The 57141-nt window shown below is 59.8% G+C and carries 57 protein-coding genes (1 of these 57 only partly in view); 24 read left to right on the top strand and 33 right to left on the bottom strand.

Annotated elements, in window-relative coordinates:
* Nucleotides 1–43: the 3' end of an amidohydrolase gene (locus ATY79_RS26540; protein ID WP_088692179.1), read on the top strand. It extends 794 nt beyond the left edge of the window; the window shows 43 of its 837 coding nt (coding positions 795–837); its start codon lies off the left edge, out of view; its stop codon occupies nt 41–43.
* A gap of 56 nt (nt 44–99) precedes the next feature.
* On the opposite strand, the gene tal is transcribed toward ATY79_RS26540, so the two are convergent.
* Nucleotides 100–1065, bottom strand: coding sequence for a transaldolase (gene tal / locus ATY79_RS26535; protein WP_088692180.1), 966 nt, complete (start codon nt 1063–1065; stop codon nt 100–102).
* A 408-nt stretch (nt 1066–1473) separates the two neighbouring features.
* Between tal and ATY79_RS26530 the strand changes: the two genes are divergently transcribed.
* Nucleotides 1474–2457, top strand: coding sequence for a sugar-binding transcriptional regulator (locus ATY79_RS26530; protein ID WP_088692181.1), 984 nt, complete (start codon nt 1474–1476; stop codon nt 2455–2457).
* Nucleotides 2458–2474: 17 nt separating this feature from the next.
* Here the strand turns inward: ATY79_RS26530 and ATY79_RS26525 are convergent, their stop codons facing one another.
* The 3 genes from ATY79_RS26525 to ATY79_RS26515 all read right to left on the bottom strand — a co-directional run bounded on the left by ATY79_RS26525 (nt 2475) and on the right by ATY79_RS26515 (nt 4507).
* Entirely contained in the window at nt 2475–2954 is a 480-nt protein-coding gene (locus ATY79_RS26525; RefSeq protein WP_088692182.1) for a hypothetical protein, read from the bottom strand.
* A 113-nt stretch (nt 2955–3067) separates the two neighbouring features.
* On the bottom strand, nt 3068–3940 hold the full coding sequence (locus ATY79_RS26520; RefSeq protein WP_088692183.1) for a bifunctional helix-turn-helix domain-containing protein/methylated-DNA--[protein]-cysteine S-methyltransferase: 873 nt from the start codon (nt 3938–3940) through the stop codon (nt 3068–3070).
* A gap of 69 nt (nt 3941–4009) precedes the next feature.
* Entirely contained in the window at nt 4010–4507 is a 498-nt protein-coding gene (locus ATY79_RS26515; protein ID WP_088692230.1) for a DUF2244 domain-containing protein, read from the bottom strand.
* Nucleotides 4508–4529: 22 nt separating this feature from the next.
* Here ATY79_RS26515 and nth point away from each other — a divergent pair, with 22 nt between their 5' ends.
* Nucleotides 4530–5312: an endonuclease III gene (gene nth, locus ATY79_RS26510; protein ID WP_088692184.1), complete on the top strand. Its 783-nt coding sequence runs from the start codon at nt 4530–4532 to the stop codon at nt 5310–5312.
* A gap of 35 nt (nt 5313–5347) precedes the next feature.
* On the opposite strand, the gene ATY79_RS26505 is transcribed toward nth, so the two are convergent.
* A complete protein-coding gene (locus tag ATY79_RS26505; RefSeq protein ID WP_088705433.1) occupies nt 5348–6061 on the bottom strand; it encodes a sulfate transporter family protein in 714 nt (237 codons plus the stop codon).
* A 227-nt stretch (nt 6062–6288) separates the two neighbouring features.
* On the opposite strand from ATY79_RS26505, the gene ATY79_RS26500 reads away from it, so the two are divergent.
* Entirely contained in the window at nt 6289–7143 is an 855-nt protein-coding gene (locus tag ATY79_RS26500) for a MurR/RpiR family transcriptional regulator (protein ID WP_088692186.1), read from the top strand.
* Nucleotides 7144–7146: 3 nt separating this feature from the next.
* On the opposite strand, the gene ATY79_RS26495 is transcribed toward ATY79_RS26500, so the two are convergent.
* From ATY79_RS26495 to ATY79_RS26460, 8 genes are all read right to left on the bottom strand, one after another.
* On the bottom strand, nt 7147–8730 hold the full coding sequence (locus tag ATY79_RS26495; RefSeq protein ID WP_088705432.1) for an FGGY-family carbohydrate kinase: 1584 nt from the start codon (nt 8728–8730) through the stop codon (nt 7147–7149).
* Nucleotides 8730–9419 carry an HAD family hydrolase gene (locus ATY79_RS26490; RefSeq protein WP_088692188.1) on the bottom strand — a complete coding sequence of 230 codons (690 nt, stop codon included), beginning with the start codon at nt 9417–9419 and terminating at the stop codon, nt 8730–8732. Before ATY79_RS26490 ends, ATY79_RS26495 begins: the two co-directional genes overlap by 1 nt.
* 82 nt (nt 9420–9501) lie before the next feature.
* The gene (locus ATY79_RS26485; RefSeq protein ID WP_088692189.1) at nt 9502–10983 is read right to left on the bottom strand and encodes a mannitol dehydrogenase family protein; all 1482 of its coding nucleotides are present in this window, start codon (nt 10981–10983) and stop codon (nt 9502–9504) included.
* 105 nt (nt 10984–11088) lie between these two features.
* Nucleotides 11089–12087 (bottom strand): ABC transporter ATP-binding protein, encoded by a 999-nt coding sequence (locus ATY79_RS26480; RefSeq protein WP_088692190.1) that lies wholly within the window; start codon nt 12085–12087, stop codon nt 11089–11091.
* Between the two features lie 18 nt (nt 12088–12105).
* Entirely contained in the window at nt 12106–12936 is an 831-nt protein-coding gene (locus ATY79_RS26475) for a carbohydrate ABC transporter permease (protein WP_088692191.1), read from the bottom strand.
* A gap of 1 nt (nt 12937) precedes the next feature.
* The gene (locus tag ATY79_RS26470) at nt 12938–13810 is read right to left on the bottom strand and encodes a sugar ABC transporter permease (RefSeq protein WP_088692192.1); all 873 of its coding nucleotides are present in this window, start codon (nt 13808–13810) and stop codon (nt 12938–12940) included.
* 135 nt (nt 13811–13945) lie between these two features.
* The gene (locus ATY79_RS26465) at nt 13946–15256 is read right to left on the bottom strand and encodes a sugar ABC transporter substrate-binding protein (protein ID WP_088692231.1); all 1311 of its coding nucleotides are present in this window, start codon (nt 15254–15256) and stop codon (nt 13946–13948) included.
* A gap of 145 nt (nt 15257–15401) precedes the next feature.
* On the bottom strand, nt 15402–16355 hold the full coding sequence (locus ATY79_RS26460; protein ID WP_088692193.1) for a sugar-binding transcriptional regulator: 954 nt from the start codon (nt 16353–16355) through the stop codon (nt 15402–15404).
* 50 nt (nt 16356–16405) lie between these two features.
* Here ATY79_RS26460 and ATY79_RS31060 point away from each other — a divergent pair, with 50 nt between their 5' ends.
* The 4 genes from ATY79_RS31060 to ATY79_RS26440 all read left to right on the top strand — a co-directional run bounded on the left by ATY79_RS31060 (nt 16406) and on the right by ATY79_RS26440 (nt 19559).
* Nucleotides 16406–16597 (top strand): hypothetical protein, encoded by a 192-nt coding sequence (locus ATY79_RS31060; RefSeq protein WP_189638082.1) that lies wholly within the window; start codon nt 16406–16408, stop codon nt 16595–16597.
* Nucleotides 16578–17231: a response regulator gene (locus tag ATY79_RS26450; protein ID WP_088692195.1), complete on the top strand. Its 654-nt coding sequence runs from the start codon at nt 16578–16580 to the stop codon at nt 17229–17231. The genes ATY79_RS31060 and ATY79_RS26450 overlap by 20 nt, the downstream gene beginning before the upstream one ends.
* Nucleotides 17232–17233: 2 nt before the next feature.
* Complete coding sequence (locus ATY79_RS26445; protein ID WP_088692232.1) at nt 17234–18568, top strand: ATP-binding protein; 1335 nt, start codon at nt 17234–17236, stop codon at nt 18566–18568.
* 73 nt (nt 18569–18641) lie between these two features.
* On the top strand, nt 18642–19559 hold the full coding sequence (locus ATY79_RS26440; RefSeq protein ID WP_088692196.1) for an ROK family protein: 918 nt from the start codon (nt 18642–18644) through the stop codon (nt 19557–19559).
* Between the two features lie 47 nt (nt 19560–19606).
* On the opposite strand, the gene ATY79_RS26435 is transcribed toward ATY79_RS26440, so the two are convergent.
* The 6 genes from ATY79_RS26435 to ATY79_RS26410 form a co-directional block, all read right to left on the bottom strand.
* A complete protein-coding gene (locus ATY79_RS26435) occupies nt 19607–22753 on the bottom strand; it encodes an efflux RND transporter permease subunit (RefSeq protein ID WP_088692197.1) in 3147 nt (1048 codons plus the stop codon).
* Between the two features lie 24 nt (nt 22754–22777).
* The gene (locus ATY79_RS26430) at nt 22778–23914 is read right to left on the bottom strand and encodes an efflux RND transporter periplasmic adaptor subunit (protein WP_088692198.1); all 1137 of its coding nucleotides are present in this window, start codon (nt 23912–23914) and stop codon (nt 22778–22780) included.
* A 52-nt stretch (nt 23915–23966) separates the two neighbouring features.
* The gene (locus ATY79_RS26425; RefSeq protein WP_088692233.1) at nt 23967–24575 is read right to left on the bottom strand and encodes a TetR family transcriptional regulator; all 609 of its coding nucleotides are present in this window, start codon (nt 24573–24575) and stop codon (nt 23967–23969) included.
* A gap of 291 nt (nt 24576–24866) precedes the next feature.
* Nucleotides 24867–25298: an OsmC family protein gene (locus ATY79_RS26420; RefSeq protein ID WP_088692199.1), complete on the bottom strand. Its 432-nt coding sequence runs from the start codon at nt 25296–25298 to the stop codon at nt 24867–24869.
* 125 nt (nt 25299–25423) lie between these two features.
* On the bottom strand, nt 25424–26641 hold the full coding sequence (locus ATY79_RS26415) for an adenylate/guanylate cyclase domain-containing protein (RefSeq protein ID WP_088692234.1): 1218 nt from the start codon (nt 26639–26641) through the stop codon (nt 25424–25426).
* 62 nt (nt 26642–26703) lie between these two features.
* The gene (locus ATY79_RS26410) at nt 26704–27726 is read right to left on the bottom strand and encodes a LacI family DNA-binding transcriptional regulator (protein WP_088692200.1); all 1023 of its coding nucleotides are present in this window, start codon (nt 27724–27726) and stop codon (nt 26704–26706) included.
* Between the two features lie 94 nt (nt 27727–27820).
* On the opposite strand from ATY79_RS26410, the gene ATY79_RS26405 reads away from it, so the two are divergent.
* From ATY79_RS26405 to ATY79_RS26390, 4 genes are all read left to right on the top strand, one after another.
* Nucleotides 27821–29008, top strand: a complete 1188-nt coding sequence (locus ATY79_RS26405) for a phytanoyl-CoA dioxygenase family protein (protein WP_088692201.1) — start codon at nt 27821–27823, stop codon at nt 29006–29008.
* An 86-nt stretch (nt 29009–29094) separates the two neighbouring features.
* Nucleotides 29095–29916: an SDR family oxidoreductase gene (locus ATY79_RS26400; protein WP_088692202.1), complete on the top strand. Its 822-nt coding sequence runs from the start codon at nt 29095–29097 to the stop codon at nt 29914–29916.
* 100 nt (nt 29917–30016) lie between these two features.
* On the top strand, nt 30017–30928 hold the full coding sequence (locus ATY79_RS26395) for an SMP-30/gluconolactonase/LRE family protein (RefSeq protein ID WP_088692203.1): 912 nt from the start codon (nt 30017–30019) through the stop codon (nt 30926–30928).
* Between the two features lie 148 nt (nt 30929–31076).
* Nucleotides 31077–33320: a glycoside hydrolase family 2 TIM barrel-domain containing protein gene (locus ATY79_RS26390; protein WP_088692204.1), complete on the top strand. Its 2244-nt coding sequence runs from the start codon at nt 31077–31079 to the stop codon at nt 33318–33320.
* Between the two features lie 33 nt (nt 33321–33353).
* Here ATY79_RS26390 and ATY79_RS26385 read toward each other — a convergent pair whose 3' ends face one another.
* The 5 genes from ATY79_RS26385 to ATY79_RS26365 form a co-directional block, all read right to left on the bottom strand.
* Nucleotides 33354–33689 carry a hypothetical protein gene (locus ATY79_RS26385; RefSeq protein WP_245306785.1) on the bottom strand — a complete coding sequence of 112 codons (336 nt, stop codon included), beginning with the start codon at nt 33687–33689 and terminating at the stop codon, nt 33354–33356.
* A gap of 57 nt (nt 33690–33746) precedes the next feature.
* A complete protein-coding gene (locus ATY79_RS26380) occupies nt 33747–34442 on the bottom strand; it encodes a L,D-transpeptidase (RefSeq protein WP_088692205.1) in 696 nt (231 codons plus the stop codon).
* Complete coding sequence (locus tag ATY79_RS26375; RefSeq protein ID WP_088692206.1) at nt 34439–35401, bottom strand: glycine betaine ABC transporter substrate-binding protein; 963 nt, start codon at nt 35399–35401, stop codon at nt 34439–34441. The genes ATY79_RS26380 and ATY79_RS26375 overlap by 4 nt, the downstream gene beginning before the upstream one ends.
* A 113-nt stretch (nt 35402–35514) precedes the next feature.
* Nucleotides 35515–36159 (bottom strand): alpha/beta family hydrolase, encoded by a 645-nt coding sequence (locus ATY79_RS26370; protein ID WP_088692236.1) that lies wholly within the window; start codon nt 36157–36159, stop codon nt 35515–35517.
* A 61-nt stretch (nt 36160–36220) separates the two neighbouring features.
* Complete coding sequence (locus ATY79_RS26365) at nt 36221–36418, bottom strand: hypothetical protein (protein ID WP_088692207.1); 198 nt, start codon at nt 36416–36418, stop codon at nt 36221–36223.
* Between the two features lie 415 nt (nt 36419–36833).
* On the opposite strand from ATY79_RS26365, the gene ATY79_RS26360 reads away from it, so the two are divergent.
* Both ATY79_RS26360 and ATY79_RS26355 read left to right on the top strand, forming a co-directional pair.
* The gene (locus ATY79_RS26360; RefSeq protein ID WP_088692208.1) at nt 36834–38642 is read left to right on the top strand and encodes a hypothetical protein; all 1809 of its coding nucleotides are present in this window, start codon (nt 36834–36836) and stop codon (nt 38640–38642) included.
* A gap of 102 nt (nt 38643–38744) precedes the next feature.
* Nucleotides 38745–39206: a hypothetical protein gene (locus ATY79_RS26355; RefSeq protein WP_189637117.1), complete on the top strand. Its 462-nt coding sequence runs from the start codon at nt 38745–38747 to the stop codon at nt 39204–39206.
* Nucleotides 39207–39360: 154 nt separating this feature from the next.
* On the opposite strand, the gene ATY79_RS26350 is transcribed toward ATY79_RS26355, so the two are convergent.
* Genes ATY79_RS26350 through ATY79_RS26340 form a run of 3 tightly spaced genes read right to left on the bottom strand, consistent with a single transcriptional unit; the run spans nt 39361 to nt 42141 of the window.
* Nucleotides 39361–40296 carry a DUF2950 domain-containing protein gene (locus tag ATY79_RS26350; protein WP_088692210.1) on the bottom strand — a complete coding sequence of 312 codons (936 nt, stop codon included), beginning with the start codon at nt 40294–40296 and terminating at the stop codon, nt 39361–39363.
* Between the two features lie 34 nt (nt 40297–40330).
* Nucleotides 40331–41785, bottom strand: coding sequence for a DUF3300 domain-containing protein (locus tag ATY79_RS26345; protein ID WP_088692237.1), 1455 nt, complete (start codon nt 41783–41785; stop codon nt 40331–40333).
* Nucleotides 41786–41826: 41 nt separating this feature from the next.
* Nucleotides 41827–42141, bottom strand: a complete 315-nt coding sequence (locus ATY79_RS26340) for a hypothetical protein (protein WP_088692238.1) — start codon at nt 42139–42141, stop codon at nt 41827–41829.
* 437 nt (nt 42142–42578) lie between these two features.
* On the opposite strand from ATY79_RS26340, the gene ATY79_RS26335 reads away from it, so the two are divergent.
* The 9 genes from ATY79_RS26335 to ATY79_RS31760 all read left to right on the top strand — a co-directional run bounded on the left by ATY79_RS26335 (nt 42579) and on the right by ATY79_RS31760 (nt 52550).
* Nucleotides 42579–42920, top strand: a complete 342-nt coding sequence (locus tag ATY79_RS26335; RefSeq protein ID WP_088692239.1) for a DUF3302 domain-containing protein — start codon at nt 42579–42581, stop codon at nt 42918–42920.
* The gene (locus tag ATY79_RS26330; RefSeq protein ID WP_088705431.1) at nt 42920–44077 is read left to right on the top strand and encodes an HlyD family secretion protein; all 1158 of its coding nucleotides are present in this window, start codon (nt 42920–42922) and stop codon (nt 44075–44077) included. The genes ATY79_RS26335 and ATY79_RS26330 overlap by 1 nt, the downstream gene beginning before the upstream one ends.
* Before the next feature lie 88 nt (nt 44078–44165).
* Entirely contained in the window at nt 44166–45854 is a 1689-nt protein-coding gene (locus ATY79_RS26325) for a SulP family inorganic anion transporter (protein WP_088705430.1), read from the top strand.
* A 34-nt stretch (nt 45855–45888) separates the two neighbouring features.
* Complete coding sequence (gene ppk2 / locus ATY79_RS26320) at nt 45889–46725, top strand: polyphosphate kinase 2 (RefSeq protein WP_088705429.1); 837 nt, start codon at nt 45889–45891, stop codon at nt 46723–46725.
* 54 nt (nt 46726–46779) lie between these two features.
* Nucleotides 46780–47937, top strand: a complete 1158-nt coding sequence (locus tag ATY79_RS26315) for an AI-2E family transporter (RefSeq protein ID WP_088692214.1) — start codon at nt 46780–46782, stop codon at nt 47935–47937.
* A gap of 391 nt (nt 47938–48328) precedes the next feature.
* Nucleotides 48329–49000 (top strand): VIT1/CCC1 transporter family protein, encoded by a 672-nt coding sequence (locus ATY79_RS26310; protein WP_088692215.1) that lies wholly within the window; start codon nt 48329–48331, stop codon nt 48998–49000.
* 2 nt (nt 49001–49002) lie between these two features.
* A complete protein-coding gene (locus tag ATY79_RS26305) occupies nt 49003–50952 on the top strand; it encodes an adenylate/guanylate cyclase domain-containing protein (RefSeq protein WP_088705428.1) in 1950 nt (649 codons plus the stop codon).
* Nucleotides 50953–51170: 218 nt separating this feature from the next.
* On the top strand, nt 51171–51650 hold the full coding sequence (locus tag ATY79_RS26300) for a hypothetical protein (RefSeq protein ID WP_088692620.1): 480 nt from the start codon (nt 51171–51173) through the stop codon (nt 51648–51650).
* A gap of 441 nt (nt 51651–52091) precedes the next feature.
* Nucleotides 52092–52550: a hypothetical protein gene (locus tag ATY79_RS31760; RefSeq protein ID WP_245306822.1), complete on the top strand. Its 459-nt coding sequence runs from the start codon at nt 52092–52094 to the stop codon at nt 52548–52550.
* Nucleotides 52551–52622: 72 nt separating this feature from the next.
* Here ATY79_RS31760 and ATY79_RS26290 read toward each other — a convergent pair whose 3' ends face one another.
* From ATY79_RS26290 to ATY79_RS31755, 6 genes are all read right to left on the bottom strand, one after another.
* Entirely contained in the window at nt 52623–52805 is a 183-nt protein-coding gene (locus ATY79_RS26290) for a hypothetical protein (protein WP_245312460.1), read from the bottom strand.
* Between the two features lie 413 nt (nt 52806–53218).
* On the bottom strand, nt 53219–53401 hold the full coding sequence (locus tag ATY79_RS31055) for a hypothetical protein (RefSeq protein ID WP_189637134.1): 183 nt from the start codon (nt 53399–53401) through the stop codon (nt 53219–53221).
* A gap of 65 nt (nt 53402–53466) precedes the next feature.
* Nucleotides 53467–53619 (bottom strand): hypothetical protein, encoded by a 153-nt coding sequence (locus tag ATY79_RS31050; protein WP_189637135.1) that lies wholly within the window; start codon nt 53617–53619, stop codon nt 53467–53469.
* Nucleotides 53616–53936 (bottom strand): type II toxin-antitoxin system RelE/ParE family toxin, encoded by a 321-nt coding sequence (locus ATY79_RS26280; RefSeq protein WP_088692622.1) that lies wholly within the window; start codon nt 53934–53936, stop codon nt 53616–53618. Before ATY79_RS26280 ends, ATY79_RS31050 begins: the two co-directional genes overlap by 4 nt.
* Before the next feature lie 3 nt (nt 53937–53939).
* The gene (locus ATY79_RS26275) at nt 53940–54206 is read right to left on the bottom strand and encodes a type II toxin-antitoxin system ParD family antitoxin (RefSeq protein ID WP_088692623.1); all 267 of its coding nucleotides are present in this window, start codon (nt 54204–54206) and stop codon (nt 53940–53942) included.
* A 364-nt stretch (nt 54207–54570) separates the two neighbouring features.
* A complete protein-coding gene (locus tag ATY79_RS31755; RefSeq protein WP_245312459.1) occupies nt 54571–55488 on the bottom strand; it encodes a hypothetical protein in 918 nt (305 codons plus the stop codon).
* A gap of 414 nt (nt 55489–55902) precedes the next feature.
* Here ATY79_RS31755 and istA point away from each other — a divergent pair, with 414 nt between their 5' ends.
* Complete coding sequence (istA, locus tag ATY79_RS26265; RefSeq protein WP_245312458.1) at nt 55903–57054, top strand: IS21 family transposase; 1152 nt, start codon at nt 55903–55905, stop codon at nt 57052–57054.
* Nucleotides 57055–57141: the final 87 nt, after the last annotated feature.

Genomic DNA, 57141 nt, shown 5'->3' with positions numbered 1-57141 from the left:
CAAGCTCTATCACGCCAATGCCATGCGCATCTGGTCGATATGACACGAAAAAGGGCGGCGCCGATGGCACCGCCCTTTGTGTTGGAGCGCTCGTAGTCCTTAAGCAGCTGCGAGCTGCAGTTCTTTCTGAACGTTGCTGCGCAGCGTGCCGAGGTCCTTGGCGAAGGCGCGGATGCCCTCTGCGAGCTTTTCGGTCGCCATCGCGTCTTCGTTCATCATCCAGCGGAAGGTCTTTTCGTCGACCGTGATCTTCGGGGCGGGCTTCGTCACGTCAGGCGACAGCTTGCGCTCGAGCTTGCCCTGGTCGTTGGAAAGTTCGTCGAGCAGGTTAGGCGCGATCGTCAGCCGATCGCAACCGGCCAGCGCCTCGATTTCACCAGCGCTGCGGAACGAGGCACCCATGACGATCGTCTTGATGTCGTTGGCCTTGTAGTAGTTGTAAATGTCGCGGACGGAGATAACGCCCGGATCTTCCTCGGGCGTGAATTCCTTGCCCGTCGACTTCTTGTACCAGTCAAGGATACGGCCGACGAACGGCGAGATCAGGAATACCTTGGCGTCAGCGCAGGCAACGGCCTGGGCCTTCGAGAACAGAAGCGTCAGGTTGCAGTCGATGCCTTCCTTCTGCAGGATTTCGGCAGCTCGAATGCCTTCCCAGGTCGATGCCAGCTTGATGAGGATGCGGTCGCGCTCGATGCCGCGTTCCGTATAGGCAGCGATGATCGAACGTGCCTTGGCAAGCGATGCCTCCGTATCGAAGGAAAGGTCCGCATCGACTTCAGTCGACACACGACCCGGAACGAGTTTGACGAGCGCGGCGCCAACGGAGATCGCCAGACGATCGGCAACGGCGGCGGAAACGGCCTCCGGATTGCCGCCCTGCTTCTTGCCCCAGGCAACGGCTTCCTTGACCGTGTCTGCGAACATCGGTGTGCCGAGTGCCTTGAGCACGATGCTCGGATTCGTGGTGCAATCGACCGGCTTCAGACGGGCAACAGCCTCGATGTCACCGGTATCGGCAACGACGGTGGTCATTTCGCGGAGTTGGTCAAGCTTGGATGTCATGGTTACTGGTCCTTTTGACTTGAGCTGCGCGCCGGCGCGATTTTCGACCGGCAAATCTGTCTACGAACAAGCGGTATCGCTGATCGGATCGCGTCCGCCGTTTCCGAACGGGCGCTGATGTAAGGGACGGTCGTATCGCCGCGGCGGAAAGACGTCATGCTTCGGCTGCGCGGCACGTCAGGCCGCAGCGCAAATGCTGATGGTGACTTCCCACTTGCCCGCACATTGCCTCCTCCGACGCACAAGGGCGACTTCTTCGCGGCGACTATCGCTATTCCAACCTAGATATGTCAAGGACATTTGTGCATTTCAATTGACATAAGTGTCACACCCGTCATTATCGGGCGGATTAACGAACCTGCCCTGGCTTGATGGTAGATCTAGGGCGCAATTCACTCCGGAGGAGATGTGGTCAAGCTCAAACGCGGCACGCATACGGCTTATTCTGAAGCATCGTCTCTGAGGTTGCGCGCGGCCTGGCTCTACTACAATCAGGGGCTGACGCAGAAGGACGTCGCCGAACAGCTCGGTATCAGCCGCACGACGGTGATCCGTCTGCTCGATGAGGCGATGAAACGCAGCGAAGTGCAGATCTGGATCAACGATTCCATCGGCGATTGCGTTGAACTGTCGGTGAAGCTCGAGCGCGCCTATGGCCTCGACGAAGCGATCGTCGTGCCGGCGCCGCCGCAACCCGACGCCAACTCTCTGGCGAAGAGTGTTGGTCTTGCCTTGGGACAGTTTCTCTCGGAGGCCATTCCCGATGATTACACGATCGGCGTCGGCTGGGGCCGCACCATGACGGCCTCTCTCTCCAGCTTCCGGCCGCCCCGCCGCGACAATTGCAAGGTCGTCTCCCTGCTCGGCGGCGTCGTTGCCGTTCATCAGACGAACCCGATCGACTACACTTGGCGGCTCGCCAGCCAGCTCGGCGCGGAGTGCTACATGTTCCTCGCTCCGCTGCTGGTGGATTCGACCGAGACGAAGCGGAACCTCATCGAGAAATGCGGCCTGGACACGATCTATCGCCTGGCCGAAACGCTGGATCTCGCGATCGTCAGCTGCGGCGATATCGGCCCGCATTCGACCTCTCTGTCGGAGGGGTGGATCTCAAAAGCCGAACTGCAGCAACTGATCGACGCCGGCTGCGTCTGTGACACGATGTTCAACTTCCTCGACAAGGACGGCAACACGGTCGATCACTCGATCAACAGCCGCGTCATGTCGGTGGATCTCGATACACTGAAAAAGGCCAAGCATATCGTGTTGTCATCGGGCGGCGCGCATCGGGCGGTCGCAATCCGGGCCACCATCAAGCGGATCGGCTGCAATACGCTGATTACCGACGAGAGCGCCGCCAAGGCGCTGTTGGGCCTGGCAGAAGCGGTTTAACGGCGCCCGCCTCGGCGTTACCGCAGCTGGCACAGGCGCTGCAATTGCGATTGCGCCCAGTTCCGTCCAACATCCTGGGTATCCGGCAATTCCGATAAAAGGCTTCCGATCTCGCCATCAATTTCGATGTGAGTGTCGGTGATCTTGCAGGCTCCCACATCGAGTGAGACGGTTGCGACCACCTTGCCCTCTACGGGAGCCATCTGAAAGAGCGCGTTGTCGCCCGTCTCGCAGGTCAAAAGTGCCGTCGCCTTGATGGATGCGAGACTATCTCCCGTCAAACAGACATCTGCAGAAATAACCTTGAAACGGCTGGTTCGATTTGGGCCTACGGGAAGCTGTTCGCACAATTGCGCGGTCGATATCGCTCGCTCTACAGCCGGCCATTCCGGACTACTCATCGCCGATTTGCAGCCCGCCCAGGCCGGAACCAGTGACATCGCGAGCAAGCCAACGGCAATGCCTGCAACCCTGCATGGCTTTTCTCCAGAGTTCATTTCCGCCTCCTCGAGTCCTACCATGGAATCAAACCGGTGATTCCTGAGTTTTTGATGGCAGGACTCTCAAAGGAAGAAGCGTATCCACAGGTTGGATAGTTGCCCCGCCGCGATCACGCGTGCGCCGCTTCCCAGCCCAGGATCGCACGCTTGCGGGTAAGGCCCCAGTGATAGCCGGTCAGGGCCCCACCCTTGCCGACCGCCCGATGACAGGGAACAACGAATGAAATCGGGTTCGCACCAACCGCAGCTCCGACCGCGCGCATCGCTTTCGGCCGCCCAATGTCATTGGCGATATCGCTATAGGTGACGGCCTTGCCAAAGGGTATCTTCAGCAGGCTTTCCCATACCTCCACCTGGAAGTCGGTGCCGATCAGAACGACCCGCAACGGCTGGTCTGACGTCCAGCGTCCGGGCTGAAATATACGCTCGGCATAGGGCGCCGTCGCCTCGGCGTCCTGGACATATGTCGCATTCGGCCAGCGGCATGTCATGTCGTCAAGACAGGCCGCCTCGTCCCCAAGATCGCTGAATGCAAGTCCGGCGAGTCCACGGTCGGTGGCCATCACAAGCGCGACGCCGAACGGCGAAGGATGGAAGCCGTAGCGGATCGTCAGTCCTCCGCCCTTGGCTTTCCATTCGCCCGGCGACATGGCCTCGTGCGTCACGAAGAGATCGTGCAAGCGGCTGGGGCCAGAAAGCCCAACCTCGATCGATGTCTCCAGCAGAGGCATCGCTTCCTCACGGAGAAGCCGCTTTGCGTGATCGAGCGTGACGGCCTGCAGAAATGCCTTCGGAGACAGGCCCGCCCATCGCGTGAATGTCTTCTGCAACTGCGTCGGCGATTGCTTGAGCCGCGCTGCGATCATTTCAAGAGACGGCTGATCGCGATAGTCCTCGGTGATGAGTTCGATCACCTGGCGCACGGTTTCGTAATCAGAGCCGTCGGGCGTGATGTCGTTGTTCAGCTTGGCTACCATATTCATGATCTTTCTCCTTGTACCAAGGAGATAGTCAAGTGAACCCTCGCAAACCACCCGATTCTTGCGTGCCGATCAAATCCGCTGCTTGACGGTGGCAAGCGCGCCTTTGAAGGCCTTGGCGAAGCTCTCGCGGTCATCAGGGTTGAGGAAGGAGCCTATGTCCGTGCCTCTTCCCTCGCCGGAAATATACATGGAAAGGATGCCGATTTCCTGATGCCGGCGAACGAAAAAACGCGTCCAGAACGGATTGAAGTGGTGCTCGATCATCCGACCGGAAGGCGCGAATTTGCGGACGGAAATATCGGTACGCGACACCGTCACTTCCTCCCGCACTCGACCGGAACGGTAGTTCAGCCAGAAAGCGCCGTAGAGCAGCAAAAAATCCAACCCGAAAAAGAAACCGATCGGCCAGGCGCCGGTGGCCACGAAGAACATGCCATACATGCAGCAGACCACGCCGGTCAGCAGCAGCAACACCTTGAAGCCTTTGCGGCCAAGCGACCGGTACGGAAAAAGCTCCGCGGCAAAAACAGGTTGTTCGTCGGCCCTATCGCCGTTGCTTTCCATCATGGCTGCCAAGTATAGATTTTCCATGCCAACTCCGAAACTCAAATCCACCGCCACATCGTCGCTGAACTCGAAAGTGATCGTTCGCAGCAAGAAACCAGCAGCAGTCCGCTCGGCCTATTCCGAAGCCGAGCGTGAGGAGATATTCCGCCGCTTTTGCGTGCAGCGCCCCGAGCCGAGGGGCGAACTGGAACACACCAACCCCTTCACGCTCGTCGTCGCCGTCGCGCTCTCCGCCCAGGCGACGGACGCAGGCGTCAACAAGGCGACGCGGGCACTCTTCAAGATCGCCGACACGCCCGAAAAGATGCTGGCGCTCGGCGAAGAGCGGGTACGCGATTACATCAAGACGATCGGCCTCTATCGAAACAAGGCCAAGAACGTCATCGCTCTCTCGCAGATGCTGGTCGACAAGTTCGATGGCGCCGTGCCGCGGACACGCGACGAATTGGTGACGCTGCCCGGTGTTGGCCGCAAGACCGCCAATGTCGTACTCTCCATGGCCTTCGGCCAGGCAACGATGGCAGTGGATACCCACATCTTCCGGATCGCCAACCGCATCAAGCTGGCGCCGGGCAAGACGCCCGATGAGGTCGAGGTACGCCTGATGAAGGTGGTGCCAAAACACTACCTCTACCATGCCCACCACTGGCTAATCCTGCATGGCCGCTACACCTGCAAGGCGCGCAAGCCGGAATGCGAACGCTGCGTTATCGCCGATATCTGCAAGTCACCCGAAAAGACCTGCGACGTTCCAGCGCCGCTGGTCGAGCTACCACCGCAAGTTATCGGCGAGGCCGTCGAGTAAGACCGGTGCATGCTTCAGCATGCTCGACATGACATCTAACCGCGAGCGCCTGCGTCCTGGCAGGAAATCAGCTTGTGCAGATGCACCATCAATCCTGCGGCGAAGAGCGGCGTCAGCAAGTTGACGATAGGAACGGCGAGGAAGGCGGCGATGACAAGCCCCGCGAGGAAGACTGTCGCCGCATGTTTGGCGCGGAACGCCCTTGCCTCCTGCGGCGACCGGAACCGCATCGCGGCAAACTCGAAGAACTCGCGGCCGAGCAGATAGCCATTGACCAGAAAAAAGGCAATGAGGTTGACGCCCGGCACGAAGAGCAGGATGAGCGCGACGATATTACCGAGGACGATCACCCCTAGAAACTTGATCGAACTTGCGAGCGCCGGACCGAGCGGCATCGCGGTGCCGGGCGGATCCGAGGGATAATCCGTCTTTTCAACCACCTCGGCCACATCGTCGAGAAACAGGCCGGCGATCAGCGCCGTTACCGGTGACAGCAACAGCGCCAATCCGAGCGCCAGCCCTATGCCGGCTGCGATCGCAAACACGAAGCCGAGCCACCCTGCCCAATCCGGCATGGCAGGAAAAAAGCTGGCAATCCACGGGAAGACAAACGATATAAAGGCACTGCGTAATGCCAGCCAAAGTCCGACGAGCACCAGAAGCGTCAACCCTAGGACCTTCCAAAAAACTGAGCGCGTTTCTGCCGCCAAAAGATTGATTAGGGATAGGCGAGCCGCCTGAAAGATCATTTTGGGGTCTCCGGTTGCAACAACCATGTAGGAAACCGAACTTTGAACGGCAAGGCTGAAATAAATCCGGCAGATCGACCCAAAACTTGTCGGGAAAGCTATGTTAATATATAGTAATTTATCATCTAAGATTGATTTATCCTGAGAGAAGCTTCCGGAATAGTTGCAAACGACAAGGGTTGTCTGCTTATCCGAGAAATGCTTCCGGGAAGATCTGGACGGCTGACGTGGAAGATTTTGTTCAAAAGCTCCGCCAATACGCCAAGTCCGGCACCCCGGCCGAACGACGAATCGCGAAATACTTCTCGGAACATCTGAACGACCTCCCTTTCGAAACCGCCGCTTCCGTTGCCGACCGGCTGGATTTGAGCCCCATGACGGTGGGCCGTTTTCTTCGGGCGCTTGGTTATCAAGGACTCGACAGCGTCAAGATCCATATCCGCGAGACGAACACCATTTCGCCCACGCAACTGCAGGCATCGCTCACGCAATTGCAGACCGACGCCTCCGCCGGCAAGCCGTTGGCCGTCCTTGTTTCCGAGCAGATTCAGGCACTGCACCATATTTACCACCTGACGGGCCAACCGCAGTGGAGCGAAGCGGTATCGATGATCGCTGCCGCGGGGGAGGTATTCGTCGCCACGCACGCGCGATTATCCGGCTTTGCGTCCCACTTCGCGCAGCGATTGACGCACGCCCGAGACGGCGTTCGTGCGCTTGACGGAACAGGCAGCCGTTTCGCCGAGCTTTTCGCACGACTGGATGGCACCGACGCCCTGCTGATCGTGATCGACAGCCGGCGCTTCGGCAAAGCCCGGCTGCTGGCCCGAACGGCGCGGCGCTACGGATACAAGGTCATCCTGATTACCGCACAAGGCGCCAATTGGATTCCGGATCAGGCCAATCTTGTGCTCGCTCTTCCACCCGCCCGATCCGAGGACGACGACAACCTGCCGCCGCTCATGGGTCTGCTCGACTGTCTTTCAGAAGCTGTCATCGCCGCCGCCGGAGAACAAGCGAGCGCCCGCACCCGTCGCATGGCCGAATTCGGCAACGTGCTTGGAGAGGGCGGAAACCGCTAGGCCCTACTCCATCGCTTCCAGTTCGGCGCGGTGGCGATACATGGCGAGCAGTCTGCGATAATCGCGGTCGTAAAGGGCTTGTTTGGTAGCATTCGGCAATCGCTCTTCGCCGCCCGGATACATGGCCGACCCTGCTTCCGCAAGATTGCCATAGAGACCGCACGCAACGGAAGCGGCCATCGCCGTGCCTAGCAGCACCGCCTCATTCATCTTCGGCACCACGACCTTGCAGCCGGTTGCATCCGAATAGAGTTCCATCAGCACGGGGTTCTTCACATGGCCGCCCGCGACATGCAGCGTATCGGGCACGTAGCCGTACTCCTTCATCTGCTCGAGGATGTGACGAATCCCCAGCGCGATGGCCACGGCGGCGCGCCAATAGAGCGCGCAGAGCCCGTCGAAGGACGTGTCGAGCGTCAGGCCACTGATACCGCCGACGGCATGCGGGTCGGCAAGCGGCGAGCGGTTGCCGTGGAAATCCGGCAGGACAAAGATGCGAGCGCCGAATTCGTCGCCCTCTTCGGCGCGAAGTTGCGCGATGCGTAGGACGATCTTCTGATGCAGCGTCGCCGTCGGCTCGCCACCGGCCGCGTGCATTCGCACGATATGGTCGAGCAACGCGCCTGTTGCCGATTGCCCTGCCTCGACCAGCCAGGATTCCGGGAAAACCGCCTCGTAGTATGGACCCCACATGCCGTGGCTTGGCTTGCGCTCGCGCGAGAACGACACGATGCAGCTCGATGTGCCGGCAATGAGCGCCAGTTGGCGTTCCAGCCTGCGTGCATCCTGTGCCTCGCCACCAAGCGTGCCGAGAGCCCCGGCATAGGCGTCGATCATGCCTGAAGAAACATGGCACGCGGTTGTCAATCCGAGGGCCGAGGCGGCCTCCTGCGTCAGCGTCCCGACGCTCTCGCCGACCGGGACCGTCTCCTCCGGCAACCGTCCGCGTTCTAGGAGATCATCGAGCCCGATCTGTGCGAGAAAGTCCTTCCGCCAACCCTTGTCGAGATGGGCAAGATAGTTCCATTTGGCTGTCAGTGTGCAGCGCGAACGGGCAAGCGCGCCGGTTGCCTTCCAGGTCATGAAATCGGCAAGATCGAACAGATAGCCGGTATTCATCCAGGTACCGGGCAGCTTCTTCTTCAGCCACATCAGCTTGGGCATTTCCATTTCCGGCGACATGAAATGCCCGGAATGCTCCAACACGGGATGTTTCGTCGCCGTGCAGAAGTCAGCCTCCTTCAGCGCCCGATGGTCGAGCCAGACGATCGTGTCGAAACGCCGTTCTCCGCCGGTGGAAACACTGATCTGGCCGCCGTCGACATCGCGCACGACGAGCGAGCAGGTGGCGTCGAAGCCGATGGCACCCACCGATGCCGGTGCCGCGCCCGATTGCTCCATCGCCTTGCGTACGACAATGCAGACCGCCGACCAGATATCTTCGGAATCGTGTTCGGCGTGGTTCTCACGCGGCCGATTCATGATGATCGGGTGTTCCGCCTTGCCCAGCAGCGCGCCGCGAGCGTCGAAGACGCCGGCGCGCGCACTGCCCGTGCCGATATCGACCGCAACCACATGCTGAGGCATTAAAGGTGCATCCCGTCCTGCTTATGTTTTCGGACAAGGTGGATCAAATCCGGCATCGCGTCAAACACGGCTTCGGGAGAAAGCCGGTCAAGTTCAGCGCGATAGCCGGAAAAATTGGCGTGCGAGCCGCCGGTGAAAGCAAACACCGTCATGCCTGCGGCCTTCGCCGCCTCGATCCCCGCCGGGCTGTCTTCCACGACGACGCAATTGGCCGGATCGACGTTCATTTCGCGCGCGGCATGAAGAAAAAGGTCCGGCGCCGGCTTGCCGTGCTTGACCATCGTCGCGCTGAAGATATCAGGCAGCCGATCGATCAGGCCGGTGACCGTCAGCGACAGGCGGATGCGCTCCACCTGGCTCGAAGACGCGACGCAACAGGGAATCCCAAGTCGATCGATCGTTTCACCAATCCCATCGATCGGCTTCAATTCCCTGCGAAACCGGGCGTAGAGATCGGTGCGGATCTGCTCGAGAAATTCCTGGCCGGGGTGAACGTTGTATTCTGTCCTCATCGTCTCGATCACCGTCGCGAGACTGCGTCCCAGGAAACGGCCATAAACCTCCTCCTCGGTGATCGGCACATCGAGATCGTTCATTGCCTTGACGAGGACGCTCACCGATATCGGCTCGCTGTCGACGAGAACGCCGTCGCAATCGAAAATGACCAGCCGTGTTTCAGCCTTAGCCATGACAGACCCAATCGCAGTTGGTGCAGAAATTCCGTCCGCCGGATCTGGCGGAGGGTGGCAACGGGAATGCCGCCACCAATCCTTACACAGCAAGCTTGTTGTCGAGATAAAGCTGCAGGGTTGCGCGCGTACCCTTTTCCCACAGGGTTTTCAGTGCGTGGGCAAAGCGCTTGCGGAACACCTCGGATTTCGACACCTCGCCGAAGATGTCGTCGAAGGAGAGGAAGACCATCGGATCGTCCTTCGCTTTCAGTGCTGCCGCATGCAGCCGGTCGGCACTGGCATCGTTGAAGGCGATATCCTTGCCGCTATCGGTCTTGCCCGCAAAGTAGCGGCACCACAGCGCCGACACCAACGCTAGGCCGACAACATCCCTGCCCTGGTTCAGATTGTCGAGCGTCGACGGCAGGATGAATTTCGGCTGCCGGTTCGATCCATCCTGCGCCAGGCGTGGGATGGTGTCGGCAATCTTGGGATTGAGCAGCCGACGCTCGATCAGCGCGAAATAATCGGTCAGCGAAGTGTCAGGCACCGGTGGAACGATCGGAATGATCTCTTCCTTTTCCAGCTTGGCGAGGAAGGCGCGGATCAGCGGGTCTTCCATCGAGTCATGCACGAAATGGATGTCCATCAGCGCTGCCGGATAGGCAATCGCCGCGTGTCCTCCGTTCAGGATGCGGATCTTCATGTGCTCGTAGGGCGTCACATCAGGCACGAAGGTGACGCCGACCTTCTCTAGCGCCGGACGCCCCGCCGTGAACTTGTCTTCCAGCACCCACTGCTTGAACTCTTCGCAATAGACCGGCCAGTTGTCCTCGATGCCGAAGGCGTCCTTCAGAAGATCGATTTCGCGCTGCCCCGTCGCCGGCGTGATGCGGTCCACCATCGCGTTCGGGAAGGCGACATTCGCCTTGATCCAGTCGGCGAAGGCGGGATCGGAAAGCCGCGCCGTGCCGATAACGGCGTTCGAGGTCACGACGCCGTTATGCGGAATGTTGTCGCACGACATGACGGTGAAAGGCACGATACCCTTCTCTTTACGCGCCTTGAGGCCGGCGACGATAAGACCGAAGACCGTCTTCGGTCCGGACGGATTCTGGCCATCCGCGGCGATCGCCGGATGACCCGGATTGAACTTGCCGGACGCGTCGATGAAATAGCCACCCTCGGTGATTGTCATCGAAACGATGCGGATTACGGGATCGGCAAGCTTTGCGATGATCGTCTTTGCGTCGCCGACCGGCAGAATGTCGATCATCGGCGCGGTGACGCGCGCGGCCGTCTTGTTGTTGTCCTGCTCGACGACGGTCGTCAGGAAGTCTTGCGCGGCGAGCTTTTCGCGCATCGCCGCGTCGGAGGGGAGAATGCCCGCGCCGATGATCGCCCAGTCATGATCCTTACCCAGATTGAACAGGTCGTCGAGATAGATCGCCTGGTGGGCGCGGTGGAAATTGCCCACGCCGAAGTGCACGATGCCCGCCTTCAGCGTCGCCCGCTCATAGGTCGGCACGGCGGCCGTTTTTGCCGCCTCGGAAAGCGTTGCCAGCGATAGTTTGCACGTCATGTCTCAGTCCTCTTGAAGGTCTTCGGGATCAGCTATGATCCCGGTATCGGCACGCCGGACACCTTGTCCGGCGTCGCTCTCGTCCCCCACCCGGCAACAATGCGCTCAGATGGCGAGGCCGCCTTCGTTGAATTTGTGGATCCGCGTCTTATCGGGCGTCAGATAAACAACATCGCCGGCCTTTGCCGGAAAGTCGCCACCGCCACGCGCCGTGACATGATCGATACCCTCGACATCGACATGCAGAAAGGTGTCCGCACCGAGATGCTCGGCGACCATGACCTTACCCTTCCAATCGCCGCCTTCGGTCGACAGCAACACATGCTCCGGCCGCACACCGATCGTGGGCGCGCCAAGCTGCGCGGCATACTGGCCCTTCACGAAATTCATCTTCGGCGAACCGATGAAGCCCGCGACGAAAAGGTTGCGCGGCTTGTGATAGAGCTCCAGCGGCGAGCCGACCTGCTCGATATTGCCGCGGTTCAGAACAACGATCTTGTCGGCCATGGTCATGGCTTCGACCTGGTCGTGGGTGACGTAGATCATCGTCGTTTTCAGCTGCTGGTGCAGTTCACTGATCTCGAGGCGCATGTTGACGCGAAGGGCCGCGTCCAGGTTCGAAAGCGGCTCGTCGAAAAGGAAGGCCGACGGCTGGCGCACAATGGCACGGCCGATCGCGACACGCTGGCGCTGACCGCCCGAGAGCTGACGCGGCTTGCGCTCGAGATAGTCGGTGAGGTTGAGGACCCGCGCAGCGTCTGCGACCTTTCTGTCGATCTCCGCCTTGTCGACGCCGGCCATCTTCAACGGGAATGCGATGTTGTTGCGCACGCTCATATGCGGATAGAGCGCATAGGACTGGAACACCATCGCGAGGCCGCGTTCGGACGGCGCCTTCTCGGTCGCGTCCTTGCCATCGATGACAATATTGCCTCCCGACACATCCTCGAGGCCTGCAATCAGCCTGAGAAGTGTGGACTTGCCGCAGCCCGAGGGGCCGACGAAGACGACGAACTCACCGTCCTTGATGTCGAGGTCGATCGACGGGATGACCTTGGCTTCACCGAAGACCTTCGAGACTTTCTGAAGGGTAATGCTGCCCATGTTTCTCTCCCTGATATATTATTTCACCGCGCCGAAGGTCAGGCCGCGGACGAGTTGTTTCTGCGAGAACCAGCCGAGGATCAGGATCGGGGCGATCGCCATCGTGGAGGCCGCCGAAAGCTTGGCGTAAAACAGGCCTTCGGGGCTGGAGTAGGACGCAATGAACGCCGTCAGCGGCGCCGCTTTCGAGGCGCTGAGGTTCAGCGTCCAGAAGGCCTCGTTCCAGGCCAGGATGATGTTGAGGAGCAGTGTTGAGGCAATGCCCGGCACCGCCATCGGCGTCAGCACGTAGATGATCTCCTTGAGAAGCGAGGCGCCGTCCATCCGGGCCGCCTCCAGGATTTCGCCAGGAATTTCCTTGAAGTAGGTGTAGAGCATCCACACGATGATCGGCAGGTTGATCAGCGTCAGCACGATCACCAGTCCAAAACGGCTGTCGAGCAAGCCCGAGTTGCGGAACAGCAGGTAGATCGGGATGAGCGCGCCGACTGGAGGCATCATCTTCGTGGACAGCATCCACATCAGAAGATCCTTCGTCCGCTTGGTCGGCGAGAACGCCATGGCCCAGGCGGCGGGGATGGCGATGATCAGACCGATCAGCGTCGAGCCAAAGGAAATGATCACCGAGTTCATGAAGTGGCTGAGATAGTTTGAGCGGCTCTGTACCTCCGCATAGCTCTCGGTTGTCCAGTGGAAGAACAGGAACTGCGGCGGCGAGGCGATGGCATCCGCTTCCGTTTTGAAGCTGGTCAGGAACGTCCAGAGGATCGGGAAGAAGATCAGGATGCCGAGCGTCCAGGCGATCGCCGTCATGACCACTTTGCGTCGAGTTGAGACCTTTCTAGCCATCTCAAGCCTCCAGATTCTTGCCGACAAGGCGCACGAGGAAGATCGCAACGATGTTGGCGAGGATGACCGCGACGATACCGCCCGCCGAGGCGCCGCCGATATCGAATTGCAGCAGTGCCTGCGCGTAAACGAGGAAGGTAAGGTTCGTGCTCTGCGTACCGGGACCGCCGTTCGTGGTGACCAGGATTTCAGCAAAGACCGAGAGCAGGAAGATCGTCTGGATCAGGATCACCACGGTAATGGCGCGGGCCATGTGTGGCAGGATGATGTAGATGAACTTCGAGATCGCACCGGCGCCATCCATCTCGGCGGCTTCCTTCTGCTCTTCATCGAGCGACTGCAATGCCGTCAGCATGATGAGGGTCGCAAAAGGCAGCCACTGCCAGGCAACGATGAGAATGATCGAAAACAGCGGCGCATTCGCCAGCCAGTCGTAAGGCTGCAGGCCGAACGCCTTGGCAAGATGCGCGAAGAGCCCGTTGACCGGGTTCATGAACATGTTCTTCCACACCAGCGCCGCGACAGTCGGCATGACGAAGAAGGGCGCGATCACCAGGATGCGCACGATCCCCTGCCCGTAAATATCCTGGTCGAGCAGCAACGCGAACAGGATGCCACCGATGACAGTGATCAACAGCACTCCAACTACCAGCAGCAACGTGTTGATCAACGCAGAGAGAAAGGCCGGGTCGGTCAGGAAATATTTATAGTTCAGGAAACCGACGAAGGTTTCCATGCCCGGGCTGAGCAAATTGTAGTTCAGCGTCGAGAAGTAGATCGTCATCACGAGCGGGACGATCATCCACAGGAAGAGAAGCACAACGGACGGTGCGACCATCATTCGCGCTGCGGAGCGGGTGTGTAACGTTGCCATGGCGATGACCGATCCTGTTTAAGCGGAGACGGCTGCGGAGCAGCAGAGAAAAAAGGGGGTCGCCAACGCAGTTTGGGCAATTCGGCGACCCAGACGGGCGGGGAGGTCAAAGGCCCCGCCTTCTCAGGAGGTTATTTATTTGATGTAACCAGCCTTGGTCATTTCGCGGGTCGTCAGCTGCTGTGCGCTCTGCAGGGCCTGCTCGACCGAAACCTGGCCGGCTAGAGCTGCGGAGAACTGCTGGCCTACAGCCGTGCCGATACCCTGGAATTCAGGGATGGCGACGAACTGAACACCGACATAGGGGACCGGCTTGACGGTTGGCTTGGTCGGATCGGCCGCGTTGATGCTGTCGAGCGTCATCTTCGCGAACGGAGCTGCCTTCTGGTAATCCGCATTCGCATAGAGCGACGTGCGTGTACCGGGAGGTGCGTTCAGCCAACCTTCCTTCTCGGCGACGAGGTTGGTGTAATCCTTGCTCGTCGCCCAGGCGACGAACTTCTCAGCCGCTTCTACCTTCTGCGAGCCTGCCGGGACCGCGAGGTTCCAGGCCCAGAGCCAGTTGCCGCGCTTGCCGAGACCCTTGTCCGGAGCCAGAGCGAAGCCGACCTTGTCGGCCACGGTGGATTCCTTCGGGTTGCTGACGAAGGACGCAGCAACGGTCGCATCGATCCACATGCCGCACTTGCCGGTCTGGAAGAGCGCCAGGTTTTCGTTGAAGCCGTTTGATGAAGCACCAGGAGGGCCGGCTTCCTTCATCAGGTTTACGTAGAAGTTCAGCGTGTCCTTCCACTCCGGCTGATCGAACTGCGGCTTCCACTGTTCATCGAACCAGCGTGCGCCGAAGGAGTTCGACATCGCCGTCAGGAAGGCCATGTTTTCACCCCAGCCTGCCTTGCCGCGCAGGCAGATGCCGTAGATTTCCTTGTCCTTGTTGGTGATCTTCTTCGCGGCGTCCGCGATGAAATCCCAGGTCGGCGCGTCGGGCATCTTCAGGCCGGCGGCATCGAACAGGTCCTTGCGGTACATGACCATCGAGCTTTCACCGTAGAACGGCGCTGCATAGAGCTTGCCGTCTGCGGTGAGGCCGCTGCGAATAGCTGGCAGCAGGTCGTCAACGTCGTAATCCTTGCCGAGATTATCGAGCGGCAGAAGCCAGCCCTGCTTTGCCCAGATCGGAACTTCGTAGGTACCGATTGTCAGGACGTCGTACTGACCGCCCTTGGTCGCGATGTCGGTCGTAACCTTCTGGCGCAGGACGTTTTCTTCGAGGGTGACCCACTCGAGATCAATGCCGGGGTTCTTTTTCTTGAAGTCGTCCGTCAGCTTCTGCATCCGGATCATGTCGCCGTTGTTGACGGTCGCGATCGTTAGCGTTTCAGCCGAAGCCATGCCGGCAAACGCCAGTGCTGAGCAGGCGCCCAGCAGAAGAGTTCTCAATGTCATATCTTCCTCCCAGAAGATGGGTGCGAGCATTCGCTTTGCTCATGGGCAATTACTCACCTTCAGGAAGAAAATGTCAATTGCCATTCGTTGCTGCGTTAGCGAGCGTCTGCATTATCTAATTGAAAATAAAAGAATATATTTTTGCTCACGCCTTGAGCAAATATTCGGCCGTGTCTTCGTCAGTGATCAACGCATTGATTTGGTGGCCCATGACGGCCGCTTTGATCGCCTTGAATTTGCGCTTTCCCTTGCCGATTCCGATGACGGTCGACGACTCACGCGAAGGGATCGACGCCGAGGCGACCCGCTCGTTGATCGGGTTGTCGAGCAGCTTTCCCTCGCCGTCGAACACCCAGCCGCAGATCTCGCCGACGGCGCCGTTGCGCATCAGCTCCATCATCTCATCCTTCTCGAGAAAACCATCGACGCAGAGCGGTCCATCAATGCCGAGCTCGCCGATACCGACGAAGGTGACATCCGCCTGGGCGCTGATTTCCAGTGTCGAGCGGACGAGCTGCTGGCCGTGCAGGGTCTCCCTCTCCTCAGCCGACGTCACAAGAACCGGAAGCGGCATCGGGAAGTGCCGCGCCTTCACGGCATCGGCCATACTGAAGATGACGTTGTAGTAGGCGGCCGAACCGTCGGGGGCGATGTTGCCGGTCAGCGACACGATGCGATGGTTGGGACATTCAATGGCGGGCAGCTGGTCGACCGCGGCCTTCAACGTTCGCCCCGTCCCGACCGCCAACACGATCGGATCCGGGCGCTTCAGCCAGCGCTCGATTTCAGCCGCTGCGGCCTCCGCGATGCCGACCGTCGTCGAGCTCGAACCCGGGTCGCTCGGCACGACCTCGACATGCTTGAGGCTGAACTTCTTGCGCACGGCATCGGCGAGTTCCAGGCAAGCGGCGATCGGATGGTCGAGCCGCACCTTGATTAACCGTTCGGCAACGGCGAGCGATACCAGACGCTGGGCCGATTGCCGCGAAATCCCCATGGAAGAGGCAATCTCATCCTGCGTCCGCCCCGCCACGTAATAGAGCCATCCTGCACGCGCCGCGTCATCCAGCCGTCCCGAAGTCTCGGATTTTCTTACCATGAAGTCTCTACCATGCTGAAAGGACCGGCAGCAGCCGGCGCGAGATGCAGATGCGGCAGATCAAACCAGAAATCGGGCAAATGTCGAGTGCATTGAGAAAATGCACAGCCAATTTTGACTTGCTTCGTGACGGCGGATGCCATCGGCTTGTCATCTTTGTCGATCAAGCCTTGCTTGACCAAGGGTTGAACTGCGGGCTAACTGGCGCCGAGGAAAAAAGCTGTGCGAATTCTGCTGGTTGAAGATGACAGGCTGATCGGTGGAGCGGTGCGCGATCACGTCGCTGCAGCCAATCATGCCGTCGACTGGGTGCAAAACCTCGTCGATGCCGATGCTGCGGCTAGACCTGTCGACTATGGGCTGATCCTTCTCGACCTTCAGCTTCCCGACGGCAGCGGCGTCGAGTTTCTTCGCCGGCTCCGTGAAAGAGGCCTGAAGACACCCGTCATCATCCTGACGGCACGAGATCAGATCTCGGATCGCATCGATGGACTGAACGCCGGCGCCGACGACTATCTCGTCAAGCCATTCCACCTGGACGAACTGGAAGCGCGTATCATGGCGGTCGCGCGTCGTTATGACGCCAATCCGCATCCCGTGCTGCGCATTTCCGATATCGAAATCAACCGGCCCCTGCATCAGCTTTCCGTGGCCGGCGAAACGATCATCCTCACAAGCCGCGAATGGGCGGTGCTCGACCTGTTGACGGCGCGGCCCGGGGCGATCGTTCCGAAGGACCGGATCGAGGAAGCGCTCTACGCGTTCGGCTCGGAGATCGAAAGCAATACGGTCGAGGTTTACGTAAGTCGCCTGCGCAAGAAGATCGGCAAGGACCGGATCCGCACGGCACGCGGCATCGGTTATACGCTTGGATGAAGATGAAACGCGAACGCAGCATTACCGGCCCGCTCATCCTTGCCTTGACCACCGTCATGGTCGTCTTTTGGCTTGCCGCGATCGGCCTCAGCGTCCGTGTGATGCAGCAGGAATTCGATGAGATTTTCGACAGTGCCCAGCAGGAGACGACCGAGCGCCTCTTGGCCTTGATCCTCGATGATCTGAATCAGAACACCAACATCGATCCACGCAGCATCGCCATGCTCAACACAGCGGCTAGCCGCGAGTATTTGACGTATCAGGTGCGCGATCCCAGTGGCAAAGTGGCGCTGCGTTCGAATGATGCCCCGGCCGAGCCCTTCGACGCGCCGCTTCGCACAGGCTTCCACGACACGGCAACGGCTCGCATCTATACGGAAATGACGGCCGACGGTTCTCTATTCCTGCAGGTGGCCGATCGCTTCAAGAACCGACGTGAAGCCGTGCGCGAAAGCTCCTTGACGCTGCTCATCCCCCTGATCGCTCTCATTCCCGTCAGCATTTTCGCGATCTGGTTCATCGTCGGGCGCGCTTTACGACCGATCGAGACACTCCGGCGCGACATCGGTACCAAGGACAGCGGCAACCTGGCCGAGGTGAACGGCCAGAACCTGCCGGTTGAACTGCGACCGATTGCGAGATCGGTCAACCTGCTGTTGGGACGCCTGCGCGCGGCGCTCGAAGCGGAGCGTGAATTCACCGCCAACAGCGCGCACGAACTGAGAACACCGATCGCTGGCGCTCTTGCCCAGACCCAACGCCTTGTCGAGGAACTGCCGCCCGGGGCAACACAGGATCGCGTCCACCAGGTCGAGATCTCGCTCGTCAATCTCGGACGTCTGGCCGAGAAGCTTTTGCAGCTGTCGCGCGCCGAAGCGGGCATCGGCGGGAGCTCAACCGCGGTCGACTTGCGTCCGGTCCTCGACATGGTGGTCACGGACTTTCAGCGTGACAGCCGAACGAATGGCAGGCTTCAGTATTCTGCCGCGCACGATGCAAAGCTCGTCCGCAACGCTGACATGGACGCCTTCGGCATTGTCACGCGAAACTTGATCGAGAACGCCTTGCTGCACGGCGACCCGGAACTTCCGGTCAATGTCAGCCTTGAAAGCGGCGGCATCATCCGCGTCGTCAACGGCGGACCGCTCGTTCGCGATACCGAGATGGCGAGCCTGAAGAAGCGCTTCAGCCGAGGCAAGACGACAGCGTCCGGTTCCGGGCTCGGACTGGCTATCGCCGACCGTATCATTGCCCAAATGGGTGGGACGCTGGAATTGTCGTCGCCGGCGACCGGCGCGAAAACCGGCTTCGAAGCGAAAGTAACGCTTCCAGCCTAGCCCGGATTTGGCTTGCAAAACCCGCGGAAGGGTGCGAGCAGACGCAGAGGCCCTCCAAAGCAGCAGAACCCGAATGATCATCTCTTTCGACATCGGCGGCTCCGCCATCAAGGGCGGCGTGGCGCATTCCGAAGCCGACATCACGCCGCTTGGCCGCCGCCCGACCCCCAAGGACGACTTTTCTGCCTTCGTCGGCACGCTGCGCGCTATCATCGCGGAAACCGACGAGCAGCCAACACGCCTTGCCTTCTCGACCGCCGGCGTCGTCGATCCGGATACGCAACGGCTCACCTGCGCCAATATTCCCTGTATCCACGGCCGCAATCTTGCCGCCGACCTCGAAGCGGAACTGGGCCTGCCGGTTTTGATCGCCAATGACGCGGACTGCTTCGCCATGGCAGAGGCCGATCTCGGCGCCGGACGCGGCCACCGCATCGTTTTGGGTGCCATTCTCGGTACCGGCGTCGGAGGCGGTGTCGTCGCAGACGGCCGGCTGATCAATGCCGCCGGTGGCTTTGCCGGCGAGTGGGGCCATGGCCCAGCGCTGGCGTCTTACGCAGGCAATCCACCCGTCGCGATCCCGGCCTTTCGCTGCGGCTGCGGCCAGAAGGGCTGCGTCGATACGGTCGGCGGCGCCCGCGGTCTCGAGCGATTGCACAAGACTCTTCACGACGTCGATCTCTCCAGCCAGGAGATTATCGATGATTGGCTGAGAGGCGAGGCCAAGGCAGCGCGCACGATTGACGTCTTCGTCGATCTCGTCGCCTCACCGCTCGCACTGACGGTCAACATCACCGGCGCGACCATCGTTCCCGTCGGCGGCGGACTTTCCAACGTCGAACCGCTGCTTGCGGAGCTGGACAGGGCAGTCCGTCAACGCATCCTGCGTAAATTCGATCGCCCGCTGGTGGTCCGCAGCGAATGCCGCGTCGAGCCCGGCCTGATCGGCGCCGCACTACTCGGCTTGAAGGCGGAAGCCGCCCAAGCCTGAGCGTAGGACAAAAGAAAATGGCGCGGTTCTCACCGCGCCATCCTTTTTCATTCAGCCGCCATCGCCGGCGGGTGCGCGGTTTCCGCCTCTGGTGCATTGCCATTGGCAACATCCACCTGCGCTCCTGATGTCTTCGGCTCCTTGCCGAAGAACAGGGCGTAGGCAGCGGGCAGCACCAGGATCGTCAGCACCGTCGCGACCAGAATGCCACCCATCATGGCGTAAGCCAGCGGGCCCCAGAAGACACCACGCGAGATCGGGATCAGCGCCAGGACAGCCGTCAGCGCCGTCAGCATGATCGGGCGGAAACGTCTGACCGCGGCACCGACGATCGCTTCCTGCCTGTTCATCCCCGCCTTGATGTCCTGGTCGATCTGGTCGACGAGGATGATCGAGTTGCGGATGATGATGCCGAGAAGTGCGATGACGCCGAGGATGGCGACGAAGCCGAACGGTGCGCCCGATATCAGCAGGGCTGCGGCCGCCCCGATGATCCCGAGCGGGCCGGTCGCCAGCACGAGCATCGCCTTGCCGAAGTGCTGCAGCTGCGCCATCAGCAAGATGACGATGACGACGAGCATGATCGGCGCCTTGGCCGCGATCGAGGCCTGGCTTTCAGCGGAATCTTCCGCGCCGCCCTGGATCTCGACCTTGTAGCCGGCCGGAAGGCTGTCACGCAGCGATTGCATGTCGGCATACATCTTCATGACGACATCGTTGGACTGCACGCCGTCCGGCAGCGTTGCGCGCACGGTGATCGTCGGCAGACGGTCGCGCCGCCATTCGATCCCCTGCTCCAGAACCGGCACCACCTTGGCAACCTGCGAGACTGGGACAAAGCCGCCGAAATCCGTCGGTACGTAGACCGAATTGACCGCCGACAGCAGCGACCGGTTGGCCTCCGGTTCGCGGGCAACGATCGAGACCGTCTCCTCGCCGTCGCGGAAGTCGTCAAGCGGCGCACCGGACACAGCCGTCTGCAGCATCTGACGAACACGCTGCGAGGTGACACCGAGCGCGCGGGCACGGTCCTGGTCGATCACCAGCTTCATCGCCGGCACCGGCTCCAGCCAGTCGTCATGGATCGCGCCGAGCAGCGGATTGGCCTGGAACTTTGCCTTTACCTCGTCGGCGATCTTGCGGACTTCCTGGCGATCCGGCCCCATGATGCGCATCTGCACCGGCCAGCCCGTAGGCGGACCGAGGAACAGACGATCCACCTTGCCGCGGATATCTGGGAAGTCTTCCGCAAGGATGGTCCGCAGCTTCACGATCAGCCGTTCACGCGCCGGCTCGTCGTTTGCCATGACAAGCAGCTGCGCGAAGTTCGGATTGCGAAGCTGCTGGTCGAGCGGCAGGAAGAAGCGCGGGGCGCCCTCGCCGATGTAGGTGGCGACGAACTTCTTGTCCTTGTCATCCATGATCTTGGCTTCGAGCGCCTTTGCCTGCGTCTCAACTTCCTTGATGCTGGTGCCTTCGGGCAGCCAGAGGTCGACGAGAATTTCCGGGCGCGAAGACTGTGGGAAGAAGTTCTGCGGGATGAACTGGAACGCCCAGAGACTGGTCGCAAAGGTCACCAGCGTCATGGCAATGACGATGATGCGATGGCGCACGGCCCAACTGACCGTCGCTCTCAGGCGGTGATAGAAGGGTGTGTCGAAGGCATCGTGATGCTCGCCCGCATGATGGCGCTGCTTCAGGATCATGTAGCCGAGCCATGGCGTGAAATAGACCGCCACGAACCACGAGACGACGAGCGCGATGCCGACGACATAAAACAGCGTGCGCACATATTCACCGGCCGTCGACGCCGCAAAGCCAACGGGAATGAAGCCGGCAGTGGTGATCAGCGTACCCGTCAACATCGGGAAGGCGGTCGAAGAATAAGCGAAGCTCGCCGCCTCGATCTTGACAAGCCCCTCCTCGAGTTTTCGTTCCATCAGTTCGACGACGATCATCGCGTCATCCACCAGCAGGCCGAGCGCGATGATCAGCGCGCCGAGCGAAATGCGCTGCAGGTCGATGCCGAGCTCATACATGATGGCGAAGGTCGCAGCGAGCACGAGTGGGATGGCGATCGCGATGACGAGACCCGAGCGCCAGCCGATCGACAGGAAGGAGACGATCAACACGATGACCAATGCTTCGCCAAGCGCATGCATGAACTCGCTGATCGCGTCAGTGACGACGTCGGGCTGGTTGGAAATCTGGTCGACCGCCACGCCGTAGGGCAGTGATCCCTCGAAGCGCTGGTAAGTGGCTTCGACGTCTTTGCCAACATCGGTCACCTTGAAGCCCTTCGCCATGACGACGCCGACCTGGACGCTCTCGTGACCATTGAAGCGATATTTACGCTGATAGGGATCTTCGAGGCCGGAATAGACCGTGGCGATATCACCAAGACGCGTTACCTGATTGCCAGCCTTCAGCCGCAGCTCGCGGATGTCCTCGGCTTTCGTCACGTCTCCTTCGACGGAAATGCGCACCGAGCGCGTGCCGGTATCGACAGAACCGGCCGGATCGACGCTGTTCTGACCCTTGATCGCGTTCTGCAGGTCGAGCACGGTCAGCCCGCGTTCAGCCAGCGCCTTCGAGGACACGTCGATGTAGATCTTCTCAGGCTGATCGCCGATGATCACCGCCTTTTCGACGCCAGGCGTCGTCAGCAGCATGTCGCGCGCTTGGATCGCGAACTTCTTCAGCTCGGGATAGCTGTAGCCATCGCCGCTGATCGAATGCAGTGTGATGTAGGTGTCGCCGAACTCGTCGTTGAAATAGGGCCCGAGCAGCCCTTCCGGCAGCTCATTGGAGATGTCGCCGACCTTCTTGCGGACCTGATAGAACGCGTCGGCCACGTCGGCCGAATTGGTATCACCCTTGACCTGCAGCGTGATGATGGCGCTGCCCGCGCGCGTATAGGATTTGACCCAGTCGATGTGGGGGGTTTCCTGCAGCTTGCGCTCGATCTTGTTGACGACCTGGTCTTCCATTTCCTGGATGGAAGCACCTGGCCAGATGGCCTGTACGACCATGACGCGGAAGGTGAAATCCGGGTCTTCCTTCTGGCCCATGCGCATCAAGCCGAGCACGCCGGTGATGATGATCAAGCCGAACAGGAAGCGCGCGATGCTTGGATGGCCAATCGCCCAGCGCGACAGGTTGAAGGGACGCTTCTCGGCGGTCGAGTTGTCCATGATCGTATCCTTTCCTGCCGGGCCTTAGCGAATGATGTCGCCGGTTTCGGCTTGCGCCGACTGCTGTTCCGGCAGCTTGATCTTGAGGTTCTCGGTCATGAACTGCGTGCCGGCCGCAACGACGAGATCGCCAGTTTTCAGCCCGTCGGCGACATGGACGCCGCCGCCGGTGAAATCCGAGACCTTGACTTCGCGAGCATGGACGGTCGACGCACTACGGTCGACGACCCAGACGATCTTCTTGCCGTCCTTCTCGGCAAGTGCACTGAGCGGAATGGCAACGTTGGTCTCGGCATTGCCAATAGCAGCCTCGATCGTCGCCGTCATGCCGAGCAGCACGCGGTCGTCGGTCGGAAGGCTGACGCGAACCGCGAAAGTCCGTGACTGCGCATCGGCACTGCCGGAAACCTCGCGCACTTTGCCATCGAGCACCAGCTTGTTGTCGGACCAGAAGCTGGCCTTGACCGTCTTGCCCGACTTGAACTGCGCTATGTCGTTTTCCGGAACAGCAATCTGCACTTCCTTTTCGCCGTCGAGCGCGACGGTGACGACAGGTGTACCTGCCGCGACAACGGCTCCGGTATCCGCGCTGATCGACGTTACGATGCCATTCCGGTCAGCCTTGAGCTCCGTATAGGCGACCTGGTTCTTGGCCTGATCGAGTGACGACGCCGCTGCATCGCGCGTTGAGACCGCTTGATCATAGCTAAGCGCGGCCTGCTCCATCTGCGATTTTGCCGTAACGCTCTTGTCGAAGAGTTGCTGAGCACGCTTGTTGGCCAGATCGGCGGTTCCCACACCCTTTTCGGCAGCGGCCAGGTTTGCCTCGGCGGTCTTGACCGCCAACTGATAGTCGGTCGGATCGATCTCGGCGAGCAAATCACCCGGCTTGACGCGATCGCCGATGTTGACGCGGCGGTCGGTGATTTTCCCCGCGACGCGGAAGCCGAGATTCATCTCGACGCGAGCCTTCACCGCACCGGAGTAATCCAGCGCGCGCGTATCGCCAGCCTGTGCGATCTCCACGACCTTGACCGGCCGGATGATTTCTTTCGTCTCGGCTTTCTTCTCTTCGCTGCAGCCGGATACGGTAAACGCAACGGCGCCAAGGAGCGCGAGACTGACAAAGGACGGCAACTGGACTGTCTTCAGCGAAATCATCTTTCGCACTCCTGAAATAGGTTATCGGTTGATCTGCGGCCCTTGCCGCGAATTATTTCTTCAGCGCCCTGATGGAGAACTCGACCAGTTCGTCGACGGTGGCGCGGTTGGTCTTGGCGAGACATTGCGCCACCATCTGCGGATGACAGAGGGTAACGGTGGCCGCCCCGAAGCAGCGTGAGGCAACATCCGCATCCTGCTCGGCAAACTCGCCGGCAGCGATCCCTTCGCGGATCACATCGGCGAGCAATTCATGAATACTGTCGACATGCTTTTCGATGACGTGCCAGTCACGCTCGATGGCGACGACGACCATCTCATGCACCTTTTCCTGGTCAAGCATGGTCTCGACGGTCATCTGGTATTGGCCCTGCACGAATTTGCGCAGCCGATCGGACGCGCTGATGGGCAGGTGGCAGGCGTCGTAGGCCATCTGGTAGCTGGCAGCGAGCATGCGGCCGCAGATCGCCTGGTGGATCTCCACCTTTGAGGCAAAGAAGCGGTAGACGTTGGCCGGCGACATCCCGAGATCGCGGGCAATGTCGGCAACCGTTGTCTTCGTATATCCGTAATGACGGAAAAGCCGTTCGGCAGCGTCGAGAATGCGCGTCACATTCTCCTGACGGACTACTTCGATCGTATTTTCCGCAGCATCGCTGATCAATTTCGGACACCTCACTTACGACTGACGATTTTCGAATTTCGTCAGTCGTAAAATATCAATCGTAATTTGTCAAGGTTTTCTCGGAATGCAACGCCGTCCCGACGCCGCTAAAGGGCTGCGGTCAGTAAGTTGGATCGGAATTCGGAATAATGTGGGAAGGCTAAGGCGCACGACATCGCCCGCCAACCTAAGCTGCGGGGCATGACGCTGCGATAAAATGGAACTTAAAAGACCAGGCAGACGACAAGTGCCGGCATCAATGCGCGGCACTCGGTCTTAAGTCATCGCTCAGGCAAGCTTGACCTCCAGCGAGATCGGAACAGCCGAGAGTGCCTTCGACACCGGGCATCCGGTCTTGGCCTTGTTGGCGAGTTCGATGAATGTCCTTTCATCGGTGTTCGGAACCGTGCCGGTCAGCGTAAGGTGGATCGCCGTAATCGCGAAACCGCTCTCCACGCTTTCAAGCGTCACCTTTGCCGTCGTCTCCATATCGGTCGCCTTGAGGCCCGCCTCTTCGAGGATGAGCGACAGTGCCATCGTGAAGCAGCCCGCATGCGCCGCCCCGATCAGCTCCTCCGGATTCGTACCTGGGATACCTTCGAAGCGGCTCGAAAAACCGTAGGGATAGTGTTTGAGCGCGCCACTCTGCGTGGAAATCTGCCCCTTGCCGTCCTTCAGACCGCCCGACCACTGCGCTGAACCTGTACGATTGATCTGCATGCCGTTCTCCTATCCGGGTTAGAGGAAGCTGAAAGAGGCATCGCCTCTTTAACGCGATATAATCCTCTATCGGCAGAAGGCGACAACGCCGTGAAATTTCTTCGAGGCGGGCACCTTAAAGGCGATCAGATCTCCATTCGCGCCGTGTCAAGCGTATAGAGTTCCTGGGCGCGCTTGACGCCCTTAAGCGCATAGCGACCGACGCAAGCCAAAGCGCCGCGCTCACCCTCGGGGATCGTGGCCGCAAATTCCGACGACATCAGCACGTTGAAATCGACGGATCGGCACATCGAGGCAATCCGGCTAACCTCGTTCACGGCAGGCCCGATGACCGTAAAGTCCAGGCGCTCGCGGCTGCCGATATTGCCGTAGAAGACATCACCGATATGCAGACCGATATAAACCTCCGTCGTCGGGCGTCCCTCGAGCGCGCGCTCATCGTTCAACACCTTCAGCTTTTGCCGTAGCAATCGCTCGGCCTGCAGCGACGCGCAGCAGGCATCGGCCGGCTCGTCGGCCTTGAAGATAGCCAGGACCCCATCGCCGATCAGCTTCAACACGTCGCCGCCCGCCTCGTGGATCGCGGAAATGACGACATCGCTGTAGGCATTCAGCATCGGCAGGATTTCTTCCGGCGGCGCGCTGTCCGATATCTTGGTGTAATTCAGAAGATCCGAGAACCATAGAGCTGCCGAGATACGCTCCGACTTGCCGCGCGTGATTTTGCCTTCCAGCACCTGCCGCGCGGCGTCGTCACCAAGGTAGACTTCAGCAATCGTCCTGGCGATGCGGGCCAATGCGATGCATTTGATCGCAAGCGCCAGCACCGGCACCAGCTTTCGCAGGATCGCGAGGTCGTGATCGGAAAAGCCCTCCGGATGGCGCGTTGCGAAATGAGAAAAGAAGCAATCCATTTCGCCGATCGTGCCTGCCTTGGCAAAACGATGGACCATCGCGACGAAGTCGGTGTGGCCCTGCTCGAGCATCGATTCGAGCATGACGAAGTCGGTTGGATCGCCGAAGCCGATGCGCCGCCTGACCTCGTTTTCTTCGCCGGCCCAAAGATAGTAGAAGGCGGATCGCTGCCAACTCTCCAGCGCCGTACCTTCGCTGGAGGGGCCGTACTCGAATTCGGCTTCGATTTCCTCGCGGCTGTCCCAGCGAAAGGCGCGACCTTCGTGGACGGGATGGAGCGTGTCCATCAGCGCCATGCCGCGATCGAGCGGCAGGCCCCGCTCGCGGCAGATGTTGCAGAAGCCGGTCAGGAGTTCCGCCTCGGAGGCGCCTTTCAGCCCCTGCTCCGTCAGCCAGGCCGCAACTGTTCCTATCTCACTGTATTCCATGCCGTTTCCCTCGCTGGTGCGAAAGCTGTATCGCGATTTCGCCGACAAGGGAAAGGCAAAGCTCAACCCAAGACAGGCATGTTGTAAGGTGTAACAATTTCCACCGCCGACAATGCCGGAGGCGCAATTCCGCCTCTCATCGATCGGCTCATGACGGCGCGAAAGGCCGATCGGGCGTCCGTGCGCAGATCATGATGCAGCACGAAGCTGATCTTGCGAGCGGTGAGCAGAGCGCGATTGTCCGCATCGAGATCATGCGCAACGAAGACACGGACTGGCCGCTGCGCCGCTTCGAAGGCGGCCACCACCGCCCGATTTCCGCCGCCAATGGAATAAACCGCATTGATCGCCGGGTCCGCCGCGATAGCCTGCATGGCCAGCGTACCTGTCGCCGCATCGGTGCCGTGTCCTTCACTGATCTCGGTCACGCCGATCCGCGGATAGCTTTCGCGCAGCAGGCGGCGAAAGCCGATCTCCCGCTCCTCCTCGCCGCGAAAGCGACCGCTGGAGAGCGTGACGAGCACGCGCCCCGGCTCGTCGCCGAAATGCTCCCCAATGAGATAGGCGGCCGTCTCGCCGGCTGCCCGGTTGTCCGCGCCTGCGTAAGCGGTGCGTGACGAATTCGGCAGGTCCGTCACCAACGTCACCACGGGAATCCCCGCCTCCGTGGCGCGGGAAACGGCCGCGGCGACATCAGGAACATCCGGCGCCTTCAGCACGATGCCGTTGGTGCCGCGCAGCCGGATCCGGTCGAGCAGTTGCACCAACTCTGTTTGCTTCATCACCTCGGCGAAATGGAAACGGCACCGGAACACCATCGGCAGGAACGTGGCAACCTCCGCCTCGAAGGCATCGCGAACGGCAGTGCTGAAGCGTTCCGGCGTTTCCATGACCACATCGATGGCGAGCTTGCGTCCACTCACCTCGCCACCGGTCTGCTGCTTCTCCAGCTCTGCAATCGCGGCCTGCACCCGCATCATCGTCTGATGCCTGACGCCGCTCCTGCCATTGAGAACGCGATCCACGGTCGCGGTACTCAACCCGGCCTGGAAGGCGATATCCTTGACGAGAAACCGATGTGCCATGCAATCCGTGTTGATGGTTTTTTGATGGATTTCTGATCTATAACACACCAGCCGGCGGCGTATAGTGCCCTCATCGGAAAGGGAGGAGCACCTGATGAAAACCGACAACCTACGGAAACTGCGCGCCGATCGCGTCTGGCTGACCGAGGATTCCTGCGATCTCGGCGACTTCCGCAAGGTTGCCGAGAAGACGACGGCACTGGCCGACTATCCGACGGCTGACGCCGTGGAAAAGAACATTCTGATCTATGACAGCGCCAAGGTCGTTGCAGCGATCGCCAGTCCTGAAGGCCGCAGAGCGGTTTTCGCCGAGATCTGCGAAGCCTTCGGCGAGGGCCCAGGCGTCGTCGTCTTCAAGCGCGCTTACAGAGATACCGGTGTCATCGACTGCGCCAGCGCAATATTCGACGAGATTATCGAGGAGCAGCACCGTACGGCAACCGGCGGCGGCGATCACTTTGCCAAGCCAGGCGCCAATGACCGCATCTGGAACTCGCTGGAAAAGCACTGCCTCGCCGACCCCGAGAACTTCGCCGAATACTACGCAAATCCGATCGTCGCGATCGCAAGCGAAGCCTGGCTCGGCCCAAGCTATCAAATGACCGCCCAGGTCAACCGGGTCAATCCGGGCGGCGCGGCACAATCCGCTCACCGCGACTACCATCTTGGCTTCCAGTCATCCAAGGTGATCGAGCGGTTCCCGGCGCATGTGCACAGGCTGTCCCCGGTACTGACGTTGCAGGGCGCGGTCGCTCATTGCGACATGCCGCTCGAAAGCGGCCCTACCCTTTTCCTGCCGCACAGCCAGACCTACGAGCCGGGCTACCTCGCGCTCAAGCGCCAGGAGTTCAAGGACTATTTCGAGACCCATCATGTGCAGCTGCCGCTCGAAAAGGGCGACGTGGTGTTCTTCAATCCGGCCCTCTTCCACGCAGCCGGTACGAACCGGTCGACAGACATCAAGCGCGTCGCCAATCTGCTGCAGGTCTCCTCCGCATTCGGCCGCGCGATGGAGACTGTCAATCGCGAGCGCATGAGCGCCAAGCTGTTTCCGGCCTTGAAGGCGCTCAGGGGCAAGCTGTCCGAAACCGAGATCGGCAACGCGGTTGCTGCCTGCGCCGAGGGCTACTCGTTCCCGACCAACCTCGACCGCGACCCACCGCTTGGCGGCCTTGCCCCGAAGACGCAAACGCAGCTGATGCACGAGGCGCTTGAGGAGAATTGGGATGACGCGCGGTTCCTCTCGGCACTGGCGCAACAGAGCGAGCGGCGACTAAGCTGACGCATCCGCATTGACGACATCAGCTCCCGGCGCCCACGGTGCCGGGAGCTTTCGGCATATAGGCCATCATTCAAAGGAGGAGACACATGACAACAGACCACACCCGCCTCGACGGCAAGATCGCCATCGTGACCGGCGGCACACAGGGACTCGGGGCAACAATCGCCCGCCTCTTTGCCGAGCGCGGTGCCAAGGGCCTCGTCATCTGCGGCCGCAACGAGCAGAAGGGGAAGGCGAAAGCCGAAGAGATCGCTGCCGCCACAGGCGTCAAGGTCGTGTACGTCAAGGCCGATCTCGGGCAGGTCGAGGACGCTCGAAACGTCGTTCATGTCTGCGACCAGACGTTCGGCCGCGTGGATGCCCTTGTGAATGCGGCCGCCATCACCGACCGCGGCACCATTCTGGACACCAGTCCGGAACTCTTCGACGCCATGTTCGCCATCAACGTGCGCGCGCCGTTCTTCCTGATACAGGAAACGGTGAAGGTGATGCGGCGCGAGAAGATCGAGGGAACCATCGTCAATATCGGCTCCATGTCTGCCAAGGCAGGGCAGCCCTTCATTGCCGCCTATTGCGCCTCGAAGGGCGCCCTGGAAACCCTCACGAAGAACACAGCCTACGCGCTTCTACGCAACCGCATCCGGGTCAACGGCCTCAATATCGGCTGGATGGCCTCAGAGGGTGAGGATCGCATTCAGCGGGAATTCCACGGCGCACCGGCTGACTGGCTGGAAAAGGCGGCCGCCAGCCAGCCGTTCGGCCGTCTCGTGGATCCTGAGGAAGTGGCACGCGCCTGCGCCTATCTCTCCGCGGCGGAATCCGGCCTCATGACCGGCTCGATGATCTGCTTCGACCAGTCGATCTGGGGCGCCTATGACGGTTCGCCGCATCCGGACACAGCTCTCTGAAAAAATGCAGAGCCTGACGCTTTTGCCAACGCCGGGCTCTGGAACACATCACCGTTTACGTTTACGAAGGGCGTCACATCGCTTTGGGAGGAGCTGACCTGTGTCGGAAGATGCGCTCTATGACATCCGTGACGACCGTTTCCGTGGCCTGATCGTCGGCAACGCCCGGCTGGAGGAACTCTACAGCGGTTGCCGCTGGGCCGAAGGTCCCGTCTGGTTCTCCGATCTGAATTGCCTGCTCTGGAGCGATATCCCCAATGAGCGGATGATGCGCTGGGTGCCCGACGGCTGCGTCTCGGTCTTTCGCTCTCCCTCGAACTACGTCAACGGCAATACGCGCGACCGCCAGGGTCGGTTGATTTCCTGCGAGCATGGCGGCCGGCGCGTCACCCGCACCGAATTCGATGGCCGCATCACGGTGCTGGCCGACAGCTACAGAGGCAAGCGCCTGAATTCCCCGAACGACGTCGTCGTCAAGTCGGACGGCTCGATCTGGTTCACCGATCCGACCTACGGCATCATGTCCGACTATGAGGGTCACAAGGCAGAGCCCGAACAAGAAACCCGCAACGTCTATCGCATCGACGCTCCGACCGGTGAGATCGAGGCTGTCGTTACCGACTTCATCCAGCCCAACGGCTTGGCCTTTTCGCCTGATGAGAAGCAGCTCTACATCGCCGATTCCGGCTCCTCCAACCATGAGGTCCCGCGCCACATCCGCGTTTTTGATGTTGTCGACGGCAAGAAGCTGACGAACAGCCGGTATTTCTGCTCAATTGACAGCGGCGTGCCGGATGGTTTCCGTTTTGATGTCAGCGGCAATCTCTGGACCAGCGCGGCTGATGGCGTTCACTGTTTCGCGCCCGACGGCACGCTGCTCGGCAAGATCAAGGTGCCGCAGACGGTCTCGAACATCGCCTTTGGTGGCGTGAAAAAGAACCGCCTGTTCATCACCGCCACCCAATCGCTGTATTCGATTTACACCACCACCAACGGCGCCCAGTATCCATAGGATAGCATCGCGCGCCATCGAACCAGGACGTCAGCGCTGCCTACCGAGCTAGGCATCTCCACCCGGAAAGAATCATCGATGCTTGAGTTTTCACGCGCCCTTCAGGGATGCCAATCCGTTCGCAACGCCTTTTTCATGGGAGCCTGAGATGCGTTCTGTCGTCTCTTTCAACGAGAGCTGGAGTTTCCACGAAGGTTTCGGCCAACGTCTGCTCGAGGGCTTCGACAGCGCGGCGATCGTCAGCCTGCCGCATACGGCCGTTGAACTGCCGTTCAACTACTTCGACGAGACAAGTTACCAGCGGGCATTCACCTATCAAAAGGTCCTGCGCTGGATGCCCGAGTTTGAGGGTCGCGAGGTCTCGCTCGTCTTCGACGCTGCCATGGCCGATGCCGTCGTCTATCTGAACGGCGAAGAGATCATCGCCCACAAGGATGGCTACACACCGTTCGAAGCACGTCTCACCGGCAAGCTGGTGATGGGCGACAATCTGGTCACCGTGAAAATTGACGGCAGCGAAAATCCAGCGATTCCGCCCTTCGGCGGCCGTATCGATTACCTGACCTATGCCGGCATTTATCGCGACGTCTGGCTGAAGGTCACGGACCCGGTGTCCATCGGCAACCTGAAGATCGAGACCCACAACGTCCTGTCAGAGGAAAAGTCGGCAAGCGTGCGTGTCGATCTTGCCAATCCGCAACAACTGACCTTCCTGGGCTCGGTATCGGCATCGCTAAAGGATGGGGACGGGCGCGTGCTCGCCACGGCTTCTGCGGAAACCACCGGTGAAGACCTTACGCTCTCTTTCGATGACCTTGCCGGCGTAGCCCTCTGGGATATCGACAATCCCACACTTTACGAAGTCACCGTCGACCTTAAGACAAGCCATGGTTCCGACCGCGTCTCGTCGCACTTCGGCTTCCGCACCGCCGAGTTCACGACCGAAGGCTTTCTTCTCAACGGGCGGCGGCTCAAGCTGCGTGGTCTCAATCGCCACCAGGCCTTTCCGTATGTCGGCTATGCCGCAGGCAGATCGGCCCAGGAGCGTGACGCCGACATCATGAAATCCGTACTGAAGTGCAATATCGTCCGCACTTCGCATTATCCGCAATCGAAGTGGTTCCTGGATCGGTGTGATCGCATCGGCCTTCTGGTCTTCGAGGAAATTCCGGGCTGGCAGCATATCGGCGACGTCGAATGGCAGCAGGAATCGATCCGCAACGTGCGCCGCATGATCGAGCGCGACTGGAATCATCCGTCGATCATCATCTGGGGCGTTCGCATCAACGAGTCGCAGGACAGCCATGACTTCTACGTCGAAACGAACCGGCTTGCCCGTGAACTCGACCGCACGCGGCAGACCGGCGGCGTCCGCTACATAACGGACAGCGAACTGCTCGAAGACGTCCATACGATGAACGACTTCATCCTCGGCAACGAGGAGCTGCCCGGCAACAACCGCCCGCGCACCGCGCTCCGCCCGCAGCAGGAATCGACCGGCCTGTCATACAAGGTGCCGTATATGATCACCGAATTTGGTGGACACATGTATCCCACCAAGATCTACGACCAGGAGGCCCGCCAGGCAGAGCATGTGCGCCGGCATCTCGAAGTGCTGAATGCCGCTTACGGCGATCCTGACATCGCGGGTGCGATCGGCTGGTGCATGTTCGACTACAACACTCACAAGGACTTCGGCTCGGGCGACCGGATCTGCTACCACGGCGTCATGGACATGTTCCGCGAGCCGAAGTTTGCAGCCTATGTCTATGCGAGCCAATGCGATCCTTCCGAAGAGATCGTGATGAAGCCGGTCACCTTCTGGGCTCGTGGGGAGCGCAATATCGGTGGCGTACTGCCGCTGATTATCCTCACCAACTGCGACGAGATAGAACTGCGATACGGCGCAGTGACGAAGCGGATCGGCCCGGATCGCGAGAACTACCCGCACCTGCCGCACCCGCCTATCGTTATCGACCACCGTCATTTCACGCCTGATGAGCTTGGAACGTGGGGGCTTGAATGGATCGACGGCGAGTTCACCGGCTACATTGACGGCGAACCTGTCGCCAAATTGACGCTTGTCGCCGATCCATTACCGACGACGCTGCGGCTCGTTGCCGACAGCACAACGCTAAAGGCCCGCGAACGCGACACCACCCGTGTCATCATCCGCGCGCTTGACCAGCAGGGGCAGCGCCTTCCCTTCATGAACGACAATGTCACCCTGCAGGTCGACGGGCCTGCAAAGATTGTCGGGCCGGCATCGGTTCCGCTGCAGGGGGGCGCGGCGGGCTTCTGGTTGGAGGCGACCGGATTGACCGGTGCAATCAGCGTACAGGCAAGCTGCAACCGCTTCCCTGCGGTCAAGATCGAACTGACGGCCAGTTGAGCATATTGGCGGTGCGCCCGGCAGGGCATACCATCATCCGGACTGCGCCGGCTGCACCGACCGAACCGTGCCGTTGTTATCGACGACGCACGAGAATTTCTTGCCGCCGGCATCGAGGTCGACGCCGAAGGTTCCGTCGGGCAACTGGCGGGAGGCCGTGGGCAATACCTTGGCGTTCGGACCGGCAACCCCGGCCGCCGAATTGGCACAGAGCAGTTGCAGATCAGCGGGAGCGGTCTGCAGCGTCGTGCGTGCCATGCTTTCAGGCGCGGGCGGCGTCGGTGGCGTGCAGGCACCGAGGAGCGCGACGCTTGTCATTGCCGCCATCATCCGGCCGATCGAAATCTTCTTCGCGGTGTTTTTCCACAAAACCGTGTCCCCGACTCGTGTGATTTGTTCCCTCTCCGGCGTTGAGCCGGCCCATACTCAGACACCTTTGTAGAGTGCAGCCCCCTGCATCAGCACGATGACCTTGGCGCCGATCTTGATCCGTGACGCAAGGTCGACAATGTCGTCATTGTTCATGCGGATGCAGCCAGAAGACACATCGAGACCGATGGTCCAGGGCTCTGCGGTCCCGTGAATACGATAGATGGTGTCCTGGTCGCCTTCGTAGAGGTAGAGCGCCCTGGCACCCAACGGATTTTCCGGACCGCCCGGCATCCCGGCGGCCCATTTGGCCGCATTCGGATCGCGCGCCACCATTTCAGCCGGCGGCGTCCAGGTCGGCCATTCCGCTGTCCGGCCCACTCGCACGATCCCGGCCCATCCGAAGCCCTCGCGGCCGACGCCAATGCCGTAGCGGATAGCCTGTCCGCCCGGCTGAACGAGGTAGAGGAAATGCTGGTTGCCGTCGATGATGATTGTGCCGGGCGGCTCTGCCGTTCGGAACGTCACCGTCTGCATCCGGAATGCTTCCGGCGCCTGGTTGTTGCGCGCGTAATATTGGCGCGCTTTCTTCTTGTCGTAGTTGACCCAGGTGTGCGTTTTGGAATCGTAGATCTGCGTCTGCGCCCAGGCAGCAAGAGGGCCAACACAGACGGCGGCCGCGATCAGAGCCAAGGTCAGTTTGCGCCGTCCAACCTCATTCGTCTTCGCCGGAAGTCTGTCGCTTGCCGTCATTTGTTGGCCCACCCATCCACGCGCTTCGCATTGTCCGCGACCCATTTTTTCGCGTAGTCGAGCGGCGGTACGCGTTCGACCTCGAGCGCATAGCTCATCGCGGTCGCTTCCTCTGGCGTCAGATCGACCTTCTCCAGGAACGCTGCGATATCAGGATGTCTCTTCGCGAAAGCCGCAGCGTAGCCAATGCGGAAATCGGCGGTGTCCCAGGCCGTCGATGCCGAGGATTTGGTGATCCAGAGTGGGTCGTTGGCACCGACGAGCTTCCACTTGCTGGCATCGTGCGGCGGCTCGGTAAGGCGGACGATCTTGTGCAGGTCAAAAATGAAATGCGGTGCGTAGCAAGCAAAGACCAGCGGCTGGTTCGTCGCGATCGCGATATCCAGCCCCGCCATCGCGACTTCTTCTTCCGACTCGACCAGCGTCAGGTTCTTGGCATAGCCGTAGGTGTTCGCCCGCACCCGCTCGATCCCCGTCGAGGACCATGTCGGCGCGCCGAGCCACATCTCGCCTTTGCCATCACCGTCGGTATCCAGAATCTTGGTCTTTTCCGGATCGCTGAGATCGGCGATCGACCTTAGGCCCTTCTCGGCGGCAGCCGGTGTCGCGCAGATGCCCTGCCATGCAGGCACGCCATGCTTGGCGAGAACCACGACGCCCTTTTCGGTGACGAAGGCCTTGATGACGTTCTCGAGATTGGGTTGCCAGACCTCCGGTTGGATGTCGACAGTGCCGTTCTCCATGCCGTTGAAGGCAAGCAGCGTCCCAAGCTCCTCCACATCGGCATTAAGTCCGAACTCCTTGGCGATGCTAACCTTGAGAATATTCGCCGTCGCCTGCCCGGAAGGCCAGTTCGGCATCGCGATCACGAGATCGGCGGCGAAGACGGCACTGCTCATCGCAAGCGCTGCGGCAAAGACGGATGAGAAGAGCCCTGAACATGCTACGCACTTCGTCATGCCTGCCCCCCAAAACATGCGAGAAAGGATCGTAGAATGCACGTTACATCTTACAGGCGAACATGCATAAAGCGCCTACATCCGTCAAGTCGAGTTGACGTTCACGTTTGGGCCTACCGAAGGCAGCTTTCGTCTGCCCAAGCCTTCGCGCGCGCCGCCATCGTGGCGAGGTGATCGGCGACCGAGAAGCCGGAGATTTTCTTGCGCGGAGCAAGGTCGTGATCGCCATCTTCAAGCCAAAGGACTGATATTGTAGAAGAAAGAGAGTAAGTCGACACCTCTTCGCGCGTTCCGAATTCGTCGCGCGTCCCTTGGCAGATAAGCGCCGGCGTGCGCAGATTTTTAAGGTGCGCCGTGCGCAGCTGTTGTGGCTTGCCGGGTGGGTGAAAGGGGTAGCCGAGGCACAACAATCCAAAGATCGAGCCTTGCTCGTACAGGTCGTCGGCGACCATGCTCGCCACTCGTCCACCCATCGATTTGCCGCCGATAATCAGCGGCCCGGAGTTCGCGAGCGCCTTTACAGCCTCCCTATATTCGGGAATCAGAGTCTCGGCTTTCGGCGGTGGCTTTCGCGCATCGGACGTGCGACGCGCGGCCATGTAGGCGAACTCAAAACGTGCAACGCGAAACCCACTTGCCGCAAGCGCTCCCGCGGCAGCAGTCATTGACTTCGAATCCATCGGCGCGCCGGCACCGTGAGCAAGCAGAATGGTGGCTGAGGGATTGTCCGGGCCGGTGATCAGAAACGTCTCGCTCATTGCGATGTCATAGCGCAATGAGCGAGGCCTCACCATATCGAACGAGCGAGATGATAATCGGTCAATGGAATTTCGGCATGTCGGGAAGCGCCGAGAATTCTTCGCTGATCATTTCGCTCATGGCGACCAGGATCTCTTTGCGGGAGAAGCCAGACCGCTCGAGCTCCTGGATCATTTGGTCGAGGTCCAACTCAAGCTGACCGCGACAGCACGCCACCCGATCGGCAGAAACGAGTAGAATTTCTTCAAGAATCAGCATCGCTTCGCTCCTAATTTACAGAAGCAACCTGCGACCGCGCTAAATGTTCCGACCATGCCCGACAACATTTCCCGCCTGCCAACCGCACGGGATACAGCACCAATACATCGGATATCGACTGAAACTCCGCACAGAAGCCCCGGTGACGGCCGGTCGTTACCCTTAAGCAACTAGACCTGTACACCAAAAGAAGACGCCCCTCCCCACGATCAACCGCGGCCTAAACTGCGCTTCCTCGGTGACCGTGGCTCCTCCCGGCAGGTTTACTCATGAAAACCTTTGCGCCGCAAATCAAAAAGCCAACCTCTTAGAGTAGACCAACAATTTGTATTGCAACCATCTGATTTAGAAGATTTAATATATAATCAGATACACATAAAGGACTGAGCAACCGAACAGTCTGAGGGCGCCTGCAATGCAAAGTTCCCGAGCAAGCAGGGATGGGGCAGCCAATCCCACGATCAATGAAGTACATGATCAGATCGAGCGCATCCTCTCCAGTGGCGAGTTTCATGCCCCCGATCGGGGCCGCCGATTTCTTGAGTTCATTGTCGAAGAGACCCTTTCGGGCCGTGCAGACTACCTGAAGGCATACACAATTGCACAAGAGGTATTCGCACGGGACACATCCTTCGACGCTCAAAACGATCCCGTCGTCAGGATCGAAGCCGGCCGGATCCGTAGGGCGCTCGAACGCTACTACCTGGTCGCCGGCCACGCCGACAGCATCGTTGTGACGATACCAAAGGGCGGGTATGTACCATCCTTCGATTACGCCGAAGGCGGCTGCGGACCCGCTGTTCAAGCGGCATCTGATCGTGGCGAGCAATCAGAATTGCAGCCCGCTGCACCGACGCGGACGCCGACGCCTGTCGAGCTAGCCCCCGCCCGCCAGCGGGCTTGGATGTGGCTTGTCGTACCCGCATCTGCGCTGATTATAGGGATTGTCAGCTTCGTTCATCCGCCGCTCCTTCCCTTTGTCACCTCATCGCTGTTGCCCGCAGCTTCTGTTTCAAACGACGGCGCGCAACCCAGGGTCATCGTCGAGCCATTCCAGAATGTTCCAGGCAAGGCTGCCACGGCGGATATCGCCCAAGGCCTGACTGATGAAATCATCGGTCAACTTACGAAGTTCAGGGAGATTCTTGTGATTGCCCCCGGCGCGGAGCCGGGAGCGGAGGCACGAGAGCCTCGGTTCGCACTGCAAGGGAGCGTTCGTATCGAAGGCGACAAAATGCGGCTGATCGTGCGGCTCACCCGACAGGCAGATGGCGCCGTACTCTGGGCAAACAATTATGATGCAGACCTTCGCGACCGCAGCTCGTTGGAAGTGCAAACCGAGGTCGCACAGAGCATTGCGACCACCGTTGCGCAGCCATATGGCATCATTTTCCAGACGAACGCCGCCGAAGCCATCAAGCCTGACAGCGGCGACTGGGAAGCTTATTCATGTGCGCTGTCGTATTATGCGTATCGGGCCGAGCTCGATCCGCAAAAGCATGCTGCGGTGAGAGACTGCCTGGAGAGGGCAACCAAGCGACTTCCGACCTATTCCAGCTATTGGGCTCTGCTCTCGCTGACCTATCTCGATGAAGTGCGCTTCCACTACAAAGTCAAAGCCGAGTCGCCGCACCCGCTGGCGCAGGCGGTCGATGCTGCCAAGCGAGCCGTGGATCTTGACCCACAAAACGCGCGCGCATTGCAGGCCCTGATGCTGGCAAGCTTCTTTAGCAACGATGTCGATACCGCATTGCGCGCGGGGTCTGCAGCCTATGCCATCAACCCGAACGACACCGAAGTCGCAGGCGAGTATGGCTTCCGGCTCGCAATGTCCGGGAAATGGGATACGGGCTGTGAACTGATGTCCAGTGCCATCAGCAGAAATCCCGGCCCGAGAGGATATTACGAGGTCGGCCTGGCCCTATGCGCCTATATCAGGGGAGACAATCAGGCAGCTGAACTTTGGGCCCGCATGGCCGATTTGAAACACAACCCAATGCATCATCTTGTTCTGCTAGCCGTACTCGGCGCATCAGGCAAACTTGATGAAGCACGGCGCGAGCGGGACTGGCTCCAGACGAATGATCCGGTGCTTCTCGGTAACATTCGCAAGGAAGTGGCGCTGCGTCTTCATCGTCCGCAAGACCAGGAGCGCTTCCTCGACGGCCTGCGCGCCTCCGGCATCGCAATCCCTCCTGCCGATGGCATGATCGGCAGCCAATAGGTCGCGACGTAGCATACCGTATGCTACCCCATCCGACGTGTATTTTACTGCCTTAACGTCCGTACTCACCTTATCCTTTGGAAAACCTTGGAGGACATGGCGATGACTGCAAGCGAGACCCCTCAGTCGATGACCAGTGCCGAAGATTTGCGCAAGCGTGCGCTTGAACTTCAGCTCGCGGAGATGGAACGCGACCAGAAGATAAAGGACCGTGAGGCGACGAAACATGCGGAATTCGTCGAGGATTTTTTCCAGAAGCATATCGGCGACACCGAACGCGCGGTCATCAAGCGCTTGGTGATGAAGGCGGCCGCGGACGGAAAATACGAAGCAATGATCTACAGCTTCCCGTCCAGCCTCTGCACGGACAGCGGCCGAGGCATCAACAACAACCTGCCGGGCTGGCAAAATAGCCTGCAAGGCAAGGCAAAAGAAATCTACGAGCTCTTTGAAACGGTCGCAAAGCCCCAGGGTTACGGCTTGAAGGCGGCGATCATCAATTTCCCCGGTGGCATTCCCGGCGACGTCGGCTTTTTCCTGACCTGGGAACCGCCCGTCGACTAGCGAGCCAGTGAGTGTAGTTACCGTTGCACCGATTGCGAGGATCGCAATGTCGGCGCTGGACTTCCCGGTTGCCTCATATTGAGCGAAACAGGCACGAGAAAAGCCGCGCGTTTCCGCGCGGCTCCTTCTGCCCCCCACTTTAAACTCCCCGATCTCAATCGCGCACGATCGTCCAGTTGTCGTCAGGATTGAACTCCTTGATCGCTGCTGCGCGCTCCTCCGTCTGCGGTCCCAGGTCCCGCTGATAGACGATATTGGCACCGTTGACGATGAAGGTCTGAACCCCAGTCACGCGATACTTGACCGGCCAGGCGATCAGCGCGAAACCACCCGTCATGTTGCCATTGACAATGTAGCTCTGTTTTCCGCCGATCACGTTCGGGCCCTGAGCCGTCAGGATGCGATAGCGGTAGCCATAGTAGCCTTCGCCACGCTTCGCCTTGCTGAAGGCGGCCGTTTCGACCAACGGTCCGGCCGGGCTCTCTTCATCGAAGGCACCAGGCTCCCAATAGAGGCCGTCGCGCTTGCCTGGGGTGCTGATCAGCTTCTGTGCGAATTCGAAGAGACCGTCCTCGTCCTCGTCGATTTGCGCGTAGGCGTATTGGGCATTCACATAGTCATGCATCGTTTGGATCGTCGAGAGTTCGTTCTGGCCGACGCGCCGATTGACGATCTCCTGCAGGCCGACTTCAGTGTCGAAAGCCCATTTGCCGTCCTTGCTCTTCGAGAGGGGAAAGGGCAGCGGCCACAGGACGTCACCAATCAGAACCACCTTGCGATCGCCGATATCCTGCAACTGCAATTGCCGTGCAGCACCCTCACGGATCGTTCCGTAGCTTATCATCGCCTCGTTGCTGGATCGCAGCTTGGCCGCGTCCAGGCCGAGAAGGCCAGCCAAGCCATCGATATCATTGGCACTCAACACGGTCTTGAGCCGTTGAAGCGCCGCCGATGGATCATCGAAAGACGGTGGCGTACCAGCCTCGAACTCCTGAAGATCCGTCTGGGTCTGCGACATGGATGGGGCCGCCCACGCCAGGGAGAGAGCCGTTCCGAGCAACAGCGGGATCAATTTCAACTGTGGTCTCATAGTTTATCTCCGGAAATCTGAATAGCGGGACACCCTATCGCCGGCCGCCGCCACCGCGACCGCCGCCCCCACGACCGCCACCGCCGCGGCCGCCGCCGCCGTGCGGCATCGGGCGCGAGCGTTGGGCAGAGGGACGTGGGCCACCGCGCTGCCCGCCTCCCATGCTCTGTCCGCCTCGCTTGGAAGCCACCGCCTCACGCCGGCCGGACTGCACGTTGCCAAGGGCGTTGGGTTGGCGCGAACGATTGTCGGGTCGTGCCGCCATCTTCGGGGCGCTTGGCCTATTCTTGGCTGCCGGCTTTGATGGACGGTTGGCTGCGTTGCCCGGTCGGTTGGCTGCATTCCCCGGACGGGCATCCGGGCGATTGGCGACGTTACCTGGGCGGGCATCCGGGCGCGATGCCCCCGGCCGGTTCGCGGCAATGTTCCCCGCTCTCGGATTTCCCTTCAGGCCCTCCGTCGTATTCTTGCGGATATCGTCGGCGCGGGCGCTGACATTTCTGCTTCCCTGGCCGCGGTTTGCCTGTCGGTCGCTGACCTTGTTCTTGAGCTGGTTGCGATTATCGGACTGCAGGCTGGATTTGATCGCCGAGCGATCGATGTTGGCGAACTGATCCCTGTCGATATTCAGCTTGCTGCGATCCACTTTTGTCCAATCGATGTCGTTCCAGTTGACCTTGCCGTTGAAATTCCGGTCGTTGAAGCAGTTGTTGCAGTCGACATCGAGGTCGCCGCCCCAGTTGCCGCCCCAGACGCCCCAATCGTCCCAATTGACGATTGCCGCCCAGGCGACGCCCGTCACTGCGGCCGCGAAGAATCCGGCGCCCGGGTAATAGTAGTTGTCGTAATAATTGGGATAATAGGATATCGGTTCGGCCGCATAGCCCGGTTCGTACAGCATTTCAGGCGGGTACTGCGGGATATAGACCTTCTCCGGATCGGTCGGTCGAATGACGACATTCTCGTTCTCGGTCACCACGGTGATCTTGTCGTCGGTCTTGATGACATTCTTCGCCACCGCTTCGTCGCGAAGCTGCTGGATGGCGATCAGCACATCTTTTTGCTGGTTGGTTAGCGCGTCGCCAAGCGATTGAGTCCAATCGAGATCCTCGCTCATCATCTTGACGATGTCAGGATAATTCAGAAGCGATATGACGCTCCCATCCCAGTCGTCCTTCGGCTTGAGATTGGCATCTTTTTTCTTCGCCTCCAGGAAGCGCTGAGCCTCGATGATCTGCAGCGGAAACAGCGATGCTGCAGAGATCGCGGCGACGAGCTCATCCGGATAAAGCGCGATGCGGGCGACAAGCACTTCCATCTCGTCCTCGGAGAGGAGATCCGGTTCAGGCTCGGTGGGCGCCGCCGTCTCTGCCGACGCAGGCTTTGGTGTGGGGGTCGTGGTCTGTGAATATGCCGGTGGTCCCGGATGCATGGAAAAGATTGCCAGGGCAGAAAGCCCCGCCAGCAATCTGAGGGATCCTGCTTTCATCATGCGCCGACCTCCTTACAAAAAAATGGTTCGGATGAATCTCACTGCGGCCTGGGTTTTGCTTCGCCCGACCGCCTGAGCATGACGACTTTCGATTGGGAAAGAGCATCGCCGATTTCAGCGATGAGCGCATCGACAAGGCTCGCATACTCCTGCCGTCGGCTCTCTCTAACACTCTCCGGCAGACGCTCCACATGCGCCAAAGCTTCGGCGGCGGAAGCGAGGTCTTCACACATCGTGCGGAACGTTTCGTTCATCTCGAAAAGATGCCGTACCCTCGCGGCCTGCGCAGGAAACTGCGCCTCGGCGATCCCTAAGGCAGACAAGTGTGTCGAATTGCTTTCTCCCGACGTCATGCCGCCCCCCGCTGTCATACTCGCGTCAAGCAGATTGAAGTATTGTATTACAGCTACTTAGGATGGAGACGTAAAATACGCGAACTTACGCGTGACGGCTCGTGATGGACCGGACCTACGTCAGTGATAGCCCGCGTCTCGACATTCTGAGTGCCAAAGTCGCAATATCCGCAGAACCTCCGCAACCGCCGGCAAGTCGGTCGGAACACTCTTCAATCCCGATGAAGATGAATTCCCCTGCAATTTGACACCCGAGGCCAACGAAACACGCTGCCACGAACCGCCGCGCCTGATCACTGAAATCCGGACTGCCTGCCGAGCCACACGACGCTCGATAGATATTACGTGATGCTACGGGCGTTCGCGACCGGGCCGGTCTACTATTTCCATCTTGAATACGACCGGACGGTTCGGTGAACGGCCGAAAAGGAGTGACCGTGTTTCTCGATTATTTTGCACTCGGCGTGTTGGTGTTCGTCGTGGTCACGCTGTTCTACGCGGTGATCGCAATCCACGACATCCCGCACCTGATCGCCAAGGCCAGAAACCATCCGCACCAGGACGCCATCCATGTTGCCGGATGGGTGAGCCTGTTTACGCTGCACGTCATCTGGCCCTTCCTGTTCATCTGGGCCACCATTTATCGCGAGGATCGCGGCTGGGGCATCCGGGCAGACGGCAAGCTGTCGGCCGAGGCCGAAGCCAATGCCGAAATCGCCCGCCTCCACGCACGGCTCGCGGAACTCGAGGCGCCCACGGTAGAGAAGGAGAAAGTCTGATGGAATTACTCCTGATGCTGACCTATGCGGCATTTTGCTTCGCGATCTTCAAGCTGTTCAGGATTCCGGTGAACCAGTGGTCGCTTGCGACGGCTGTTCTTGGCGGCATATTCATCATCGCTGGGCTGGTGCTGCTCATGAGCTACAACCATCCCTACTCCAGCGATGGGCGTATTTACTTTACCTCGGCTCCAGTCATCCCCGTCGTGGGAGGTCAGGTCATAGAGGTGCCGGTCACGCCGAACGCCCCGCTGAAAAAGGGCGATGTTCTCTTCAGGATCGATCCCCGCCCCTATCAGTATACGGTCGATCAGAAAACGGCGTCTCTTGCGGAAGCCAAGCAGACCGTCCTCCAGCTGAAGGCTGCTCTCGACGCCGCCAATTCGGCCGTAACCGGTGCGGAAGCGTCAAGGGATCGCTCGCTGCAAGCCTTCGAGAAGTTCCAAGCATCGAATGAAAATGCAAAATCTAGCGGCAGAGGCGCCGTCTACTCGGAACTCGAAGTCGAGAACCGGCGCGGGATCTACCTGACTGCTGAGGCCGCCGTCGACACGGCCCTTGCTCAGGCAGCACAAGCAAAGCTCGCCTATGAGTCCGAGATCAACGGTACGAATCCCACGGTCGCGCGGCTGGAGGCCGAGTTGGCAAACGCGCAGTACGAGCTCGACCAGACAACGGTGCGCGCGCCGAGCGACGGATACGTGACGCAGGTTTTCCTACGTCCCGGCATGATGGCGAATCCCCTGCCTTTGCGACCGGTGATGGTCTTCATCAACAGCGAGGACCGGATGCTGGCTGCCGCCTTCATTCAGAACTCGCTCCAGCGCGTGCGGGTCGGCGACGAGGCCGAAGTCGCGTTCAAAGCCGTGCCCGGCAAGATCTTCAAGGCGCGCGTCGAGGAAGTCATCGACGTCATGGCGCAAGGCCAATTACAGCCGGGCGGCGCCCTGATCGATCCGCAGTCGCCCGAACGAAGATCGCCGGGGCAGACGCTGGCACGGATCGAAATTCTGGAGAACACCGACGAATACCAACTGCCCGGCGGTGTGGTCGCTGAGGTAGCAGTCTACACACACTACTTTCACCACGTCGCTCTCCTGCGGAAGGTCCTGCTGCGTATGAGCAGTTGGATGAACTACGTCTTCCTCGAACACTGAAACGCATCAGCAATTTTCCGGCCGCTGCTTGGGTTCGGCGGCCGGACAAGCTTGGAGATCAACCACGAGAGAGCAAAGGGAGCCCGAGGTGATAGGCAGCCTACCAGTGTTGCGGGGCCTGGCCGGTTTCAAAAAGGACTGGCTTCGTAGCGATATCCCTGCCGGGTTATCGATCGCCGCTGTGGGTTTGCCGAGCGCCATCGCCTATCCGGCGATTGCTGGCCTGCCGCCGGAAACCGGCATCTATGCCAGCATCGTCGCTCCGATCGCCTATGCAATCTTCGGCCCGTCCCGCCTCCTGATCGTCGGCCCGGATGCCGCCACGATGACGGTGCTTGCGGCCGCGATGGCCGCCATCATTGCAGCCGATCCGGCTGCGGCCAACACCGACCGCGTTGCCATCGCATCGGCGCTCGCTCTTGGCGTCGGCGTGTTCTGCATCTTGGCAAAACTGCTGCGGCTTGGCGTCCTCGCGAGTTTCCTGTCACGTCCAATCCTGGTCGGCTTCTTTGCCGGGGTGTCGCTGTCTATCCTCGTCGGGCAGATCAGCCGCTTCACGGGTGTAAAGATCGAATCCGACGGTCTCCTTGCGCCTGTCGTCGAGATTCTCCGCAAGGCCGCCTTGATCCACTGGCCGTCACTTCTATTCGGCCTCTCAATGTTCGCGCTGCTTTGGATTGTGAAGGCTTTCGACCTCAAGATCCCGGGTCCAGTTCTCGTGGTTGTTATTTCCGTCGTTCTCTCGGCGCTCTTCGACTTCCGCGGACACGGCATGGCCGTCGTGGGCGATATCCCAAGCGGCTTCCCGAGCTTTTCCCTGCCGGCAGTCCATCAGATGCCGCTTGATCAGCTCGTGCTTGGTTCGGCTGTGATCTTCCTGGTGAGCTTCGGCGCCGGCATCGTAACCGCGCGAAGCTTTGGATCGCGCACCGGTGAAGATGTCGATGCGAACCAGGAACTGATCGGCCTCGGCGCAGCCAACATTGCACCCGGCCTGTTCGGTTCATTTCCCATCAGCATGTCGGACTCGAGAACCGCCATAAATCTGTCGACGGGCGGCGTCTCCCAGCTGGCGGGACTGGTCTCCGCCGCCACTCTGGTTGCAGCTCTTGTATTCCTCCACAGCGCCCTGCGGATCCTGCCGATCCCCGCACTCGCTGCCATCCTTGCAACCGCGGCCATCAGTCTTATCGACGTTCAGGAACTCAAGAAGATCTGGCGCATCAGCCGCATGGAGTTCGTCTTTGCGCTTATCGCCATGTGGGGCGCAATCAGCTTCGGCGTCCTCAACGGCGTGGTCGTTGCCGTTGCCGCTACGTTCGTCTACCTCCTGCACAAGACGATGTTTCCGCGTGACGGCCTCCTTGGCCACATTGAAGGTCGGCACGGTTTCTTCGACCTCGCCCGTTTCCCGGAAGCTCGCCCTGTCGAAGGGGCTGCCGTCTTCGCGATCCAGGGCAATATCCTGTTCTACAACGCCGACTATGTCCGCATGCGGCTCACAGCGGTCGCCCGGGAGCTCGCCCCCGGAACCAAGTGCTTCGTACTCGACGCCAGCGCCATCACGCACGTGGACAGCACCGGCGCCGTCGCACTCGATGCCGTGGCCGACGCCTTGGCGAAACGGGATATCGTCTTTGCCATCGCCGATCTTAGCCAGGAAAGCCGCGGCATTCTTGAGCGTGCCGGGGTCATCAAGAAGATCGGCATCCACAATCTTTTCAATGGTCGGGAAGAGGCGTTGCGCGCGCTGATAGGTAATTCCGCAGAACAGTGAAAGCGCACAGCAACATAAAACAATGGAGGGAACGATGGACGAAGCATACGATCCGAAACAAGAGGCTCAAACGGAACGCAAGGGCAAGCAAAAGAAGGCCAAGTCCTGGGACTACAACAAGGAGATCAAGCGCCTGCAAATCGAACTGGCGCATCTGCAGGCATGGGTAAAGAAATCGGGCGCACGGATTGTTATCATCTTCGAAGGCCGTGATGCCGCCGGCAAAGGCGGCATGATCAAGAGGATAACGGAGAAAGTCAGTCCCCGCGTGTTCCGCGTCGTCGCTTTGCCCGCTCCCACCGATCGCGAGAAATCCCAGATCTACATGCAGCGCTATATTGCGCACTTGCCGGCAGCCGGCGAGGTCGTGATCTTCGACCGCAGTTGGTACAACCGGGCGGGGGTCGACCGCGTCATGGGTTTTGCCAGCGAGAAGAAGGCGCAGCGTTTCCTTGAACTGGCGCCCCGCTTCGAGGCGGCCATTGTCGAAAGCGGCGTCATTCTGTTGAAGTATTTCCTGACCGTCAGCGAGGAAGAACAGGAACGCCGCTTCAAGCGCCGCATCGACGATCCGGTCAGGCAGTGGAAACTCAGCCCAATGGACGTCGAGTCCTATCAGCGCTGGTGGGACTATACGCGGGCCTATGACGAGATGCTGCGGATGACGGACAGCAACCACGCGCCGTGGTGGATCGTACCGTCCGACGACAAGGAGCGCGCCCGGATAAACTGCATCTCGCACATCCTGCAGTCGATCCCCTACGAGCGCGTGAAATTCGAGGCACCGGATCTCGGAAAACGGCAGAAGCGGCCATCGAATTACGTTGAGGATCAGGGCTTCAGAAACGTCGTGCCGGAAACGACACGATGAAGCACCATCCGTTCTGGCACCCCTTATGGAAACCCGCGGCATAGGCATACGGCGATGGAGCAACCAACGAGCGGGACAGCGGCGCAAGCTGGTCCCGCGCAGATCTCCGTAGAAGCACGGGTCAGTGACCTGGTGCGGATCGGCATCATTGGGCTGTTCGCCTATTGGAGCCTGCAACTGGTTGCGCCATTCGCGCTGATCATCATCTGGTCCGCAATCCTTGCCGTGGCCCTCTTCCCAATGTTCGACGCCTTGTCCAGGCTGCTGGGAGATCGGCCAGCGCTTTCGGCAACCGTTATTGTCATCGCATGCCTTGTGCTCATCATTGCACCATTGGCGCTTGTCGCAGTCAATTTTGCCGATGCAGTCCAGGCCCTCGTCAGTCAGTTGAAGACCGACAATTTCACGCTGCCCGCCGCGCCGGAAGCGATACGTGGCTGGCCGGTGGTTGGCGAGCGCCTCTATGCCGGCTGGAACCAGGTCGCAAGCAATCTCGCTGCTACGATCATGAAATTCCAGGCACCTCTTCGCGAAATCATGGGCGTCGTTCTCGCCAAGCTGGCTTCGATCGGAGGCGGGGTGTTGAGCTTCGTTGCTTCCATCATTCTCTCCGGCATCTTCCTCACCATGTCTCCTCGCCTCGCGGCAACTATCCAGGTATTGGCAAGCCGCATCGGCGGAGAGAGGGGTGTCGGTTTTGCGCGGCTGGCCGGGTCAACGGTTCGCAACGTCTCGCGCGGCGTCATCGGCGTGGCCCTCCTTCAGACGCTGCTCTGCGGCCTGTGTTTCGCCTTTTTCGACATTCCGGCACGCGGCGCCTTGACCTTTCTCGTGTTCATGCTTTGCCTGATGCAGCTCGGCCCGGGCCTCGTTCTGGTGCCGGCCGTCGTCTGGGCATGGTTCTCCTGGCCGACATCGTTGGCATTCGCCTTTACGGTCGTAGCGATCCCGATCACGGTCGTGGACAATGTCTTGAAGCCGATCTTGATGTCCCGAGGGCTATCGACCCCGATGCCGGTGATCCTCATCGGCGTCATCGGCGGAACCCTTTCGCATGGCTTGCTCGGACTGTTTCTGGGGCCCATTGTCCTCAGCGTGTTCTACGAACTGCTGCGAGCCTGGGCGTGGCCCTCCGCACCTGCCGAACAAACGGCAGCGACCCTACCGCTCGACGACAGGGACAAAAGCATCGAGGGCGCCGCGCCGGGCTGATTCTGGAGAGGATTTCGTCACGCATTTCGTCTCAGGCGCCGTTGCGCAATGTCAGGAACGCATCTGCTTCCCGCCCTGCGTGCCACAGTACAACACTCCTGGATGTCGCGGCAAAGCCGCTCATGCTCGAGGACTTACCGCGCGGAAGCGTTCAAGCGCACAGACGGCTAGATCATAGGATTCGAAAAGCTCGCCAAATGTGTCGCTTGCTGAGAAAGCAGGGAAGTGACGAATCTCGGGAGCCTTCAGCATCAGCCTCTTACGCCCGCGCTCTCGACTCATCGATTGCCTCCGGCCTCCAATCGTATTTTAGAATTTGCAGTGCGTACTCGCTGAAATGTTGGATCGTTCCGTTTGAGGAATTCAACCGCTGCGATGGAGCAGGCATTTGATGGAAACGAGCAGGACCCATATCGCGGATGTCATTGATCCGGGCGACGCTCTCGGCGAAGTCCTGTTCGGACTGATCATGGCGCTGACATTCACGGTCGGCTCGCGGCTCATCTTCACCGAAGAAGGCCTTGACGTTCGAGAGCTGATCGTCGCGACGATCGGATGCAATGTCGCGTGGGGCATCATCGATGCAGTGCTGTTCGTCCTGGGAGCGGTTTTCTACAAGAGCCGGCGCGTGCGCCTCTTCAGGCAGATCAAGGCGGCCAAGAGCGAGCGAGAGGCGATATCCGCGCTTCGGAAGGAATTTCCCATCGACGACGAACCACTTGTTTCCACAGCCGCAGATGAAGAGGTGCTCTACCAAGCCATGCTGGGACTCGCGCGGCGCGGAAGCCCTGCCAAGCTTCGCCTATCGAGAGACGACTTTCTCGCCGCCTTCATTGTTTTTCTCCTGGTATCGGCGACATCGCTACCCGCGGTCATTCCTTTCTTCATGATCGGCAATGCTGACCTTGCCCTGAGAACGAGCAATTTTCTGCTGATTGCCCTGCTCTTCCTGACAGGCTGTGCCTGGGCGCGCTTTTCTGACGCGAAACCGCTCAATGCAGGTATAACGATGACCTGCCTTGGCCTCGTGCTGGTCGGCATTGCAATCGCTCTCGGGGGCTGAGTATGGAGCATCCCATCAAGCCATCGCCCGCGACGAGAACCACAAAGGCAGCGGATTGGGCATTTCCCCTGCGGTTGCATCTCAGCGTCATCATTGTCGGGTTGCTTGCCTGCACGGCACTACCGCTGGTTTGGATGGCATATAGCCAAGGCAAGGTGACCGCCCTTTCCGCCGGCGAAGCGCAAATGCGTCAGCTCGGGTTGCGTACCATCGAGGACTACCGCAATGTCTTTACAAGTGGATATGCCGCGATCGAGACGACCTCTGCCGTTCCGCAAATGCTTACGCCGCCTCCCCAGGACTTACCGGCGAAGCAGAAGCTTCTGCTGCACGCATTGAAGTCATCGTTCCGTATAGACGGAGTCTATGCCGGTTATGCGGACGGGACGTACATGCAAGCGACCAACATTGCGGCAAATCCGACCTGGCGCGACGCCCTGGATGCGCCAGCCGGCGCCGCGTTCGCCGTTCGCACAATCACCAAGGTCATCGGCATTCCGGTGACGACATGGACGTTCTTCGACAAGGACGCTCGTCCCCTCGCTCGCCGTGCCGACCGCGACGATGTCTTCGACCCGCGCTCCCGCCCCTGGTACCGCGCCGCGCTCTCGGAGGGACGGGCAACGTCGGTCGGCCCCTACATTTCGGCTGCAACTAACTACCTCACCTTGACATTTGTCACGCCTGCGGGCGGGGAGGGCCAAGTCGTTGTCGGCGCCGACGTGATGCTGTTGACCTTGGGGGAGGTTCTCGATGTCGGCACGATCTCGAAACAGGCGCATGGCTATGTCTTCGACAACACTGGTCGCCTGATCGTCCATTCCGATCCCGCATTCATGGCGAAGCTGCGCGATAACATTCGTCGCGGGAGAGTGCTATCCGCCGCAGATATCGCGGAAGCGGACCCAGCCATCCCGGCCGTCACGAACCTGGCGCAAGGCCGCGAGTTGCCGGATGGCGATGTCGCGCGCTTTCCGGTGGATGGCCGCGAATATCTAGCCCAGAGCTTCCATGCGGAAGTAGCCGGTATGCTGAACGACTACACTGTGGTCATCGCAGCACCGCTCGACGACCTCGTCGGGCCGGTCGAGCGAACGCTGAGGCGTAACCTTGTTGCCGCGGCCGCCTTCCTGGCCGCCGGCGCAATAGCCGCGATCATTATCTCCCGATTGATCAGCCGGTCGCTCTATGCATTGGCCGACGAGGCAAGACAATTGGGCAATCTGGAATTCCGACAGAGCCGCGTGTCGCACTCCTGGATATTCGAGGTCAACGCGCTCGGGAAAGCGCTCGGCTCCGCCCGCGATACGATCCGAACGTTCTCGCTCTATGTACCGCGCGAACTGGTCCGCAGGATTGTCATCGCCGGTCAATCGGCCATCGGTTCCGCCTCGCAGCAGGAGATCACCGTCCTCTTCACCGACATCCGCGAGTTCACGACGATCTCCGAGCGACATTCGCCCGAAGATGTCGTCGCCCTGCTTTCCACCTATTTCGAAGCCCTCAATTTGATTGTGGAACGCCATGGCGGCACTATCGTCCAATATATCGGCGACTCTGTTTTCGCGATGTGGAACGCACCCGTTCGCGACGAGCGGCATGTCGAAAACGCCTGCCGCTGTGCCTTGTCAATGAAAGCAGCGATCGACGCGATGAACGCTTCCAATCGCGCCGCCGATCGCCCCGAACTTGTCACCCGCTTCGGCCTGCATACCGGCCAGGCTGTTGTCGGCAGTGTCGGCGCTGAGACCCGTCGGCAATACACCGCCATCGGCGACACGGTAAACATCGCCTCGCGGCTGGAAGGTCTGAACCGGGACTATGGAACCTCGATCCTTGTCAGCAGTTCGATCCGCGATGCGGTTGAGGAGAGTTTCAGTTTCATGCCGATCGGAACGGTCAGCGTCAGAGGCCGAACAGGGCAGACAGAGCTCTACGAGCTTCGCGGCTGAGCGCCAGCCTCGGAGGAGAGTTGGGCTGCTCTGCAGCTGGTGGGAACGGGTTCCGCTTGGGAGATTCGCCCAGATCTTTCTAGTTTTAGGGGATTGGTTGCGGGGGGATACTTTCATACCGCCGGTAGGATCGTTATTTGTTTGAAATTCCAACGTTTTTTCAGAATTCTTGGACTGCTCCCCACGACGGAGCATTCAAACAGAAGGAAGAACGAGCTATGAAAAATACCTACCTTCAACGTATTCAAGTCCTCGTATCACGCTCGAAATCCTTAACGGTAATGACCAGCGCGTCCAGGCGCCCCCGGTTTTCCGATGAGGAAGTTCACCAGATTTTCGGACGCACCCGCTGCTACTACACGTTCGCCAATGGTATCCGTCGCGTTGAAGCGGACGGTATCTTCGTGCGCTACGAGCTTAGCAACGAAGGCTCGCTCGGCTATGTCTACCGCAATCCCCTGAACGGCGAAAACTGGCTGTTGTGGGTCATCCACCGTCGGAAGACGCAAACCCTTTGCGCTTGCCCGTGTCAACTGAGCCTAGAGGCGGAGCGCACCGCTCCGCCTCTCCTCACCCTATCAGGAGATATCATCATGGCTATCCGCACTTCCGGCGCAGAAAGCGCGCCCGAAACACTCACTCACAAACACAAGTCATCACGTCAACGGTGGTCGCCCCCCAACCCAAACCGACCGTAATTGAACCGGAAATCCTGCCACCTCTTACCAAGCCGGTGGCAAAGACCACTCTCGTTTCAGGTAGAACGCATTGTCGAACGTGCGCTCGAAAATGAAAATCTGGAGGGCATTGAGTACGGAGCCGAATTGATCGGATGGAGTAAACTGAACGACGGCACCACAGCCGCCATCATCTCCTTCGCGCCTACTGCACGCCCGTCCTGATCTGGCAGAACTTACCCCAAATTCATGAGGTCTATGGCCGAGGTGCGGAAGCATTCCTGGCGAACGCTTCGGCCCGGGTGTTTTTCGGCATCACTAACAATCACACCGCCACCTATGTTGCCAACATGCTCGGCAACATGACGACGCTTTCCAGCTCGTCCGGGGTCAGGCATTCCGGGGAGTTATGGGACAGCGGCAATCGCCAGAAGGGCCACTCCGAAAGCGGGTATTGGCTCCTTGACCCTGCCGAAGTGCAACGCCTCCCCCTCACCCGTACCATCATCAAGTTACGCGCCTCACACCGCCTACGGGTACGGCAAGCTGGAAAACGTCCTGTTTACGCGGGAACTCGACCGCCGCTACCGCCAAAACGGTATTTCAGCCGTCGCCTTCCATCCCGGCGTGGTGCGTTCCAGCTTTGCCAAGGACACCACCCACTTCATGCGGATCATCTATCACACCCCCTTGAAGTATCTGATCACCATCAGCCCGGAGAAGAGCGGTCGCGTACTGACTGCATTCGCCGAGGGGAAGCCCGGAATGGATTGGCAGCCGGGAGAAATGTACTCCAACGGTAAGCCAATGGCCGTCGCGTTCAAGGATGACGGAACGGCCGCGCGCGAACTGTGGGAACGCAGCGAGCACTTCGTCCAAGCATTCCTCTCCGGTGAATCCGCTAGTCATGCAAGGCGTTAGGTAGAGAGCACTGCATCAAAGAGACGCAGTGCCCTCAATGTCCCGAACGGGACGCTTTAAGCGTCGTCCCGTTCAGCTTTCGGCTTGCGGATGGTCAGACGCCCGTTGAGCGGCAGGGCCGTAAGCGTATACGTCGATGCCTTCCCCGTCACTATGGGTCCATCCGGCGCCCGCCTTCAGCCAGTGCGTTTTGTCGCCTTCCCCTTCCACGACGTAGACGGCGTAGTCGGGTTTGCTCTTTTGGGTCGGTTTCATGTTCGGTTCTCCCGTTGGTTATCCGGCTGCGCCTATCGTGGCCGGTCGGGGGATTCTTTGCGCCCGCGTTTCTGAGCCGAAGGCGGACGCAGGCAACGGCAACACGGGAGCGTAGCGAATGGAGCGGGCAGCCGATTGCCGGCGGCAGAAACCGGGCGCATACCCCGACCCTTCCGGCCGCGTGGCACAGCCGGTAACGGGGAACGACAGGACCCGATCCATAGTCAACACGAAACGCCATCACGCTTGGGAAGACCGCCGACGACAACGGCCCGACAGGTTGCGAAGGGCCATGGAAGATGATCGTGGGAAATACAGCCGAACGGTTCCCTGGCAGCCCTTTTCATCAGGCCGCAGATCATCGGAGTACGCTGTTCGGGGATCGGATTGCGGGAACTTGGTTGCCTCTGACGCTACGAAGGATAAGGCACCTTCACCCATGTCGGGGGCTTGTGCCCTGCCGCCTTGTTGATCGTCGCCTTCAACTTCGCGAAAACCTCTTCGGCGGGAATGCCCGGACCCTTGTCCTCAAGACTTGCGGTGATCTCGCGGCGAAACAATTCCTCACGCAGGTCGGGATACGCATCCAATTCCATAAATACCTGCATGGCCGCAAACACGGCCTCGGAAGGATCAAGAAACCGGCCCCGCTCAACTTCGGTCAGACCCATTCGGCGACGGATGGCACGAGATAGGTTTCCAACCGCAAACCATGCTCTGACGCTTCAGCTTTCAAGGCCGTAGCTTGAGCCTTCTGGGCAGCCCAGTATTCCAGGGGGTAAAGATCGTCCTGCTGGTTTTCCATATCGCTCACAGCCTCTCCTCCAGAGCCTCAGCCGTAATATCCTGCCCGCCGTAGAACACACCCAAAACCAGAACATGCGCGTCTTCGACCACAAATGCGATGCTCGCACTGCGCCGGTAGCCGATAATCCGAAGACCCGGAATAAGGCCATCCCTGACCGTTCCCCTCTTGGGGAACGTCGAAAGCTCGGTAATGAATTGACGAATACCGCCAACATAATTCCACGCAACGACAGGCCCGGCTTTGTCGTCTCTGGCAAGGTCAAGGTAAAGCTGGCGCAATTCCCCTTCGGCCCGCTCATGCAGGATGATCTTGTATGTTTTCATCCCCTACTTGGCTTTCGCCAGCAGGGCTTGATGCTCAGCCTCAAGGCGGGCGAAGGCATCATCCAGGGAAACACCCTTGGAAGGATCGCGCTTCAAATCCGCGTAACGACCCGGAATCTCCTGAGCCACCCAACGCTCACGGGCGTCTTCCTGATCCTCCAGCAACCGCAAGCCCGCGCGGACAACCTCGCTGGCATTGTTGTAGCGGCCCGATTCAAGCTGCTTCTTGATGAATTTCTCATAATGTTCGTTCAGCGCAAAACTCGCCATGGCATGTGCCCTCCTGTCCATACCATTATAGGTCGCCGAACCGGAATTAACAACTGTTATCAACTATTGATACCTTATCTTCGTTCTCAAATAGCGCCCGGCCACGATGAAACGTTCACCATGACCGGGCAAGAGACTGCTCTCTTATGAAGGCCCGCCAAGCGGGCTGACAAATCGGCAAGCGAGTTGTGGCGACACCCGTCCGGGTGTCTTTACCGGACCGTGCGGCCTCGGCTTTCGCGGTAGGACGGCGCTCCCGCCGTCCTTGGCACCTTCCGTCCGCGATTGCCACGCTTGGGCTTTCGGGAATTGATGAACGCGGTATCAAGCGAGGTCTTGATGTGAGCCGCGTAGAATTTTTCAATCATTTCGACGCTGGCGCGACAATTCTTGGCAATCGCATAAACATCAGCACCTTCCATAAGCCGAAGGCAAATATAAGTATGACGTAGGCTATAGGCTGTTCTGGGCTTGCCATCCCGGTCCAGCTTAAGGTTCTGCGCTTCAAGAAGGTTATTGAACATCTTGAGATAATTGCCGGGGAACAGGAGGTCGGTCGGCTGGGAAGCCTTGACGACAATCTCGCGCCCTCTTTGTCCTTCCCGCGAACCGGCTTCAGGCGATCGCGCAAGCGCTCATAGGGCTTCACCGCACCCGGCATGGATTTGCACCAGCCGATCCCGCGCTTGCCGCGCACCTCGATTTCAAGGATGCGCTCACGGCTGTCGGGATCTTCGATGATGGTCACGTCCCGGTGCTGGAGCTGCTTGGCCTCGTCCGGGCGCAAGCCCGTGTTTCCCATGAACAGGATAAAGTCATGCAACTGCTCCGCTTCCCAACGGAAGTGCGGGTTCTTCGGCTCCTTGGCATTCTGACGCGTGGCCTCATAGAGCTGCTTGTATTCGACCGGGCTGAACCATGGCCGGTGCGTGATCTTTCCTTGGGTCTTATACGGTGGCGACAGATCGGGAAGATGGTTGAGCCACTTGTGGCGGATGGCCGTTTTCAGGACCTGACGCAACGTACCGACTTCATCATGAAGGGTACTGCGTGCTGACGCCTTGCCAGCCGTGGCCGACCCAATCCGGTGAACACGATAATCCTGAACCGTCCCCGCGTTGATTTCCGAAAGGCCCATTTTGCCAAAGAAGGGGATCAGGTGGAGACGCAAGCGAATGCTATGACCCTCGACCCATTTCTGACTGCGCTCACCTTCGGTAATGACGCCATATTCCTGCTCAAACTTCTTTGCAGCTTCGGCGAAGGTCGTCTCCGTCTTCAATAGTCCTGCTGCCAGCTTGCCCCCTCAAGCCGAGATACCAGTCTTCCGCAAAAGCCTTCGCCTGCTCAAGTCGCGTTTCCTTGGTGCTGGCACGATACTGGCGGCCCTTTACCGATGCCGAGCAATGCCACGTGGGCCCCCCGCGCCGGTAGACGTTGACCTTTCCTCCGAGGATTTCGTGGCTCGTCATACACGCCCCCTGTTCATTTTCTGGTTTCGATGCGGATTCCGATGTGAAGCCGGCCGGCATTCCGATCAAAGACCGGCCACCATTCCGATTTGAAGCCGGCCACCGTTCCAATCAAAGACCGGCCAGTTTCGGCACTGAAGATTACCCCCTGGGTCAGCAACTTTGGCATCAAATAGCTCGCGATGAACGAGGGGATTTTGATGCCGGCAAAGAGAAGGCTGACCATGAGACAGTTACGACAAATGCTGCGGCTTGCCGGAAGTGGGACGAGCTCCCGCGAGATTGCGGTCGTCTTGGGAATTGCACGAAGTACGGTGCAGGATAATCTGCAACGTGCAGCAGCAGTTGGATTGAACTGGCCGTTGCCGGGCGAGCTGACCGACGATGCGCTTGAGCACAAGCTCTTCAGTCGCAACGGCATCAAACAGGGCACGAGAAGACGCGTCGAGCCGAACTGGGCCGATCTTGCCGTCGAGCTCAAAAAACCAGGTGTCACCCTGCTCATCCTCTGGGAGGAGTATCGTGGGTCGCATCCCGAGGGTTACGGCTATTCCCGCTTTTGTGAGCTCTTTCGCGGGTTCGAGCAGCGCCTTTCGCCGACGATGCGTCAGGAGCATGCGGCCGGTGACAAAGTCTTCGTGGACTATTCCTGCAAGAAGATCCCGATCGTTGATCGCAAGACCGGCGAGATCCGCGAGGCGGAGATCTTCGTGGCGGTGCTCGGAGCCTCCAGCTTCACCTATGCTGAAGCGACCTGGACGCAAACACTCCCCGACTGGATTGGCTCGCATGTGCGGATGTTTCGTTTCCTGGGTGGCGTTCCCCGACTGATCGTCCCTGACAATCTGAAGTCGGGCGTCAGTCGCGCCAGCTTTTACGATCCCGAGATCAACCGCAGTTACGGCATGATGGCCTCCCACTATGGCGTCGGTGTGCTTCCTGCACGGCCGCGACGCCCAAAGGACAAATCGAAAGTGGAGAATGGAGTCCGTTTCGCCCAGTCTTGCATTTTGGGGCGGCTGCGCAATCAGACGTTCTTCTCGCTGGCTGAGGCCAACGCTGCCATCAGCCAGGCACTCGATCGCATCAACGACCACGTCATGCGTCGGCTGGGCGTTAGTCGCCGGCAACTGTTTGAGAGTGTCGAACGTGCCGCGCTCGCAAGCCTTCCAAGTGAAGACTACGAATTCGCCGAATGGCGTTTGGCCCGCGTGTCGACAGATTACCACGTCGAGTTCAAAACCTTCCTCTATTCCGTGCCGCACAGTCTCATTCGCCAGCAGGTCGATCTGAGGGCGACAGCACGCACCATCGAGATCTTCCACCGCGGCAAGCGTGCAGATTCCGAGGCAAGCCGCCCCCGCATTCCGAAATGATGCCGCCCCCCAATTCCGAGAATTAACCGCCCCCTTGTTCCGAGATGATGCCGCCCCCTGATTGGGCTGTTTGTCGGGGTGTCCTGC

It is taken from the genome of Rhizobium sp. R693, from assembly GCF_002211315.1.
Lineage (GTDB): Bacteria > Pseudomonadota > Alphaproteobacteria > Rhizobiales > Rhizobiaceae > Rhizobium.
Note: the sequence above shows the minus strand (reverse complement) of the source record. Positions and strands in the feature narration are given on the sequence as shown.

Bases quoted from the DNA above. Each gene is read 5' to 3' on its own strand.
- tal (WP_088692180.1), bottom strand. From the start codon at position 1,065: ATGACATCCAAGCTTGACCAACTCCGCGAAATGACCACCGTCGTTGCC.
- ATY79_RS26525 (WP_088692182.1), bottom strand. From the start codon at position 2,954: ATGAACTCTGGAGAAAAGCCATGCAGGGTTGCAGGCATTGCCGTTGGC.
- ATY79_RS26520 (WP_088692183.1), bottom strand. From the start codon at position 3,940: ATGAATATGGTAGCCAAGCTGAACAACGACATCACGCCCGACGGCTCT.
- ATY79_RS26515 (WP_088692230.1), bottom strand. From the start codon at position 4,507: ATGATGGAAAGCAACGGCGATAGGGCCGACGAACAACCTGTTTTTGCC.
- nth (WP_088692184.1), top strand. From the start codon at position 4,530: ATGCCAACTCCGAAACTCAAATCCACCGCCACATCGTCGCTGAACTCG.
- ATY79_RS26505 (WP_088705433.1), bottom strand. From the start codon at position 6,061: ATGATCTTTCAGGCGGCTCGCCTATCCCTAATCAATCTTTTGGCGGCA.
- ATY79_RS26495 (WP_088705432.1), bottom strand. From the start codon at position 8,730: ATGCCTCAGCATGTGGTTGCGGTCGATATCGGCACGGGCAGTGCGCGC.
- ATY79_RS26490 (WP_088692188.1), bottom strand. From the start codon at position 9,419: ATGGCTAAGGCTGAAACACGGCTGGTCATTTTCGATTGCGACGGCGTT.
- ATY79_RS26485 (WP_088692189.1), bottom strand. From the start codon at position 10,983: ATGACGTGCAAACTATCGCTGGCAACGCTTTCCGAGGCGGCAAAAACG.
- ATY79_RS26480 (WP_088692190.1), bottom strand. From the start codon at position 12,087: ATGGGCAGCATTACCCTTCAGAAAGTCTCGAAGGTCTTCGGTGAAGCC.
- ATY79_RS26475 (WP_088692191.1), bottom strand. From the start codon at position 12,936: ATGGCTAGAAAGGTCTCAACTCGACGCAAAGTGGTCATGACGGCGATC.
- ATY79_RS26470 (WP_088692192.1), bottom strand. From the start codon at position 13,810: ATGGCAACGTTACACACCCGCTCCGCAGCGCGAATGATGGTCGCACCG.
- ATY79_RS26465 (WP_088692231.1), bottom strand. From the start codon at position 15,256: ATGACATTGAGAACTCTTCTGCTGGGCGCCTGCTCAGCACTGGCGTTT.
- ATY79_RS26460 (WP_088692193.1), bottom strand. From the start codon at position 16,355: ATGGTAAGAAAATCCGAGACTTCGGGACGGCTGGATGACGCGGCGCGT.
- ATY79_RS31060 (WP_189638082.1), top strand. From the start codon at position 16,406: ATGCGGCAGATCAAACCAGAAATCGGGCAAATGTCGAGTGCATTGAGA.
- ATY79_RS26445 (WP_088692232.1), top strand. From the start codon at position 17,234: ATGAAACGCGAACGCAGCATTACCGGCCCGCTCATCCTTGCCTTGACC.
- ATY79_RS26440 (WP_088692196.1), top strand. From the start codon at position 18,642: ATGATCATCTCTTTCGACATCGGCGGCTCCGCCATCAAGGGCGGCGTG.
- ATY79_RS26435 (WP_088692197.1), bottom strand. From the start codon at position 22,753: ATGGACAACTCGACCGCCGAGAAGCGTCCCTTCAACCTGTCGCGCTGG.
- ATY79_RS26430 (WP_088692198.1), bottom strand. From the start codon at position 23,914: ATGATTTCGCTGAAGACAGTCCAGTTGCCGTCCTTTGTCAGTCTCGCG.
- ATY79_RS26420 (WP_088692199.1), bottom strand. From the start codon at position 25,298: ATGCAGATCAATCGTACAGGTTCAGCGCAGTGGTCGGGCGGTCTGAAG.
- ATY79_RS26415 (WP_088692234.1), bottom strand. From the start codon at position 26,641: ATGGAATACAGTGAGATAGGAACAGTTGCGGCCTGGCTGACGGAGCAG.
- ATY79_RS26410 (WP_088692200.1), bottom strand. From the start codon at position 27,726: ATGGCACATCGGTTTCTCGTCAAGGATATCGCCTTCCAGGCCGGGTTG.
- ATY79_RS26405 (WP_088692201.1), top strand. From the start codon at position 27,821: ATGAAAACCGACAACCTACGGAAACTGCGCGCCGATCGCGTCTGGCTG.
- ATY79_RS26400 (WP_088692202.1), top strand. From the start codon at position 29,095: ATGACAACAGACCACACCCGCCTCGACGGCAAGATCGCCATCGTGACC.
- ATY79_RS26390 (WP_088692204.1), top strand. From the start codon at position 31,077: ATGCGTTCTGTCGTCTCTTTCAACGAGAGCTGGAGTTTCCACGAAGGT.
- ATY79_RS26380 (WP_088692205.1), bottom strand. From the start codon at position 34,442: ATGACGGCAAGCGACAGACTTCCGGCGAAGACGAATGAGGTTGGACGG.
- ATY79_RS26375 (WP_088692206.1), bottom strand. From the start codon at position 35,401: ATGACGAAGTGCGTAGCATGTTCAGGGCTCTTCTCATCCGTCTTTGCC.
- ATY79_RS26370 (WP_088692236.1), bottom strand. From the start codon at position 36,159: ATGAGCGAGACGTTTCTGATCACCGGCCCGGACAATCCCTCAGCCACC.
- ATY79_RS26365 (WP_088692207.1), bottom strand. From the start codon at position 36,418: ATGCTGATTCTTGAAGAAATTCTACTCGTTTCTGCCGATCGGGTGGCG.
- ATY79_RS26360 (WP_088692208.1), top strand. From the start codon at position 36,834: ATGCAAAGTTCCCGAGCAAGCAGGGATGGGGCAGCCAATCCCACGATC.
- ATY79_RS26355 (WP_189637117.1), top strand. From the start codon at position 38,745: ATGACTGCAAGCGAGACCCCTCAGTCGATGACCAGTGCCGAAGATTTG.
- ATY79_RS26350 (WP_088692210.1), bottom strand. From the start codon at position 40,296: ATGAGACCACAGTTGAAATTGATCCCGCTGTTGCTCGGAACGGCTCTC.
- ATY79_RS26345 (WP_088692237.1), bottom strand. From the start codon at position 41,785: ATGAAAGCAGGATCCCTCAGATTGCTGGCGGGGCTTTCTGCCCTGGCA.
- ATY79_RS26340 (WP_088692238.1), bottom strand. From the start codon at position 42,141: ATGACGTCGGGAGAAAGCAATTCGACACACTTGTCTGCCTTAGGGATC.
- ATY79_RS26330 (WP_088705431.1), top strand. From the start codon at position 42,920: ATGGAATTACTCCTGATGCTGACCTATGCGGCATTTTGCTTCGCGATC.
- ppk2 (WP_088705429.1), top strand. From the start codon at position 45,889: ATGGACGAAGCATACGATCCGAAACAAGAGGCTCAAACGGAACGCAAG.
- ATY79_RS26315 (WP_088692214.1), top strand. From the start codon at position 46,780: ATGGAGCAACCAACGAGCGGGACAGCGGCGCAAGCTGGTCCCGCGCAG.
- ATY79_RS26310 (WP_088692215.1), top strand. From the start codon at position 48,329: ATGGAAACGAGCAGGACCCATATCGCGGATGTCATTGATCCGGGCGAC.
- ATY79_RS26305 (WP_088705428.1), top strand. From the start codon at position 49,003: ATGGAGCATCCCATCAAGCCATCGCCCGCGACGAGAACCACAAAGGCA.
- ATY79_RS26300 (WP_088692620.1), top strand. From the start codon at position 51,171: ATGAAAAATACCTACCTTCAACGTATTCAAGTCCTCGTATCACGCTCG.
- ATY79_RS26290 (WP_245312460.1), bottom strand. From the start codon at position 52,805: ATGAAACCGACCCAAAAGAGCAAACCCGACTACGCCGTCTACGTCGTG.
- ATY79_RS31055 (WP_189637134.1), bottom strand. From the start codon at position 53,401: ATGGAATTGGATGCGTATCCCGACCTGCGTGAGGAATTGTTTCGCCGC.
- ATY79_RS26280 (WP_088692622.1), bottom strand. From the start codon at position 53,936: ATGAAAACATACAAGATCATCCTGCATGAGCGGGCCGAAGGGGAATTG.
- ATY79_RS26275 (WP_088692623.1), bottom strand. From the start codon at position 54,206: ATGGCGAGTTTTGCGCTGAACGAACATTATGAGAAATTCATCAAGAAG.
- istA (WP_245312458.1), top strand. From the start codon at position 55,903: ATGAGACAGTTACGACAAATGCTGCGGCTTGCCGGAAGTGGGACGAGC.